This is a genomic window from Melioribacter sulfuriphilus, from assembly GCF_051488685.1.
Lineage (GTDB): Bacteria > Bacteroidota > Ignavibacteria > Ignavibacteriales > Melioribacteraceae > Melioribacter.
This window is the reverse complement of record NZ_JBPSEH010000008.1, coordinates 115343-173013: the sequence shown is the minus strand read 5'-3', so window position 1 is coordinate 173013 and position 57671 is coordinate 115343. Positions and strand designations below refer to the sequence as shown.

Below are 57671 nucleotides of genomic sequence, written 5' to 3'. Positions count from 1 at the left end.
TTTCTGTCTTTCTCCAAAATTTCTGTCAGGGCTTTAAGTCGCTGTTCGGCTTGCGATTCCGAGAATTTGTCTTCAAAAAGCGATATGATAATTGAGATGACTCTTACAATTTTTCCAAGAGAATAAATTTGTTCAATACCGAAAGCGTCTTTATCTTTTGAATCAAGTACGAGTAGCCCAGTTAGATTTTTTCCGTAGAAGAGAGGCACACCGACAAAACTTTTAATGCCCTGAGGAACGTTGTAATAACGGATAACGTCGGATTCTGCATTAGGTGAAATGTCAGTCAATAGTTCAGGTTCTTCATTTTGAATTATCTTACCGAGAATATCGTCTTCGAGATCGAACTTTTGACGCGTTATTGCTGAGGAACTCGACACGTACCGTTCGAGCGTCAGACGTTGTCGTTTTTTGTTGTACCAGAAAAATGCTGCCGTGTGAGCTATGAAGGCGTCTTTCAATACGCTCAATATTTTTTCAAGAAGGAAACCGAATTGTTCGTCGTGGCTAACGTCTTTCGGCAGTTCTTCCAGCGCAATCTTTTGAAAATTTTCTTTGATATCGGATGGTTTAAAAACTTCACGGTGACCTTTATTAGGAGGGAAATAGGCACGCATATTTTCCGTAGTCAATACTTCGATCCTTTTGACATTCGAAACAATCTTAAATCCTTCTCCCTCATCTGTTTGATGATCTGTATTGAGATCGAGCGACTCTTCTGTTCTTGATGATGGGATTGGTTCATCGTGAGTCTCTTCGGACACTTCTTTAGTGTTATCACGTAGAAAAATTATAAATCCAATATATATTACCAGAATTAAACTGGTAATAATTCTCGTTAAAAAATCATCGGTAAGAAAAAGGATGGTTAAAAGGATGGGTATTAACATAAATGTCAGAATTCTTTTTTTGTACTTCGACGATATACCCATCTCTTAGCTCAGAATTTTTACAATTTTGATTCAATAATAATAAAGTTTTCTGAAATTTTCATGATAAGTAGAGAGATGTAAGCAGTTTTATTATTTCTTTTTTGCCGGTATGTTTAACAGCTGAAAAGATGAAAGCGTTTGTTCCGAAAATAATTTCTGGAAATATTTCTTTAATAGTTTTCTTTGCATCCGTAATTTCAGATTGTTTCAATTTATCCACTTTGTTCATTATCAAGAAATATGGTAACTCTCTTGAATGAACAAATTCGTTGAGCATTAAATCGAGCGGTTGCGGTTTATGACGGGCATCGATCAAATGAAAAACAGTCGATATATTTTTATTAGTGTCGAAGAAATTAATGATGAGGTTTTCCCAGTAATTTTTCTCGCTTTTAGATACTTTAGCATAGCCGAATCCTGGCAAATCAACGATGTAAAATTTTCTTTCTACGAGATAATAGTTAATTGAACGTGTTTTGCCGGGAGTTGAACTTGTTCGTGCTACTTTTAATGGATAAAACAAAGTATTGATAAAAGATGATTTCCCTACATTAGATCTTCCACAAAGCACCACGCAGGGCAAGTCGTCTTTCGGTATTTCATTAATATTGAAAACCGACGTAACAAATTCTATTTTTTTCATAAACCCGAAACAATGATTTAAAAAAGAAACGTCCGGAAACCATTCAGAAATCCGGACGCATCTAAAATTTGGTATGAGAATCGACTAATTTTCTTCTTTCTTTTCTTCCGAAGAAGTTTCTTCACCGGCTTCAGCTTTGGGTTCCTGGCTAACTTCGGACTGAGGTTCAGCTTTTTTTACTTCTTCGTCGGTCTTTACTTCTTCTGCTTTTTTCTCTTCTACTTTAGTCTTACTTTCAGTTTTCTTTTTCGAAGCTTTTTCTTTTACAATGTCACTGAAGTCGACCAATTCGATATAAGCTAGTTCTGCACCGTCGCCTTTACGTTGACCCAGTTTAATAATTCTTGTATAGCCGCCTGGCCTATCGCCAATTTTATTAACAATCGAGGTAAAGAGTTCTTTTACAACTTCCTTATCTTTTATATCGGCAGCTACATATCTGCGGTTTGCGACTGTATCGACCTTAGCTTTCGTGATAATTGGTTCTACAAAAGTGCGCAACTCTTTGGCTTTTGCAAGAGTAGTTTTAATCTTTTTATGTTTCAGCAGAGAAGTAGCTAAATTTCTCAAAGTAGCCAGTCTGTGTTCCGAAGTTCTTTTTAATTTTCTTCCTTTAACTCTGTGTCTCATTATTGAACCTTCGCAGTTTTAATGATTATTTTTTATCGGTTTTTTCTGACAGATATTTATCGACATCCATACCAAAATGGAGCCCGTAATTTTCAACAATTTCTTTTAATTCTGCCAGTGATTTGCGTCCAAAATTTCTGAAACGGAGCATTTCGTTTTCGTCGCGGCGTACTAAATCGCCGAGCGTTTTGATATTGGCAGTTTTGAGACAATTATGAGACCTTACACTCAATTCAAGATCGTCAACGCTTGTTGAAAGAATTTTTCTCAATCTTTCAGCTTCTTCATCTCTTTCGGTTTCTTCTTTTACTTCTTCTGGTTCAGTTTCAAAATTAATGAACATTTGAATGTGGTCTCTTAAAATCTTGCCCGAAGTCGAAAGTGCTTCTTCGGGAGTAATTGAACCATCGGTAGTAATTTCGAGAGTAAGTTTTTCATAGTCGTTACGTTCACCGATACGAACGTTCTCGACGTCGTATTTGACATTTACAATTGGAGTATAAATTGAGTCAATTGGGATTGTACCGATAGTCATATCAGGAGTCTTCTGTTCCTGCGCTGACACATAACCTTTGCCAATGCCGAAACGAAGTTCAATATTTAACTTAGCATCTTTATTTAAGTGAGCGATATGTAGATCTGGATTCAGAATTTCAACTTCGGGGCATGCCTTTTGAATATCTTTTGCTTTGAAGTCGCCTTCACCGGTTATCGATACATGACAGCCTGTTGCCTTTTTATCGAGAAGTCTCATACGCACTTTTTTGAGATTCAGGATAATTTCGGTAACATCTTCCTGAACACCTGGAATAGTAGAGAATTCATGAAGCACGCCTTCAATTTTAATGGCAGTAATCGCAGCTCCCGGAAGTGAGGATAATAATACCCTTCTCAACGAATTACCTAATGTAACGCCAAATCCTCTCTCTAAAGGTTGAATAGTAAATCTTCCGAATGTAGCACTTTTGGAGGATTCTTCTTGTACTACGCCATCGGGCATTTTAATTAACGGATAGCTCATTTAATATATCCTCTATTATTATAAAATTACTTAGAATACAATTCGACAATTAATTGTTCGTTGGCATTCAATGGAATCTCTTCTCTTTCGGGGATATTCATAAAAGTACCCGAGAGGGAAGCTTTGTCGATAGAAAGCCAACTATATGCATTATCTTTAGTTCTTCTGAGTGAGTTATGGATAATGTCAAGTTTTTTGCTCTTTTCTCTAACAGCAACAACATCACCGGGTAAGAGCAAATACGATGGGATATCGACAATTTTGCCGTTAACAGTAAAATGCCTGTGAAGTACTAATTGTCGCGCTGCCTTTCTCGAAGGTGCAAAACCGAGTCGATAAACAACGTTGTCCAGACGTCTTTCGAGCAATTTCACAAGGTTAGCGCCAGTAATTCCTTTTTGACGTGTTGCTCTGAAGAAATAGAGCTTGAATTGTGTTTCTTGCAATCCGTAAATACGTTTTACTTTTTGTTTTTCTCTTAACTGAACGCCATACTCGGAAAATTTGGCTCTGCGCGATAAACCGTGCTGACCAGGAATATAATTTTTCTTTTCGAGTGGGCAGCGTTCGGAATGACATTTAGAACCTTTAAGAAATAGTTTTTGTCTTTCTCTTCTGCATAATTTGCAACTTGGACCAGTATATCTTGCCATCTAAATTTTCTCCTGTTATACTCTTCTACGTTTTGGTGGTCTGCATCCGTTGTGCGGAATCGGAGTAATATCCTTAATCGAAAGGATCTCCAGTCCTGCGGTGCTGAGAGCTCTTATGGCCGCTTCTCTGCCTGCACCTGGACCTTTAATTAAGACGTCTACTTTGCGCAGACCTAAGTCGTAAGCTTCTTTGGCAGCAGCTTCTGCGGTAACCTGAGCAGCAAAGGGAGTATTTTTTCTTGAGCCTTTGAAACCGTTTTTACCGGCAGAAGACCACGAAATTGTATTGCCATAAATATCTGTTATTGTAACAATCACGTTATTGAACGAAGCTTTAATGTGAGCTACTCCGACCGAATCAACGTGAACTTTCTTTTTTGTCTTTTTTCCTGCCTTAGCCAATTTGAATCTCCGTAATTAATTATTACTTCTTAGCCGGTGCTTTTTTCTTTCCGGCTACTGTTTTTCTTTTACCTTTTCTTGTTCTTGCATTTGTTCTCGTTCTCTGTCCTCTTACAGGCAAACCACGACGATGCCTCAAACCGCGATAGCAACCGATATCCATTAAGCGTTTGATGTTTTGCTGAACTTCACTCCTGAGAGCACCTTCAACTTTATAGTCAGAAGTCATGATTGCACGAATCTTTGCAATTTCTTCTTCGGAAAGCTCAGCAATTTTCTTATCGGGATCGATGCCTGCTTTAGACAATATATCCAAAGCGGTCTTACGACCTATACCATAAATATAGGTTAATCCAATGAACGATTTTTTTTGTTTCGGTAAATCAATTCCAGCTATACGAGCCAAATCTCTTCCTCCTATCCTTGTCTTTGTTTATGTTTAGGATTTTTGCAAATAACTCGAACTACACCCTTTCTTTTTATCACTTTACAATGTTCGCACATTTTTTTTACAGAGGCTCTTACCTTCATAGTAGCTCCATTTATTTATATCTGTATGTTATTCTTCCTTTATTAAGATCGTAAGGAGATAATTCAACTGCTACTTTATCTCCCACCAGAATTTTAATAAAATGCATTCTCATTTTACCGGAAATATGCGCAAGGATCTCATGCCCATTGTCAAGTCTAACCTTGAAATGAGCATTGGGTAACGTTTCAGTTACTACTCCATCAATCTTTATTGCTCCTTGTTTAGCCATATAATTCAGCACTTAGTTAATATTTCCGGTTTACCGTCAATTATTGCAATGGTATGCTCGAAATGAGCCGACGGCTTACCATCCATTGTTTTTACAGTCCATCCATCTTCTTCTACGAAAACTTTATGAGTTCCCAGATTTATCATCGGTTCAATTGCAATTGTCATACCATTCTTCAAAATTGCACCGCTTCCCTTTTTTCCGTAATTAGGAATTTGGGGATCCTCGTGCAAATGCTTACCGACGCCGTGTCCACATAAATCACGCACAACCGAATATCCAAAACTTTCAACGTACGACTGAACTGCATAACCAATATCGCCAATTCTATTGCCGGCACGTGCTTCTTCTATAGCAAGATAGAGTGACTTCTCCGTTACTTCCATCAATTTTCTTTTTTCTTCCGAAATATTTCCAACAGCTACAGTCAAAGCTGCATCTCCATAATAACCGTTCTTTTCTACACCGACGTCGATAGAAATTATTTCACCTTCTTTAAGAACTCTGTTGCCCGGTATTCCGTGAACAACCTCATCATCAATCGAAGAACAAATTGAGCCGGGAAAATCGAACGACCCGACCTGCGAATATCCTTTAAATGCTGCACGGGCATTATTGCTGAGTATGTAGTCCTCAGCCATTTTATCGAGCTCGAGCGTCGTTATGCCCGGTTTAACATAATTTTTCAGTAATTGAAGAACTTCTGCAACTATCTGAGAACTTTCTCTTATATAATCAATTTCTTTCTTGGTCTTTATTATAATCACAATTCACTAAAAAAAATATTAAAATCTTCTGCCTCTTATTTTACCGGATTTCATAAAACCATCGTAATGGCGCATTAACAGATGCGACTCGATTTGTTGAAGTGTGTCGAGTGCCACGCCAACAATAATTAACAAACTGGTTCCTCCAAAAAATGAAGCAAAACTTCCCGATACGCCGAATTTTGCTACAAATGCCGGCAGTATTGCCACAATAGCAAGAAAGATTGAACCCGGTAAAGTTATTTTTGTCAATATATTATCTATAAATTCGGCGGTTTGCTTGCCAGGTCGTATACCTGGAATAAAGCCGCCTTGTTTTTTCATATTTTCTGCTACTTCCTGCGGATTAAATGCAATTGCTGTATAGAAATAGGTGAAAAAGACTATCATCAAAGCATAAATAAAAGAATAAGTAAACGACTGATAATTAAAATAACCCGCAATCGACGCAATAAATTCGTTATTCGGGAAAAATGAAAAGAGTGTACTTGGAATAAACATAATCGACTGAGCAAAAATTATTGGCATTACACCTGCAGTGTTTACTCTTAGAGGAATGTATTGAGTAACGCCTCCATAAACTTTTCTTCCAACAACTCTTTTTGCGTACTGCACTGGAATTCTTCTTGTGCCTTGAGTAACAAGTATTACACCTGAAATAACAAGTAACATAAAAGCAAGAATAACAATTTCAATTACGAGATTACGCTGACCTGCTGCAAGTAATCTGTACTCGTCGAGTAGAGCATAAGGAAATCTGTCGATAATACCTATAAATATTATGAGAGAAATACCGTTGCCAATTCCTTTGTCTGTAATTTGTTCGCCGAGCCACATAATGAAAATTGTGCCGGCAACAAGAAATACAATGGTTGAGAATGTCCACCCAATCCCTCTAACTTCTTCGGGGACAACAGGTACTCCGTTAAAATTCATATTGAGAAGATGAATCGTTACGCCCCAGGCTTGAAAAGCAGAAATAATTACTGTTCCGTAACGTGTCCATTGAGTAATTTTCTTTCTGCCTTCTTCTCCTTCACGCTGAAGTTTTTGAATATAAGGAACAACAGCTCCAGCCAGCTGTAGAATAATCGAAGCTGAAATGTAAGGCATTATACCAAGAGCGAACAGGGCTGCATTTCTGAAAGCGCCGCCGACAAACAAATCGTATAATCCGAAGAGATTGTCGGAAGTAGAATTTGACATAGCCGAGCCGAGCAAGTGAGAATCGATACCCGGCAAAGTGATGTGAGCGCCTATTCTTACGATCACAAGCAATGCTAAAGTATAAAGGATCCTTTGCCTCAGCTCGTGAATCTTAAAAATATTCCGGAAAGTTTCTTGAAAAGTTGCCATTAAGCTTTAATCTCTTTTATGGTTCCACCGACTGATTCAATTTTTTGTTTAGCCGAAGCGCTAAATGCGTGAGCTTCAATATTTATTTTGGATTTAATTTCCCCGCTGCCCAAAATTTTATATGGAGCAGCAGCTTTCGAAATCAAACCATTTTGATACAAAACTGAAGGAGTAATAACATCTCCTGCAATTTTATTTTCGTCAACTAATTTTTGAATTCGGTCGAGATTAACAACCTGGTAAGTCAATTTAAAAGGACTCTTGAAGCCACGTTTAGGCACTCTGCGCTGCAAAGGCATCTGACCACCTTCGAACCAGATTTTGAATTTTGCACCCGACCTCGAGCGTTGTCCATTCATACCACGAGTAGCAGTTCCACCGTGTCCGCTACCTTCACCTCTTCCAATTCTTTTTTCCCTTTTGTTAGAACCTTTAGCAGGTTTTAAATTACTTAAGATGTCCATGTATCACCCTGTTAATCTTCTATTTCTTCTACTTTTACTAAATGAGACACTTTTCTTACCATTCCTCTGATTTGAGGAGTATCGTTATGAATTACCTGATAATTCGGTCTTCCTAAACCGAGAGCTTCGATAGTAAGCTTTTGTGGTTTCGGACGATCAATTATGCTTCGTATTTGTGTAATTTTTAATTTCTTTGCCATGTCAACCTCACTCTGCACTGAACAACTCGTTAAGTTTCATACCTCTTTTGAAAGCTACCGAGCGAGCATCCCATAAATTCAATAAAGCAGCCAGTGTAGCTTTAACCTGATTATGCGGATTAGATGAACCAAGCGATTTGGTCAAAACGTCCTGAACACCTGCAGCTTCGAGGACTGCTCTTACACCGCCGCCAGCGATCAGCCCGGTACCCTGAGATGCTGGTTTAATGAGAACTTTGCCTGCTCCAAATTTTCCGATAATTTCATGTGGTACCGTACCATTGATAACAGGAACTTTATATACATTCTTCTTAGCATCCTCAATGCCTTTGGAGATAGCATCTGTAACTTCATTAGCTTTACCCAGGCCAACGCCAACATGTCCATTGCCATCGCCGACTACAACAATAGCATTAAAACTAAAGCGACGACCACCTTTAACGACTTTGGCAACTCTGTTAATATGAACGATTTTTTCTTTTAAGTTTTCCAATCCGCTAACTTTTTTCGATTTGAAGTTCAATTTTCACTCCTTTTGAATTACCTTATTTTTAGCTGCCGGAGGAGGATTCGAACCTCCACATACGGCTCCAAAGGCCGCTGTCCTACCTTTAGACGATCCGGCAATCCCATTAGAATTTCAAACCACCTTCGCGTGCGCCTTCCGCAACCGCTTTTACTTTGCCATGATAGGGATAGCCGTTTCGGTCAAATACCGCTGCAGTAATTCCCTTTTCGGTTGCAATCTTTGCAAGCAACTTTCCTACAATTCTTCCTTTCTCAACTTTTCCTTTTACTCCTTTCAATTCCTCAGCAATCTCTTTAGATAAAGTTGAAGCTGCAGCTAATGTAGTTCCTGTAGTATCGTCGATTAATTGCGCATATATATGTTTGAGACTCTTAAACACACTCAAACGAGGACACTCAGGAGTTCCGTGTATTTTTTTTCTGATTCTAATTCGTTTTCTTAATCTTCTTGTAGTGTCTTTTAAAAACATTTTTCACACTCTCCTAATTATTTGCCGGCCGTTTTGCCTGCCTTTCTTATGATAACTTCGTTTGAATATTTAATACCTTTGCCTTTGTAAGGTTCGGGTTTCCTGAAAGATCTAATTTTGGCTGCTACGAGTCCCACAAGTTCTTTATCGCTTCCTGAAATTTTCAATTGATTAGGAGTTACGACTTCGATTTTAATTCCTTCCGGTGGAATAAAGAAAATTGGATGCGAATAACCGAGTGTCAATAAAATTCCGTTGCCTTTTGCTTCGGCACGATAACCAACACCTACGATTTCGAGTGTTTTCGAAAATCCTTCGGTAACTCCAACAACCATATTATTAATTAACGACCTGGTTAGACCGTGAAGCGCTCTATTTTGTTTCTCGTCGTTAGGTCGTGTTACGATAATTTCTTCTTTTGTAACTTCGACGTTAATATTCGGATGAATCTCCATCTGGAGTTCGCCGAGTTTACCTTTAATCTTCAAAAGATTACCATTTTTTGTAACGGTAACGTCTTTAATTGGAATCGGTTTTTTACCTATTCGTGACACTTTTAGACCTCTCAATTATTACCAAACTTGGCAGATTACTTCTCCGCCCACTGATTCTTTTCTTGCTTGTTTATCCGTCATTAAACCTTTTGACGTTGAAACTATCGATATTCCCAATCCATTCATCACTCTTGGGAGCTCATCTTTTCCGGCATAAATACGAAGACCCGGTTTACTGACTTTTTTCAAGCCAGTTATTGAAGGAATTCCATTAATGTACTGAAGATGAATACGCAAAATGTTCTGTTTGTTATCTTCGATGACATTATAATCTTTAATGTATTTGTTAGCTTTTAATATTTCTGCCAATCCTTCTTTCAACTTCGAAGAAGGAATATCGACGTATTTTTTTCTGGCTTTAATTGCATTTCGTATTCTTGTTAAAAAATCTGCAATCGGGTCGGTTGTCAACATTACTTTATTCTCCTTCTATTACCAACTTGATTTCTTTAAACCGGGAATTTCGCCTCTCAATGCCATTTCCCTGAGGACGAGACGGGAAACTCCAAATTTTCTGTAATATCCTCTGGGACGGCCGCTTATCATGCAGCGATTGTGTGCTCTTGTTGGAGCAGAATTACGTGGTAGCAACTGCAATGCCTCGTAATCACCTTTCTGTTTCAATTCTTTTCTCTTTTGAGCGTATTTTTCTCTCAGTTTTGCTCTTTTAACTTCACGTGCTATTAAACTTTTTCTTGCCATGACTTCCCTTTAATTATTTTCTTTTTTTCTAAATGGCATTCCAAATGCACTCAACAACTCATAAGCTTCTTTGTCTGTTTTGGCGGTCGTAACAAAAGTAATATCCATACCCAATACTCTGCTTACCTTGTCGATATTAATTTCGGGAAAGATGATTTGTTCTTTAATCCCGAGTGTATAATTACCTCTGCCATCGAAGGATTTGTCGGATATGCCTCTGAAATCTCTTACACGAGGAAATGCTATTGTAATCAGTCTATCGAGAAACTCATACATCCTTTCTCTGCGCAGTGTAACTTTAGCACCGATTTTCATTCCTTCTCTGAGCTTGAAGTTCGAAATCGACTTTCTGGCTGTTCTGATCGAAGCTTTTTGACCCGTAATAGTTTCAAGGTCCTTAACTGCTTCGTCGAGAATTTTCGGGTCCTGAACAGCCTGACCGACACCCATATTAATAACAATTTTTGCCAGACGTGGAACCTGCATAATGTTTTTATAGCCAAACTGCTGCATCAACTTAGGAGCAATCTCTTTTATATATTTTTCTTTGAGTCGAGCCGGAATTTTTTCTTCAACAACAGTTTCCTTTTCGGCACCGGCTTTAGCAGCTTTTTTTACTGCTTTTTCCTGTTTTTCAGTTTTTTGTTTTGCCATCTTAAATATCAATCCTTTTTGACGTTTAACTTATCGAAATTTTTATCTCAGCATTTCGCCGCTTTTTTTGCTAATTCTAACGCTTTTTTTCTTACCAGTTTTTTCATCGATTATGATTTTAGCTCCTATACGCGACGGCTCGTTTGTCTTAGGGTCGAGAATCATTACATTAGAAGCATGAATAGGAGCTTCTTTTTCGATAATTCCACCCTGCGGGTTTTTTTGAGAAGGCTTCGTATGCCGCTTACGTAAATTGACGCCTTCAACAATCACCCGATTTTCAGCGGGAAAAACTTTCAGAATTTTACCGGTTTTCCCTTTGTAGTTACCAGTTATAACAATTACGTTGTCATTTTTTTTAAGTTTCATAGCATCAATCCTCTTATAGAACCTCTGGAGCCAGAGAAATTATTTTCATAAATTTTTTGTCTCTTAATTCTCTTGCAACAGGCCCGAAGATACGAGTACCTCTCGGTTCGCCCTGATTGTTGAGCAATACGGCCGCATTGTCGTCGAATCTGATATAGGAGCCGTCTTTCCTACGCACTTCCTTTTTAGTGCGAACAACAACGGCACGCGACACATCGCCTTTTTTCACTGCACCTCCTGGAATGGCTGCTTTTACACTAACGACAATAATATCGCCAACACTGGCATATCTTCTGCCGCTGCCTCCCAGTACGCGGATACATCGGATTTTTTTCGCACCCGAATTGTCCGCAACAACTAAATTTGTTTCTTCTTGTATCATAATTCCCAGATCTCCGTCGAGCTTTTTCTATTTACTTAGCTTTTTCGATAATTTCTACTAAACGCCATGTTTTTCTTTTACTAAGAGGGCGTGTTTCCATTATTTTTACTTTGTCGCCGATGCCACATTCATTTTTTTCGTCATGAGCCATCAGCTTAGTGGTCTTTTTGAAATATTTCTTATACAATGGATGCGCCACACGTCTTTCAATCGCAACGATGATACTTTTATCCATCTTATTACTAATTACGGTTCCGATCCTAACTTTTCTATAATTTCTTGTCTGCATGGAAAACTTTTTGCTCCTTATTTATTTTCCTTTGATTCGTTCTGTTTTGCTTCCTGAAGCTGGCGCTCTTTAAGAACCGTTTTCATTTTGGCAATATCTTTGCGTGTGGTTCTGAGCAGCGCTGTGTTTGTTAAATTTTTCAGTTCGTGCTGAAATCTCAGATCGATTAAATTCTTATGCTCTTCCAGAATTCTTCTCTGAATTTCTTCTGTTGACATTTCTCTGATTTGATAAATCTTCATTTTATCAATCCTTATGATTCTAAATCGATTCTCTGTACAATTTTAGTTTTAATTGGAAGCTTGTGAGCAGCCAATTGTAAAGCTTCGTGAGCTGTTTCTCTGTCGACACCGTTAATTTCAAACAAAATTCTACCCGGTTTTACAACTGCCACCCAGAATTCAGGAGCTCCCTTTCCCTTACCCATTCTTGTTTCGAGAGGTTTTTTGCTGACGGGTTTATCGGGAAAGATACGAATCCAGACTTTACCATCACGTTTCATTTTACGTGACAGAGCAACACGACAAGCTTCTATTTGACGACTTGTAATCCAGGCTGGCTCAAGCGCCTTGAGGCCATAATCACCAAAATTAACAAGGTGTCCTCTGGTTGCTTTACCTCTTCTTCTACCTCTTTGCGATTTACGATATTTTACTCTTTTTGGCATTAACATGGAATTAAACTCCTATTCGGATGAACGTTTACCTAAAATTTCTCCACGGCAGATCCAGACTTTTACACCGATAGAGCCGTATATTGTTTGAGCAGTAGCCTGTGCATAGTCGATATCAGCTCTTATAGTATGAAGTGGGATCCTGCCTTCTTTGTATTGTTCAGTACGAGCCATTTCGGCACCGCCCAGTCTTCCAGAGCACATCACTCTAATTCCTTCAGCACCCATCCTCATTGCTGCAGTAATTGCGGTTTTCATTGCTCTTCTAAAAGAGATTCTTCCTTCAATCTGCTTTGCAATGTTTTCGGCCACAAGATAAGCATCTAATTCGGGTCTCTTAATTTCCGAAATCTGGACTTTGACTTCTTTTTGAGTAATCTTTTTCAATTCTTCTTCCAGCTGGGCAATTTCCTTACCGCTCTTACCAATAACAACGCCGGGGCGCGAAGTATGAATTGTCAATATAACATTCTTCGAGGTTCGATCGATCTTAATGGCAGATACACCTGCATTTTGAAGTCTTTTTCTGATGTAACGCCGTAATTCGTAGTCTTCCATTAATTTTGGGGCGTAACTCTTATTTTCGAACCAGTTCGATTCCCAGCCTCTAATTATTCCGACTCTAAAACCGATTGGATGTGTCTTCTGACCCAAATCTTCCTCCGATTACTTTTTTGTTGCAACAACAATTGTTAAATGATTTGATCTTTTTCTGATTCTGTAAGCCCTGCCCATTGGTGCAGGCATAATTCTTTTCAAAGTTGGACCCTGATTGACATAAGCTTCTTTGACGTAAAGATCTGAAATATTGTGGCTCGTATTTTCATCTTTATTCATTAGATTAGAAACAGCCGAACGTAACACTTTTTCAGCATCAACTGAAGCATGTTTGGGCGAAAAATGAAGAATCTCGATAGCTTGTTCGACTGATTTACCTCTAATCAAATCGACAACCAACCTCATTTTACGTGGCGAGGATCCGATATATTTGTGTGTCGCTTTTGCTTCCATTATTCCAAACCTCAATTACATTCTTAATTTTTACTTTGCTTTAGATGCTTTTTCTGCTTTTGTTCCTGGATGTCCTCTGAAAATTCGTGTGGGCGCAAATTCACCCAACTTGTGACCGACCATATTTTCAGAAATATAAACCGGGATCATTTTATTACCGTTATGAACGGCAATTGTATGGCCTACAAATTCAGGAGAAATTGTAGATGCACGAGACCAGGTTTTAATTATCTTTTTTTGATTAGTCTCGTTTAACTGCCTAATTTTCCTGAGTAATTTGACATCAATATAAGGACCCTTTTTGACTGATCTTGGCATAGCTTACTCTATTTTCTTCTCTTTACAATATATTTATTAGAAGGATTTTTCTTTTTTCTTGTTTTAAGACCTTTGGCTTTTTGACCCCAGGGCGAAACAGGATGTCCACCACCTGATGTTTTACCTTCACCACCACCCATAGGATGGTCAACCGGGTTCATCGCAACACCTCTCACATGAGGTCTTATACCAAGCCATCTGCTTCTACCAGCTTTTCCGATGCTAATATTTTCATGATCTGCATTTCCAACTGTACCATAAGTGGCCATGCATTCCACATTAATCATTCTTACTTCACCTGAAGGCATTTTCAATTGAGCGTATTTACCTTCGCGAGCCATCAATTGGAGCGATACGCCTGCAGAACGACCTAATTGACCGCCTTTACCTGGCTTTAATTCAACGTTATGAACAAAACTACCAATCGGGATTTCTTTAAGTGGAAGTGCGTTTCCAACTTTAATTTCAGCTCCGCTACCCGACATTACAGTATCACCTACTTTCAAGCCGTCTGGAGCAATGATATATCTTTTTTCTCCATCTGCATAATGTAACAATGCGATTCTTGCTGTTCTATTCGGATCGTATTCTATCGAGAAGACTTTAGCTGGAATACCGTGCTTATCGCGTTTAAAATCGATTATTCTATATTGTCGTTTATGTCCACCACCACGATGCCGTGCTGTTACACGTCCCAGATTGTTGCGTCCGCCGGATTTTTTCAGTGGAGCCAACAACGATTTTTCTGGTTCTGTTTTAGTAATCTCTTCAAATGAAGAGACACTCATAAATCTCGTTCCTGGTGTAATTGGTTTTAATTTTCTAATAGCCATTTAGTTTACTCCGATTCTCTCAGATTATACTTCGCCGAATATATCTATTTTTTGACCTTCTTTTAGCGTCACAATTGCCTTTTTGAATTTTGGCGTTCTGCCTTCAAATCGACCTCTCCTTGTAAACTGAGTTCTTCTTTTTCCTTTATATCTCATCGTATTGACCGCAACAACGTCGACATTAAACTTTTCTTTAACAGCTTTAGCAATTTCAATTTTATTAGCGTCGACCGACACGATAAATCCAAATTTGTTCGGATGTTTTTCCTGAATCGAGGTCATTTTTTCTGTAATCAAAGGTCTTATAAGTATGCTTTTCATATCAATACCAAATTTTAATTAAATGTACTTTCAAGCAATTGAACAGCGCTCTTTTGTAGCATCAAAACTTGATTGTTTAGCAATTCATAAACGGAAGCTTTGTTAGCCTCTACAATCGAAACTCTATCGATATTTCTACCGGATTTATAAACGTTTTTCAAAGTTCCGTTAGTAAGTAAGAGAGTCTTTTTGCCGTTCAAATTCAAGGCTTTAAGAATTTCAACAAAATTTTTTGTCTTTGGTTGTTCGAAATCAAAATCCTCAACAACAATAATCTGATTAGCTTTCGATTTGTAAGAAAGGGCAGATTTACGCGCCAGTTGAACAACCTTCTTATTTAATTTTTGTCTGTAATTTCTAGGTTTTGGTCCAAATACTCGACCGCCACCGACCCAGAGTGGAGAGCGTATCGAACCCGCTCTTGCTCCTCCGCGTCCTTTTTGGCGCCACGGTTTTTTACCTCCACCCCTTACTTCACTTCTTTCTTTGGCTTTGTGAGTCCCCTGTCTTTGATTAGCTAAATAAGCTTTAACAGCAAGATAGAGAACATGGTCGTTCGGTTCAATTTCAAAAATATCTTTCGAGAGTTCTATCTGCTCGCCTGATTTTGTACCGTCTATTTTATAAACATCTACTTTCATTTTTCGATCGTCATTTATTTATTGATAGCAACTATTGAATTAACCGCACCGGGCACAGCACCTTTTATCATAATTATATTCTGCTCCGGTATAACTTTTACAACTTTTAAATTTCTAATCGTAACCTGTTTTCCGCCCATTCTTCCAGCCATTCTCTGTCCTTTGAAAACGCGGGATGGGAAAGAGCTAGCTCCAATTGATCCGGGTGCTCTTTCTCTATCACTTTGGCCGTGAGTAGAGGAACCGACACCTCCAAATCCGTGGCGTTTTACAACACCCTGGAAACCTTTGCCTTTGCTATTACCCGTAACTTTTACTTTATCGCCAGGCTGGAAAAGATCAACTTTAATTTCGTCTCCGACTTTAAATTGAGTAATATCGAAGTTTTTAAATTCTTTAACGAATCGGGGCGGAACAAGACCGAGCTTTTTGTAGACTTCGAGTTGGGGTTTGTTAACTTTCTTTTCTTTCTTTGAACCAAACCCAAGCTGAAGCGCTTCATAACCGTCTTTTTCAACAGTCCTTAAACCGTATACTTTACACGGACCTGCTTCGAGAACGGTTACTGGTATTACTTGACCGTCTTCACTAAAAATGTTAGTCATTCCGATTTTTTTAGCTATCAATCCAGGCATTTTTAATTTCCTATAACTTTATCTCAATATCGACGCCGGCAGGAATTTCTAACTTGCTCAGCGCATCAACTGTTTTATTGTTTGAATTATGAATATCGATAATTCTTTTATGAGCCCTAATCTCGAACTGTTCACGCGATTTTTTATCGACGTGTGGCGAACGCAAAACGGTAAAAACAGTTCTTTTTGTCGGCAACGGTATTGGTCCGGAGACCACAGCTCCCGTGCTTTTTACAGTTTTAATAATTTTCTCAGTTGACTTATCAATCAGAATATGATCATAAGATTTCAACTTAATTCTAATTTTTTGACCGGGCACTTTTTTAATTCTCCTTTTTACAAATCATATCTTAAATGTACTTTGCCTTTCGAGGCAAAAAGAAGGGAAAGATTCCTCTTTCCCTTAATCTATTATTCAAATAACTATTCTATAATTTTTGTAACAACACCAGCGCCAACAGTTCTACCACCTTCGCGGATAGCAAAGCGGAGACCTTCTTCCATTGCAATTTCAGAAATCAATTCAACCGACAATCTAACATTGTCGCCAGGCATAACCATTTCTGTACCTTCGGGCAATTTTGCAACGCCTGTAACGTCTGTTGTTCTAAAGTAGAACTGTGGACGATATCCGTTGAAGAATGGTGTATGACGACCACCTTCTTCTTTCGACAGGATGTAAACTTCACCTTCGAATTTCTTATGAGGTGTAATAGAACCTGGCTTAGCGAGAACCATACCTCTTTCAATTTCTTTCTTATCGATACCTCTTAACAACAATCCTGCGTTATCGCCTGCAATAGCTGAATCAAGTTCTTTACGGAACATTTCAATACCAGTAACAACAGTCTTTTTGTGCTGACCGAGACCAATCAATTCAACTTCTTCATTTAACTTTATCTGACCTCTTTCAACTCTTCCAGTTGCAACTGTTCCACGACCTGTAATTGAGAAAACGTCTTCAACTGGCATAAGGAATGGCTTATCTATATCTCTTTGTGGTATTGGAATATATTCATCAACAGCTTTCATTAAGTCCCAGATGCATTGGTATCTTGGATCATCAATAGGAGCATTTTCAGTACCAGCTTCAAGAGCCTTCAATGCAGAACCTCTGACTATAGGAATTTCATCGCCGGGGAATTCATATTTACTGAGAAGTTCTCTTAATTCCATTTCAACCAGTTCAATCAATTCGGGGTCATCAACCATATCAATTTTATTCAAGAATACGACTATTCTGGGTACGCCTACCTGACGAGCAAGAAGAATATGTTCTCTTGTTTGAGGCATCGGACCATCGGTAGCGGCAACAACAAGAATCGCACCGTCCATCTGAGCGGCACCTGTGATCATGTTTTTGACGTAATCAGCGTGACCTGGGCAGTCAACATGTGCATAGTGACGATTTTCTGTAGAATATTCAACGTGTGCCGTTGCTATAGTAATACCTCTCTCTCTTTCTTCGGGTGCATTATCAATACTATCAAAAGTACGAGCTTCGGATAACCCTCTTTTTGCCAGAGCCATGGTTATTGCTGCAGTCAATGTTGTTTTGCCATGGTCTACGTGTCCGATCGTTCCAATATTGACGTGAGGTTTACTACGATCAAATTTTTCTTTTGCCATCGAGTTACTCTCCTTGTTATTTTATATTCATTTTAATTTATTTAATTAATATTCTTCAACTGACTTTTTCGATTGAGATTTTTCCATAATTTCTTCTGCCACCGACTTAGGAACTTCAGCATAATGGGAAAATTGCATTGTGTAAATAGCACGTCCCTGGGTCATGGATCTCAATACAGTAGCGTATCCAAACATTTGTGCTAAGGGCACTTGGGCTCTAATAACCTGAGCATCTTTTCTTGTTGAAAAACCTTCTATTTTTCCTCTTCTTGAGTTCAAATCTCCCATGACATCGCCCAAATATTCTTCGGGCGTAATAACCTCAACCTGCATAATTGGCTCCAGTAAAATCGGATTTGCTTTTAGAGCACCGTTTTTGAAAGCCATCGAAGCTGCAACACGGAAAGAAATTTCGTCCGAGTCAACTTCATGATAAGAGCCATCATACAATTTAGCCTTGACGTCGACTACTGGATAGCCAGCCAATACTCCATTTTTCATCGCATCCTGTATACCATTAATAACAGGATTGATATATTCTTTAGGTACTACACCTCCAACAATTGCATTTTCAAATTCAAATCCTTTACCTGGTTCATTTGGTGATAACTCCAGCCATACATGGCCATATTTACCTCTACCTCCCGATTGCTTGATAAATTTACCTTCCGCCTGGACAGTTTTAGTGATAGTTTCACGGTAAGCAACCTGCGGTTTACCTATATTAGCTTCCACCTTAAATTCTCTTTTCATTCTATCAACCAAAATCTCAAGGTGTAATTCTCCCATACCACTGATCAAAGTCTGTCCAGTTTCCTGGTCTACTTTAACTCTAAATGTAGGATCCTCATCTGATAATTTTGCCAGCGCATCCGAAAGCTTGTCCTGATCGGATTTTGTTTTGGGCTCGATGGCAATTTCGATTACCGGTTCGGGGAATGCCATCTTTTCGAGCATAATTGGGTCATCTTCTGTACAAAGTGTATCACCGGTACGCGTGTTTTTAAGGCCAACGATAGCCGCAATGTCACCTGCACGTATTTCTTCCATATCTTCGCGATGATTTGCGTGCATCTGCAATATTCTACCTACTCTTTCTTTCTTATCCGACACCGAGTTATAGACATAAGAACCAGATTTAAGCGTCCCGGTATAGACACGAATAAACGTCAGTTTACCGACATACGGATCCGTCATTATCTTAAATGCGAGAGCGGCGAACTTTTCATTTTCATCAATTCTTCTTTCAACACGATCATTTTTATGTACGTGATGTGCTACAAGATTACCGAGATCGAGTGGAGAGGGCAAGAAATTAACAACAGCATCAAGCAACATCTGAACGCCCTTATTCTTAAACGAAGATCCACAAAGGACAGGTACAATTTTAAGTTTAATAGTTGCCTCCCTTAAAACACGGAGGACTTCTTCAGGAGTAATTTCTTTGCCTTCGATATACTTTTCAAGTAAAGTATCGTCGACTTCAGACACTGCTTCGAGCATTTGTGTACGATATTTATTTGCCACAGGCTTCAAGTCTTGTGGTATTTCAACATCTTCGTACGTTGTTCCGAGAGTTTCTTCATGGAACATACGTGCTTTCATAGTCATCAGATCGATAATTCCGCTAAACAAATCACCCTCGCCAATCGGCAAAGTAATTGGAACTGCATTTGCACCGAGACGATCTCGCATCATTTGAACTGCATTATGAAAATCAGCACCCACACGGTCCATTTTATTTACAAAAGCTATCCTTGGTACACCATATTTGTCAGCTTGTCTCCAAACCGTTTCCGATTGAGGCTCGACTCCGCCAACCGCACAGAATAAAGCGATGGCGCCATCCAAAACTCTCAAAGACCGCTCTACTTCAACTGTAAAGTCAACGTGTCCAGGTGTATCAATAATATTTATTTGATGCCCAGCCCACATTGTAGTGGTAGCTGCACTGGTAATCGTAATTCCCCTTTCTTTTTCCTGTTCCATCCAGTCCATTGTAGCGGCTCCATCATGCACTTCACCGATACGATGGACTTTCCCAGTATAGAACAAAATCCTTTCCGTCGTCGTCGTCTTACCGGCATCAATATGAGCCATAATGCCGATATTCCTAACCTTACTTATTTCAACTCTTTTCGACATAATTTATCAGCTTACTCCTTTTCACCATTTAAAGTGGGCAAAGGCTTTATTAGCTTCTGCCATTCTATGTGTGTCATCTTTTTTCTTAACAGAGTTTCCTTCGCCGTTAGAAGCAGCAATTAGTTCGGCAGCTAATTTAAGAGCCATCGACTTATCTTTACGTTCACGCGCATACGTTCTCAACCATCTCAATGCAAGAGCTACCCTTCTTTCGGGCCTTACTTCCATTGGCACCTGATAAGTAGCACCACCAACTCTACGGCTTCTTACTTCCACTAATGGAGATACATTTTGAACTGCTTTTTTGAAAACTTCTAAGGCTGACTTTTTTGTACGTTCTTCAATAATATCAAAACTTTCGTACACAATTCTTCTTGCCGTGGATTTTTTACCATCCCACATAATATAATTAATAAACTTAGATACCAGCACGTCATTATAACGTGGGTCCGGTTTAAGATATCTTTTTTCTGCTCTTCTCTTTCTCATAACTATTTAGCTTTTGGTTTTTTAGTTCCGTATTTCGACCTACCTTGTTTTCTATCCTCCACACCACTGGTGTCGAGCGTGCCTCGAATAATGTGATATCTGACACCGGGCAAATCCTTAACTCTGCCTCCTCTTATCAAGACTATAGAGTGTTCTTGAAGGTTGTGTCCTTCGCCCGGAATATAAGCAGTAACTTCAATACCATTACTCAACCTTACTCTGGCTACCTTTCTGAGTGCAGAATTTGGTTTTTTGGGTGTAGTAGTATAAACTCTGGTACAAACTCCACGCTTTTGAGGACAAGCTTCTAAAGCAGGAGCTTTATTTTTAGAGGTCACTACCTCTCTTCCTTTTCTAACCAACTGATTTATCGTTGGCACGTAAATCCTCCACGTCTATTTCATTTTAATAAAAATTCAGACTCAAAATTTATCGATAAATATTTCAATTGTCAAGTTAAGTCTATAGCAAATATTAATTTATCGATTCTTTTTCTTCAACTTTTTGTTCTTCTTTTTCTTTTTCTTCTTCGCTTGTTAAGATTATATTTCTATATTTTTTCAAACCCGTACCAGCTGGAATTAAGTGCCCCATAACGACATTTTCTTTAAGGCCAATCAAGTTGTCAACCCTTGCTTCAACGGCCGCATTTGTAAGTACTTTTGTAGTTTCCTGGAACGATGCAGCTGAAATAAAGCTTTCTGTAGAAAGGGCAGCCTGGGTAATGCCTAACAATATATTGTCAAAAGTAGCTGGTTCGGCATCGCGTACCTTCATCGGTTTCTTCCCTTTCCTGGTAAGGTCTGCATTAATATCTCTGTACTTAGAACGTGGAATCAATTGTCCTTCTTTGAAACGTGACTGTCCTGGGTCAATGATATAGACCATATTCTTGATTCTTTCGTTCTCCTCGATTACTTTATTTCTGTCTTCAAGGCTTTCTTCAATGAAATTAGTATCTCCTGACGAAATTATTCTTAGTTTTTGGAGCATTTGTTTAACTATTACTTCAATATGCTTGTCGTTTATTTTTACGCCTTGAAGGCGATAGACGTCCTGAATTTCGTTTACAAGATATTCCTGCACGGCATTTGGACCCTTAATTTTAAGTATGTCGTGAGGATTAACTGGACCATCGGTAATCTTTTCACCTGCTGGAATTTCATCACCTTCTTGAACCAGCACATGCTTTCCGTAAGGTACGGAATAAACTTTTTGGATAGAGCCGTCAAATGATTCCACAATTATTTCGCGTGAGCCTCGTTTCCTGGCTCCAAATTTAACACGTCCTTCGATTTCGGATACTATTGCAGGATCGTGTGGACTTCTGGCTTCAAAAAGTTCGGTTACTCTTGGTAAACCACCTGTAATATCTCGCGTCTTTGCCGCCGATTTCGAAATCTTAGCCAGTACGGTTCCAGCTTGGATCACTTCTCCCTCCTCAACAGAGAGATATGCTCTTGTAGGTAAATTAAATACTTTTTCGTTGCCTTTGGAATCTCTAATTAAAATACTCGGTGTAAGATTTTTATCTTTTGATTCAATAACTACTTTTTGGACGTGTCCTGTTTGTTCATCTGCTACCTGCTGATAAGTAATATTATCGACCAAGTCGACAAATACGACTGTACCGCCTATATCTGATATAATAACTGAGTTATAAGGATCATGATTGTAAAGAGGAGTCCCCTTTTCAACTTCCTGACCGTCGTTGACCATCAGTTCGGCACCGTAAGGAATTTCGTATCTCTTAATTTGTCTGTTGTCGTTATCAAAAATTCCAATTGCGCCACGTCTTCCGATAACTACTTTTACTGGTCCAAATACATCATTTTTTTCTACAAAATTTATTTTGTCGTATTTTACTTTACCTGCGACGTTTGTTTCAACCTGCGACTGACTTGCAATACGAGATGATGTACCTCCAAAGTGGAAGGTACGAAGAGTAAGCTGGGTACCAGGTTCGCCAATAGATTGAGCGGCAATAATTCCTACTGCTTCTCCTATTTCCACAAGCTGCCCTGTTGTCAAATTTCTTCCATAACATTTTGCACATACTCCCTGGCGTGCTTCGCATGTAAGAACGGTTCTTATATAAACCTGATCGATGTTTGCTTCGTCGATTCTTTCTGCAATCTCTTCCGTAATCATTTCACCGGCTTCGATGATCAGTTCATCGGTTCTTGGGTCGTAGACGTCTTCCTGAGCAACGCGACCGGTGATACGTTCAGCAAGAGGTTCTCGTTCGAGTTCAACATCCTTCAATGCAGTAATATATACACCACGGATTGTCCCACAATCTTCTTCCGTTACAATTACATCTTGAGCTACGTCTGTTAATCTCCTTGTAAGATAACCTGCATCCGCTGTTTTAAGAGCAGTATCAGCAAGACCTTTACGAGCACCGTGCGTGGAGATAAAATATTCCAGCACAGAAAGCCCCTCTTTAAAGTTAGCCACAATTGGATTTTCTATAATTTCACCGGATTGACCTGAAAGACTCTTCTGTGGTTTTTGCATAAGACCACGCATACCGGCAAGCTGGCGTACCTGTTCTTGCGAACCACGAGCGCCGGAATCGACCATCATATGGAGTGAATTGAAACCATTCTGGTCATTTTTTAGTCTCTCCATCAACGAACGGGCAACGTTATTTGTCGTAAATGTCCAGATATCAATAATCTTGTTGTATCTTTCTGCATCGGTAATGAGTCCTTGCTCGTGCTCGCTGAGAACTCCCATTACTTTCTTATTTGCATCTTCAATTAATTTTGATTTTTCATCTGGAATAATCATATCACTAAAACTAATAGATATACCTGCAGCCGTGGCGTATCTATAACCTAAATCTTTAACGTCATCAATAAATTTGGCAGTAACTTCGTTACCAAGCTTCATAAACATCTTATATATAAGTCCGCTAAATATTTTCTTGACCAGAAGTTCGTTAATAAAGCCCATTTCTCTTGGAACTATCTGATTGAAAATAACGCGTCCTACAGTAGTTTCAATTAATTCTCCTTCGTATTTCAATTTAATTTTTGCGTGAAGGTCAACAGCTTTTGAATTGTATGCTATGAGCACTTCTTCCATACTACCGAATATCATACCTTCGCCTTTAGCTCCAGGCATGAATTTGGTCAAGTAATAACATCCGAGAACTATATCTTGAGTTGGAATTACGATTGGCATACCATTTTGAGGCGAAAGGATGTTATGAGAACTGAGCATCAGAATCGATGCCTCAAGCTGAGCTTCGTATGACAGTGGAACGTGTACTGCCATCTGGTCGCCGTCAAAGTCGGCATTAAATGCCGTACAAACCATCGGGTGCAATTGAATTGCTTTGCCGTCAATCAGGACTGGTTGAAAAGCCTGAATTCCCAAACGGTGCAATGTGGGGGCTCGGTTGAGCAGTACTGGATGACCTTCGATTAATTTTTCCAGTATTTCCCATATAATTGGTTCTTTTCTGTCGACAGCTTTTCTTGCACTTTTAACTGTTTTATAGTGTCCACGCTCCATCAACTTGCGAATGATAAATGGCTTGAACAATTCAACGGCCATATCCTTCGGCAAACCGCACTGGTGAAGTTTTAATTCTGGACCGACAACAATGACCGAACGTCCGGAATAATCGACTCTTTTTCCTAAAAGATTCTGGCGGAATCGTCCCTGCTTACCCTTGAGCATATCGCTTAAAGATTTAAGCGGGCGGTTACCGTCGCTTCTGACTGCGCTTGACCTTCTTGAATTGTCGAAAAGTGCATCAACTGCTTCCTGAAGCATTCTCTTTTCATTCCTGAGAATTACTTCGGGAGCTTTTATATCTATTAATCTTTTGAGACGATTATTTCTTATAATAACACGACGATACAGGTCATTCAAATCGCTCGTGGCAAAGCGTCCACCTTCCAAAGGTACTAATGGTCTGAGTTCAGGCGGTATAACTGGAATTACGCTCAGTACCATCCACTCAGGTTTATTAGGAACTTTGCCTTCTCGTTCTCTGAATGCTTCGAGTACGCGTAGTCGTTTTAGAATGTCATTCCTTTTCTGTTGCGATGATTCATCTGCAAGCTGTGCTTTTAATTCCTTAAACGTAGCTTCGATATCAATACTTTTGAGTAGTTCTTTGATTGCTTCGCCGCCAATCTTAGCAACGAATTTTTTCGGATCGTCGTCTTCGAGAGCATCATTATCGTGTGGCAGCGACTGAACTATCTCATAATACTGATCTTCGGAAATCAAGTCTTTTCTTTGAAGACCAGTAGGTCCGGGATTAAGTACCACATACGATTCGTAGTAAATAACTCGTTCGAGTTCTTTTGTGGTCATTCCAATAATATTACCGATTTTCGAAGGTAGGGCTTTGAAGAACCAGATATGAACAACCGGAACAGCCAGAGCAATATGTCCCATCCGTTCTCTTCTTACCGATTTCAAAGTAACTTCAACACCGCAACGATCACAAACAATCCCTTTATATCTTATCCCTTTATACTTTCCGCAGGCGCATTCCCAATCTTTAACAGGACCGAATATTTTTTCGCAGAATAGACCATCTTTTTCGGGGCGGAACGACCTGTAATTGATCGTCTCGGGTTTAGTCACCTCGCCATGTGAGCGCGATAATATATCATCAGGGCTAGCAAGGCTAATAGTCAATCGTTCTATATTTCTAACTTTTGTTTCTTGAAATTTAGATGTCATAAATAATTTCTCCTTCAAACTTTTATTAATATAAATCTCACACGGTTAATCAATTAATTTTGATATTCAGACCCAGACCTTGTAATTCTTTAATCATGACATTGAAAGCTTCGGGAATATTTGGTTCCGGAATGTTTTCGCCTTTTACAATCGCTTCATAAGTTTTCGCTCTACCAGTTACATCGTCACTTTTAACCGTCAAGATTTCCTGAAGTACGTGAGCAGCGCCATATCCTTCGAGAGCCCATACTTCCATTTCACCGAATCTTTGACCACCAAATTGTGCTTTACCGCCTAATGGCTGTTGAGTAATGAGCGAATAAGGTCCAATAGAGCGGGCATGTATTTTGTCGTCGACCATATGACCGAGTTTCATCATGTAAATATACCCGCAGGTTACTTTCTGGTGAAAACGTTCTCCTGTACGTCCGTCATAGAGCCAGGTTTTGCTTCCTTCGGGAAGTCCAGCTTTCTTAAGCCATTCTTCTACATCGTTAACACCTGCACCATCGAAAATTGGAGTTTCAAATTTAACACCAAGTTTTTTCCCGACCCAGCCAAGAGCCGTTTCGTAAAGCTGCCCGATATTCATACGTGAAGGCACGCCCAAAGGATTGAGAACTATATCTACGGGTGTTCCATCTTCATGATAAGGCATATCTTCAACTGGTACTACTTTGGCAACGACACCTTTGTTACCGTGTCTTCCTGCCATTTTATCACCAACCTGAATCTTTCTCTTCTTGGCAACATATACTTTGGCTAATTGTGTAATTCCTGGTGGCAATTCGTCGCCAGATTGAATTTTGAGACGTTCTCTTTTGAAATCTTCCTCAATTTCAGCAAGTACATCAAAATAATTTGAGTAAAGTTTTTTAACCAGTTCATTTGTTTTTGCTTTGTCGAACCAGTCTTTTGTATAATCGAGTTTTGTTACATCATCGATATCTGAAAAAGTCGATTCTTTGATCGTCGTTCCGCTTCGTATCACGACACTACCGTCGAGATCACGAATTCCAGTTGTAGTTTTTCCAAGCGTCAAAGTCGTAAGCTTTTCGACTAATTTATTATAATAAGCATCCTTTTTACGCTGATATTCTGACTCAAGTGCATCGAGCTGTTTTTTCTCTTGCTTCTTAGAGTCAGCATCTTTCCTTTTCCTGCTAAAAAGACGAGTTTTAATGACAACACCTTTGAGTCCTGGAGGAGCTTTTAAAGAAGCATCTTTAACATCGCCAGCTTTATCGCCGAAGATTGCTTTAAGCAGCTTTTCCTCAGGTGTTGGGTCCGATTCGCCTTTTGGAGTGATTTTACCAATAAGAATATCGCCTTCTTTAACTTCGGCGCCTCCTCTGATAATACCGTTTTCGTCCAGATCCTTAGTAGCTTCTTCGCTAACGTTAGGAATATCTCTGGTTAATTCTTCCTGACCACGTTTGGTTTCACGAACCTGGAGTTCAAATTCTTCTATATGAATTGAAGTAAATACGTCGTCTGCTACGAGTCGTTCACTGATAATAATAGCATCCTCAAAGTTATATCCGCGCCAGGGCATGAATGCAACGGAAATGTTCCTGCCGAGAGCTAATTCTCCATTTTCAACAGATGGACCATCGGCCAGTATATCGCCTTTTTTTACTCTCTGTCCAGTAACAACTCGCGGTTTTTGATTAAAGCATGTTTCCTGGTTAGTGCCTGAAAATTTAGTCAATTTATATTCAACTTTTCTTTCGCTATCAAAACTTACAAGAGCTTCGTCTTCGTCCAGATCTGAATCATAAGAAACAATAATTTTTTCTGCATCAGCAAATTCCACTACACCGTCTTTTTCAGCAACAATTACTGCTCTTGAATCGCGTGCTACTTTATATTCCATTCCGGTACCTACGATTGGAGCTTCCGGAACGAGTAGCGGCACAGCCTGGCGTTGCATGTTCGAACCCATCAATGCACGGTTAGCATCGTCGTGTTCGAGGAATGGGATTAACGATGCAGCGGCACTCACGATTTGAGCTGGCGCAACATCCATATATTGAACTTCACTCGGCGGCACTACAGGATATTCGTCTTTAAAACGGCATTTTACTCTATCAAGTATAAATCTACCGTGTTCGTCGAGTGGAGCATTTGCCTGAGCAATAATATATTGATCTTCCTGATCTGCGCTGAGATATTCGATCTGGTTGGTTACTTTGCCGTCTTTTACTTTTCGATATGGCGTTTCAAGGAAACCATATTGATTGACCCTTGCATATATAGTCAATGAAGAAATAAGACCGATATTTGGACCTTCGGGAGTTTCGATTGGACAGAGTCGTCCATAATGCGAGTGGTGAACGTCGCGTACTTCGAAACCCGCACGTTCTCGAGTAAGGCCACCAGGTCCAAGAGCAGAAATTCTCCTCTTATGAGTAATTTCAGATAGAGGATTTGTTTGATCCATGAACTGGGATAACTGGTTCGTACCAAAAAACGCATTAATTACACTACTGATAGTTCTGGCATTGACCAGATCCTGTGGTTGCATATTCTCGTTATCGCGCATATTCATGCGTTCTTTAATCGTACGAGCCATTCTGGCAAGTCCAATATTATATTGTTGCTGCAGCTGCTCGCCAATTGTTCTTACACGTCTGTTGCCCAAATGGTCGATGTCGTCTACGCTTAAATTTCCATTCTTGAGCATTATTATATTCTTCATAATTGCAACGATATCTTCTACGGTAAGAACTCTTATGCTTTCGTCGACATTGAGACCAAGTCGATCATTCATTCTAAAACGGCCAACTTCACCAAGGTCGTACCTTTTATCGCTGAAGAAGAGTTTATCCAGAAGACCCAGTGCGGTTTCGAGATCAGGAGCTTCACCAGTTCTTAATTGTCTGTAAATTGCAAAGAGAGCCTCTTCTTTTGTTTTGGCCGTATCTTTTTTGAGTGTATTTATAATAAGGTCTTGTTCTATCGAAGTTTCGGAGGTTATTAATTTTACTTTTTGAAGCGAAGACTTCTTAATATTATCGATTATCTCTTCGTTCAATGGTTCGTCTTTCGAAACATAAATTTCACCGGTCTGCAAATCGATTACATCGTCTGCGGCAATACGTCCAGAATGAACTTCGGGGTCAAGTTTTTTAACAGCAACTTCTTCAATTAGGCTGAATAAATTAAGAATTTGTTCGTCAGTTTCGTAACCGAGCGCTCTTAAAAGAGTAGTAGAAGGGAATTTTTTTCTTCGATCGATATAGACATATAGCACATTATTAATATCGGTAGCAAATTCAACCCACGAACCTCTGAATGGAATAATACGAGCAGAATAAATTGGCGTTCCGTTTGGGTGGAACGTTTGAGAGAAAGCGACACCCGGCGAACGATGGAGCTGACTGACTATAACACGTTCGGCTCCATTAATAACAAACGTCCCTTTTTCTGTCATAAAAGGGAGATTGCCCAGATAAACTTCTTGCTCGACTGTATTGATAAACTCTTCAGTTTCACTGTCTCTTGTCGAAAGACGCAATTTGGCTTTTAAAGGAGCCGAATAAGTTAAACCCCTTTCCTCACACTCGGCAATCGAGAAACGAGGTTTTTCAATATGATATTCAATAAAGTCGAGTCGATAAAATTCTTTATTGTCGAGTATGGGAAAATTTTGATTGAAAACAGCCTGCAGTCCTTTGTTTTCTCTTTGAGAAGGCGGCACCGAAAGCTGCAAGAATTCTTCAAATGATTCAAGTTGTATGTTCAATAGGTCGGGTACTTTAAGAACAGGCGAAATCTTACCAAACGTTATGCGACCGTTAGTTTTATTAATCTTTTGTTTTTCCAATCCTAACCTCCGATAATTTATTAAGCTCTTTCATTAAATGAAAGAAAGTGGTAACCCGGCAATTCCGTTTTACCACTTCGAAAATTAATATGATTTTCCAGGAAAATCGTATAATTACTTAATTGTGACAGTAGCGCCAGCTTCTTCCAATTCCTTCTTGATTTTTTCGGCTTCTTCCTTAGAGACGCCTTCTTTAATTGGTTTTGGAGCGCTGTCAACCAAATCCTTCGCTTCTTTAAGTCCAAGAGAAGTATGAGCACGGACAACTTTGATAACGTTAATCTTGGTAGCACCTGCATTTTCGAGAATAACGTCGAATTCAGTTTTTTCTTCAGCAGGTGCTGCATCGCCACCAGTAGCAACTCCAGCTGCCATTACAACAGGAGCTGCGGCAGTAACACCAAATTCATCTTCGAGAGCTTTCTTTAATTCAGCTGCTTCAACAAGCGTAAGGGCTTTGATTTTTTCAACAATTTCTGCAACTTTTTCTGACATTTTTATATCTCCTATTTCTTAATTATTTCTTTAAAAATTATGCTGCTTTTTTCTTGGATATCTCGTCAACAAGACTAACTATGTCGCGCATTACAGCATTGATTGCGCCGACGATTCCTGATGCCGGGGAGTTTATACTTCCGATAATTCCGGCAATCAATTCTTCTTTTGACGGCATTGAAGCCAGTGTATTCAATTGGTCGGCAGGATAAAAATTCGACTCGAGGTAGCATCCTTTGAACTGGAATTTTCCAGTTTCATCAAAATATTTTTTGATGATTTTTGCCGGGGCAACGTAATTTTCCCGAGCAAATGCCACTCCAGTCATTCCGACTAATTGGTCATAGAGCTTTTCGTAACCGCCTAAATTTTCGAGGGCTTTCTTGAAGAGCGTATTCTTGAATACCTTGTAAGTAACACCTTCTTTCCTGAATGTAGAACGGAGTTTATTGATATCTTCAACGTTAACTCCTTTATAGTCTACCAGATAGATTGCATTTGAATTACTTACAAGTTCTTTAATCTGCTCTACAACCTCATATTTTTTCTCTTTTTTCATCATTCTCCCGTATCAGTTATTACATCGTTCGGCTTTAGAAGCATTTATAAATAAAACCCGTATAGATTATATACGGGTGAGTGCGTAATCTTTGTTAGATGGAAGCTACTTCGTCTTTGCTAATTTTTAAACCAGGTCCCATTGTAGTAGACAAATAAATACTTTTAATATACTGGCCTTTTGCAGAAGCGGGCTTCATCTTTACAATTGTATTGAGGAAAGCTCTGGCATTATCTACTAGTTTATCTGAATCAAAAGAAATTTTACCGAGTGCCGTATGCACAATACCAGCTTTGTCGACACGAAATTCGATTTTTCCAGCCTTAACTTCTTTAACAGCCTGAGCTACATCCTGAGTAACAGTACCGCTTTTTGGATTGGGCATAAGACCTTTGGGACCCAGAATTTTTCCTAATTTTCCTAGCTCAGCCATCGAATCGGGAGTTGCAATGATCACGTCGACGTCCGCCCAACCTTCCTTAATTTTCTCGAGATATTCTTCAAATCCTGCATAATCGGCCCCAGCGTCCAGTGCTTCCTTTGCTTTAGAAGCTTTGGCAATAACAAGAACTTTGACATCCTTTCCCGTACCGTGAGGAAGCGAGACCGTGCCTCTGACCATCTGGTCGGCGTGTCTCGGATCGACACCCAATCTTATTGCACAATCTAAAGTTTCGTCAAACTTTACCTTTGAGAGTTCTTTTAACTTATCAATAGCTTCTTTCAAAGTATATTCTTTCTGGGCTTCGACTTTTTCCTTTATAGTTTTCATTCTTTTTGAAACTTTCATAACGTCATCCACTATTTGTTAATCTTCAACTGTAATTCCCATACTTCTTGCAGTACCAGCAATCATGCTCATTGCATGTTCGATATCATTAGCATTTAAGTCGGGCATTTTTAATTCTGCAATTTCGCGCAATTGCGCTTTGGTAACTTTTCCAACTTTGGTTTTATTTGGTTCGGGCGAACCTTTATCGAGTTTCAATGCCTTTTTAAGTAGCACTGCAGCAGGAGGAGTTTTTGTTATAAATGTAAATGATTTATCCGAATAAACCGTAATTACAACAGGTATGATCAACCCCTGCTTGTCGGCTGTTCTGGCGTTAAATTGTTTACAAAATTCCATAATGTTAACGCCCTTTTGACCAAGAGCAGGCCCTACGGGTGGCGAAGGGTTTGCCTGTCCTCCGGGAATTTGCAGCTTGATATAACCTTCTACTTTCTTTGCCATTTTTCTACCTTAATTATTTCTCTAATTCTGCTTGAGCAAAGTCAATTTCGACGGGGGTTTTACGCCCGAAAATCGAAACCATGACCTTTATTTTCATTTTTTCTTCGTTAACTTCTTCAACTACTCCCGAAAAATTATTAAAAGGTCCATCGATTATTTTAACATAATCTCCGGCTCTAAATAATGTTTCGGTACGTTCGGCATCTTCGTCTTTTGTAATTCTCCCCACAATTCTCTTTACTTCATCGGGTTGAAGTGGAATTGGAGTTTTTTGAGAGCCAAGAAAACCCATTACAGAAGGAGTATTGAGGATAAAATCCTTAACTTTAGCATCCAGGTCGGCACACAATAGTATATAGCCAGGAAAGAAATTTTTCTTTTTAGTTTTTTTCTTCCCGTCTTTAACTTCGAAAACTTTTTCGGTTGGAACCAAAACTTCATAGACTCGGGCTCTTAAATATTCATTGTCCTGGAGTTCGTTTTCGATCAAAGTTTTTACCTTATTTTCGTGTCCCGAAAAAGTTCTAACTACATACCATTTACCTAACTGGGTATCCAATTCTAAAAGATTCCTTTTAATATTTGATTAAGAGACATATCAATAACATATGTAAAGAGTGCTAAAATTAAACATACGACAACTACAATCACAGTAGACTCTTTCAATTCTTCTTTTGTCGGCCAGGTGACCTTTTTCATCTCCTTGACGACATCATTGACAAAGTTGATAATTTTTTCTTTCATAATCGCACATTTTTATGTCTAGCACGTCAGGAGGGACTCGAACCCCCAGCCTGCGGTTTTGGAGACCGCTGCTCTGCCAATTGAGCTACTGACGTATTATTTAGTTTCCTTAAATATTACGTGTTTTCTAACGACCGGGTCGTACTTTTTGTATTCTACGCGGCCAGGGTGGTTCCGTTTATTTTTGGTTGTTGTGTAACGATAACCAGTTCCAGCAGAGCTCTCCAATACAATTATCTGTCTAATGTTTTTTGCTTTGGCCATTTTATTTGCTTTGGTTTATTAATAATCCTTTAAAACAAAAAAATATATATTGATTAGAGCTGATGACCGGGATTGAACCGGTGACCTCTTCCTTACCAAGGAAGTGCTCTACCAACTGAGCTACATCAGCATCATTTTAAAATAATATTTTGAAAAATTTATAGCTGATTCTATGTCCTGCTTCCGTCAGTTAACGGATAAGCTACATCAAAATTTATTTAAGAACAATTTCCAGCTGTTTTTCGCATTAAAAACTTGTGAGCGGGAGACGGGACTCGAACCCGCGACCAACAGCTTGGAAGGCTGTGACTCTACCAACTGAGTTACTCCCGCATTCAATCAGCTTTTCAGAAGATTGAAAATCAAAATTTAATGAACAGCATTAAACTGCAAAAAAAATCCCGATAATTATTACCGAGTTTAATCGAGTGGGCGGCGAGGGATTCGAACCCCCAAAGGCATTCGCCAACGGATTTACAGTCCGCCCCGGCTCTCCAACTCCGGCGTCCGCCCAGACATATCTATCCACATAAAGTCAAAAAGCGAGCATCAAATATAGAACGCTTTTCAATAAAATGCAATATATAGATAGATTTTTCTGCTATTTTGAATCATTAGTAGTTTTAAGAGATACAAACTTATAAAATTTCTCGAAAAATTACTAAATTTACGCCGTTTAATAATCTTTACGGTAGAAAAATGAAAATTACAATACTCGGCTGCGGTAATATGGGTTTGACTTATGCACGTGCTTTTTTACAATATCACAAAACCACTTTTGAAGACCTTACATTAATTGCTAAGGACGACAAACACGCTGCAGAATTAAATTCATTAAAATTAGGCAAAGTAACCACTCAAATATCAAATGAAACATTAAAGAGCGATGTATTAATACTTTCCGTAAAACCCCAGGACTTTACGGGATTAGCTAAAAGTTTAATAGGCAAAATACCCCAAGATACACTATTGATTTCGATCTTAGCAGGAGTAAGGTTAGTTACTCTTAAGGAAAAACTTGAGCATAAATTTATCGTTAGAGCCATGCCAAATATGCCCGCTCAATTTGGAATGGGTATTACGGTTTACATTCCCACTCCGGAAACTAATGTACATCATCTTTCGACAGTGGAAAACCTGCTTAACACGACCGGCAGAACTTTTATGATCGAAGATGAAAATCTGATGGACGGTGTAACAGCACTGAGCGGTAGTGGTCCTGCGTATTTCTATTATATCGTAAAAATAATGACCGAAACAGCAAAGAAAATGGGATTTGACGAAAGTCTGGCAAATTTATTAGTAATGCACACTATGCACGGAGCCTTTCATGTAATGAATAATTCGGATAGCGAACTCGATGTGCTCATCAATAAAGTTGCTTCAAAGGGGGGTACGACTGAAGCTGCTTTAAAAACATTGAAGGAAAATCGATTCGACGAAATTTTTGCCAGTGCGATATTGAATGCAGAAAAACGTTCGAAAGAACTTTCAGAATTAAACGGAAAATAAGCCCAAAGAAGGCTTATTTTCCTTTTAATCAGATTCACTTTTCGGCTAATTGTTTGTTTTTGTTATACTGAAAAAGCTTATAATTTATACTGTCGCTTAAGGCCTTAAAACTTGCTTCGATAATATTAGTAGATACACCTACTGTTCCCCAGGCATCTTTACCGTCGCTCGATTCAATCATAACCCTTACTTTTGCTGCTGTACCTTCTTTTTCGTCGAGAACTCTAACCTTGTAGTCAACTAATTTTATGTTGGCAACTTCAGGATAAAATCTGATAAGTGCTTTACGCAGAGCTTTGTCGAGCGCATTTACAGGACCATCACCGTCGGAGGCAGTATGTTCAATTTCTCCATTGACTTCGATTTTGAGAACTGCTTCGGCATTCGAATGACCTTCTTCGTCGTAAAAAACGTTTACTTTTGAATCTAGTACCTTAAAGAAAGGAGAAAATTCATTGGTTTCGGCTCTGAGCAATAATTCAAAAGATGCTTCGGCACCGTCAAATTGATATCCGTTGTATTCAAGCGATTTTATATGATTGACAATTTTCTTGCTCAGTTCATTATCGTCGCCGATGTCTACTCCAACTTCTTTTGCTTTATAACGGACATTACTCTGGCCCGATAAATCCGAAACCAGAACTCGCTGTTTGTTTCCTACCAACTCAGGAGCAATATGTTCATACATTCTACTTTCTTTCAAAACTGCGCTTACGTGAACTCCACCTTTGTGTGCAAAAGCAGATTTGCCTGTAAATGCTGCTCTTGTATTCGGATGGAGATTCATTATTTCATAAACATAATTAGAAACAGAAGTTAGGTTAGATAGATTTGATTTTTGATTGGTATCATAGTTCATTTTTAAAATCAGGTTTGGAATGATACTGCAGAGGTTTGCATTGCCGCATCGTTCACCCAGTCCATTGATTGTACCCTGCACATGGCAAGCTCCGGCTCTTACAGCAGCCAGCGAATTTGCCACTGCAAGTTCAGAGTCGTTGTGAGCATGAATGCCAATTTTAACGTCAAATTTTTCCCTTACAGTTTTTGTAATTTCATATACCTCTTCAGGTAATGTACCTCCGTTTGTATCGCATAACACCAGCGTATCGGCACCGCCTTTTAGAGCAGCTTCGAGCATTTTGAGTGCAAACTCGGGGCTATCCTTATAACCGTCAAAAAAGTGTTCCGCATCGAATATTACCCTTCTTTCGTGCGATTTCAAATATTTGACGGATTTATAAATCAATTCTTCGTTCTCAGAGTCGGTTAAACCCAGACCTTTTTCGGAATGGAGTCTCCAGGTTTTTCCAAAAATTGTAACAATAGGCGTTTCAGTATTAATTAGAGAATTCAAATTATAGTCCGATTCAACATTCTTAACTGATCTGGCAGTCGAGCCGAAAGCACATAACTGTGCATGATGAAGGTTCAATTCTTTTGCTTTCTTAAAAAATTCCTCGTCCTTTGGATTGCTGCCTGGCCAACCTCCTTCAATAATATCGATTCCGAACTCATCGAGTTTTTTAGCAATTAGGAGTTTATCCTGAACCGATAGGTTTACACCTTCGCCCTGTGTTCCATCTCGTAATGTTGTATCAAATATTTCTATTAGCATAATTTCATCCTCTTAGTTTAAATCATATTATTTTTACGGGCATATTCGAAAATATTTCCCGCTTCGATGATCGGTAAAATATCGCCAAGCGGTCGAAGTTTATAAGTTTCGTTTTTAGATAAATTCTTCAATGTATTCTCATTCAGATCGAGTTCAAGTTGATCTCCTGTTTCTATTTTATCGTTGAGTTTTTCTGGTGTTTCATAGGGCACAACAAAGCCACCATCAACACAATTGCGATAAAATATTCGCGCATAAGATTCGGCAACAATTGCCTTAGCGCCTGCAACTTGAAGCGCGAAAGGTGCGTGCTCGCGCGAAGATCCGCATCCAAAATTTGCACCACCAATTATAATCTGATATTTAGTTTGATACTGATTTTCTTCAACAAAAGGAATTCCCCCTTCAGGTAACCCGGACTGATTTAAAGGGACTCCTGAAAGTGCAAATCGTCCATAATTTTTCGCTTCCTCCGGATCGCTTAAACTATAGACCAGATGCTCGGCAGGAATTATCTGGTCGGTATCAATATTGTCTCCAAGTACAAATGCTCTACCTTTTATTATTTTTTCCATTTTAATTCTCTAATATTATTTTATAAAAATTCTCTCGGGTCGGTTATTACTCCTGTTACTGCAGAAGCAGCAACGGTCAATGGTGAAGCCAGATAGACTTCCGATTTCTTGCTACCCATTCTGCCTGGGAAATTTCTGTTGGTAGTCGAAATTATCACCTCGCCGTCCGTAGCCCGTCCAACAGTGTCTGCAGGTCCACCCAGGCAAGCAGCGCATGACGATTGAGCAATTATACAGCCAGCTTTCTCAAATATTTCTTTCAATGTAATTCCGTTGATGGTTTCCACTTCGAGTTGCTTGGCAACGTAAGTGCTACCAGGTACAATAAAAGTAGGAACTTTAACTTCACTTCCGAAAATAATTTTAGCAGCATTATAAAAATCGGTGAGTTTACCGCCCGTGCACGAGCCAATATAACACTTGGTAAGTTTTCTGCCCGCAACATTTCTGACCGTATCTCTATTATCGGGGCTATGTGGCTTTGCGACCAATGGTTCGATTTTATTTACATTATAACGATAGATTTCTCGATATTTTGCGTCGGGGTCGCTTTCAAAAATTTCGTACGGTTTATCGGTTCTTTCTCTCACATATTTTTCGGTAATTTCATCTGCTTTAATTATGCCATTCATGGCACCAGCTTCGATGGCCATATTCGTCAAGGTCATTCTTTCGTCCATCTGCATCGAGAAGATAGCTTCGCCGTCGAATTCTAAAGCTCTATATGTGCCGCCATCTGTAGTAATATCACCAAGTATCATTAAGATCAAATCTTTGGCAGTCAGATATTCTGGCAATTTACCTTCAAAAATAAACTTGAGTGATTCAGGTACTTTTTCCCAAATTTTGCCGGTACCGAGGATAAACGCAGCGTCTGTATTTCCTACTCCCGTTGAAAACATACCGAATGCACCTGAAGTACACGTATGAGAATCGGTTCCGAATAAAACCGTGCCGGGTAAATTATATCCTTCTTCAGCAAGTGCAATGTGACAAACGCCCTTATATCGGTCAGTACCTACGTCGTAATAATTTGGGACGTCATATTCACTGGCAAATTCTCTCAGAATATTAACGTTACGATTTGCCTGAGGATTTTTCGTAAAAATATAATGGTCAGGAAAGATGACCAGCTTTTCTTTATCCCATATTTTTGCTTTATCACCGAATTCTCTTTTCCAGATTTCAATAGTTGGAGGTCCGCACACATCGTGCGTCATCAATACATCTACATTAAGCCAAATACTTTCACCAGGCTCTACTCTTTTTTTACCCGATGACTTAGCCATAATTTTTTCGGTTATAGTCATACCCATAATTTATTCCTTTATTAAATTACTTCTGAAATTGATTCGTTATTTTTGATTGACGTTTGTCTGAAGTATTTTTCTTTCTGATTGAGGGCATTTAAATAAGCTTTTGCACTGGCTTCAATAATATCGGTTGAAATGCCTCTTCCCATGAACGATTTGTTGCCGCTCCGAATCCTTATAATCACCTCACCCATAGCTTCGCGTCCGGATGTAACAGAACGCACCTGGTATGATTCGACTTCTGAACTGATCGAAAGAGCACGCTCAATTGCATTGAATACGGCGTCGACAGGCCCGTCGCCAGTTGCTGACTCGGAATAGATCTCGCCGTTATAATTTATCTTGACGACAGCATTCGGAATAAGATTTGAACCTGTATTAACCTGGATGTACTCAAGTTCATAACTCTCATTTACTTTTTGAATTTCGTCACCCATAAGCATTCTCAGATCGTCGTCAAATATTTCTTTTTTCTTATCTGCCAGTTCGATAAATGCCTTGTAGATATTCTGGAGTTCTTCATCATTAACTTTGTAACCGAGTTCCTGAAGCCTAACTTTAAGTCCGTGTCTACCTGAATGTCTGCCCAGTACAATATTGTTTTTAGGTATTCCTACACTTTCTGGGGTCATAATTTCATAAGTATCGCGTCTTTTCAGAACTCCATCCTGGTGTATTCCCGATTCATGTGCAAAGGCATTTTCTCCGACAATAGCTTTATTACGTTGTACAAGAAGTCCTGTAAATGCCGAGACCATTTTACTTGTATTGTAAATTTCTTTAGTGTTTACGTCAGTATAAAAATTAAGCAGGTCTTTTCTTACATTCAGCGCCATTACGAATTCTTCCAGAGAAGCGTTTCCAGCTCTTTCGCCAATTCCGTTTATAGTACATTCAACCTGACGAGCTCCACTTTGAACTGCAGCAATCGAATTTGCGACTGCAAGCCCCAGATCGTTATGGCAATGAACGCTAATAATTACTTTCTCAATATTTTTAACTCTCTTTCTCAATTCTGCTATCTTAGCGGCAAATTCAAACGGAAGAGTGTAACCTGTCGTATCAGGAATATTTACCGTTGTTGCTCCAGCTTCGATTGCCGCTTCTATTACATCGACAAGGTAACCGATATCTGTCCTGCCGGCATCTTCAGCCGAGAACTCGACATCGTCTGTAAAGGTCTTTGCATACGTCACAGCATCATATGACATTTTGATAATTGTTTGTCGCTTTTCTTCGAGAGTTCTGCCATAGCGTTCGTGTCCGAATTTTCCGAGTATATGATAGTCGGAAGTACTTGCAAAAGTATGAATTCTTTTGCGTGGCGCAGGTGCAAGAGCTTCAGCGGCAACTTTTATATCTTTTTCATTTGCTCGCGAGAGTGCTGCAATGACGCAATTTACTTCTTCAGCAATTCGCTTTACGGCTTCGAACTGAGCAGGCGATGAAATTGGAAAACCCGCTTCAATTATGTCCACGTTTAATTTTGCTAACTGGTGTGCTATTTCAATTTTTTCGTGAACGTTCAAAGATGCGCCGGGCGACTGTTCGCCGTCTCTTAAAGTTGTGTCGAAAATATATATTTTATTATCATTCATTTTACACTCCGTTAATATCTATCTCATAAAGTAAAAACATTGATTGCTTGAGTAGCCACAATCTTTTCAAATTCTTCTATTATCAAATTTGTCATTTCTTCTGTAGAAACAAGTTTGGTTCCTTCTTTAAAGATGTCTTTAGTTCTATATCCTTTCGACAAAACGTTTTCGATTGAATTTTCGATAATCTCCGAAGCTTTGTCCATCTGGAAAGAATATTTAAGCATCATCGCAGCTGAAGAAATGGCAGCAATTGGATTGGCAATACCTTTACCGGCAATGTCGGGCGCACTACCGTGTACAGGTTCATAAAGCGCATATTTTGTTCCGAGGCTTGCCGAAGGTAACATACCAAGGCTACCGGTAATCATAGCGGCAATATCGCTCAAGATATCGCCAAAGAGATTCGAAGTCAAAATCACATCGAATTGTTTGGGATCTCTTACAATTTGCATTGCTGCATTGTCGACGTACATGTGGTTCAAGGCGACATCCTGATAATCTTTATGAACTTCTGTTACTACTTTTCTCCAGAATTGCGATACTTCTAGGACATTGGCTTTGTCGACAGAAGTAACTTTTTTATTACGTTGTCTTGCAAATTCAAATGCTTTATGCGCAATGCGTACAACTTCTTCCTTTGTATAAATCATTGTATTGAAACCTTTCTGGTCGTCATAACCTCGAGGCTCGCCAAAGTAGATGCCGCCCGTAAGTTCCCTGAGTATCAATATATCTGTGCCTCTAAGAACATCGGCTTTTAGAGATGAATTCTCGAGCATGGAATTATAAACCCGAGCAGGTCTCAGATTGGCAAAGAGTCCCAGAGCTTTTCTGATTTTTAGTAAAGCCGCTTCTGGTTTTAGATGATGTTCAAGATTTTCCCACTGAGGACCTCCAACGGCTCCCAGGAAAACTGCATCGGAGCTATAACAAATATCGAGAGTTTCATCTGTCAATGGTGTTTTGAACCTGTCATAAGAAGAGCCACCAATAAGTGCAGTTTTAAATTCAAACTCGGTGTTGAATTTTTCTCCTGCAGCTTTTAATACTTTTACTGCTGCATTTACAACTTCGGGTCCGATGCCGTCGCCCGGTAATAATGCTATCCGATACATAATTTCCCCTTTTAGTTTTTTTTGAGCCAGCTCATCATACTTCTTAATTTGGCTCCAATTTTTTCGATTGGATGCTCCTGATTTTCTTTTCTCAATTTATTTAAGGTAGGTTGACCTTTTTTATTTTCTTCAATCCATTCTTCGGCGAATTTGCCGCTCTGTATTTCGTTCAGTATTTCTTTCATTACTTTTTTTGTATCGCTATTAATTACTCGAGGACCTCTGGTCATTCCTCCATATTCAGCCGTATCGCTTACGGAATAGTTCATTCGACTAAGACCTCCTTCGTAGTAAAGGTCGACGATTAATTTTAGCTCGTGCATACATTCGAAATAAGCCAGTTCAGCCGGATAGCCCGCTTCGACGAGTGTTTCAAAACCGGCTTTAATCAGTTCAGCCGAACCACCGCAGAGTACCGCTTGTTCACCGAAAAGGTCAGTTTCGGTTTCGTCTTTGAAAGTCGTTTCGATAACGCCAGCGCGTGTTCCGCCAATTCCTTTAGCCCACGCCAGAGCTTTATTGCGCGCTTGTCCAGAAAAATCCTGCTGAATTGCAATTAAACATGGAGTGCCGCTGCCTTCCTGAAAAGTACGGCGTACTAAGTGTCCTGGACCTTTGGGTGCAATCATAATAACGTCAATATTTTCAGGAGGCACAATTTGTTTATAATGAATATTAAAACCGTGAGCAAAAGCAAGAGTTTTGCCTTCGCTTAAATAAGGTTTAATTTGACTTTCATAAACTTCTTTCTGATTCTGGTCTGGTAACAAAATCATAATAATGTCAGCCCATTTAGCAGCTTCGTCTACTGTAAAAACTTTGAGACCTGCTTCTTCGGCTTCTTTCCATCTTGCAGAAGATTTCCTCAATCCGATTCCGACATCCATTCCACTGTCTTTTAGATTGAGAGCATGAGCATGTCCCTGACTACCATATCCCATTACAGCAATTTTTTTCCCTTTCAGGATATCCAGATTTGCATCCTGGTCATAATAGACTTTCATTTTTTATCTCCATTGATTTTTTTATGTTCGCCTTCATTTTCTTTCGTAAGTTTTCTTATTTGTTCACCGCGGCGCAGCACTACTGTTCCCGAACGCGCAATCTCTTTTATTCCAAATGGTTCGAGAACATTTATAGCCGCATCAATTTTTTCTGGTGGACCGGTAATTTCCAGCATAATTGTTCTATTATTAATATCAACTACATTTCCTCTGAAGATTTCGCAAATATCAATAATTTCAGAACGGGTCCCTTTTTGATAATAAACCGTAATCAGCATCAATTCTCGTTGCACTTTCGGCTGATTGGTCATGTCGATAATTTTAATAGTATCGATCAGTCGATTCAACTGCTTAACAATCTGTTCAATAACTTTATCTTCACCTTCTGTTACGATAGTCATTCTGGAAATGGAGGGATCCTCTGTTTCTCCAATGGAAATAGAATGTATGTTGTACCCTTTGGCGCTGAACATTGTTACTACTCTGTTGAATGCACCGAATTTATTTTCTACGAGAGCAGATATTATGTGCATCATTTTAGACCATCTCCTTTGGATCTAATCTACGAATAATCATATCGCTAATAGAAGCTCCCGCAGGCACAATGGGGAATACCATATCTTCTTTAGCAACTTTGAATTCGACCATTATGGGGCCATCGTTATAGTCGAGCATTTCCTTGAGTAAGTGTTCTACGTTATGAGGACTGTCGGTCGAATATGCTTTAACGCCAAAAGCTTCGGCCACTTTAACAAAATCTGGATTGCTGTCCGAGAGATCTGTAAAACTGTATTTTTCGGCGTGGAAAAGTTCCTGCCATTGTCGTACCATACCGAGGAAACTGTTGTTTAGTACAATTATTTTAATGGGCAGTTTATAATAAACGGCAGTTACCAATTCTTGAATATTCATCTGGAATCCGCCGTCTCCGTTGATTGAAATTACAGGACGGTCTTTTACGCCGAATGCTACCCCAATTGAGGCAGGCAGGGCAAAGCCCATTGTTCCAAGTCCGCCGCTTGTAATGTGTGAGCGTGGATGATTGAACTTGTAATATTGTGCCGTCCACATTTGATTTTGACCTACGTCCGTAACAATAATCGCTTCGCCTTTCGTAAGTTCAGACAATTTTTCAATTACATATTGAGCTCTCAGTCGACCATCGGACATATCGTATTCGAGAGGGCATTCACTCTTCCATTTATTGATCTGCTCCCACCATTCATCCAGTTCAGGTTTACGTGTAATTTCAGAGGCAAGTTCTGCCATTACATGTTTAACATCGCCTACGATTGGCAAATCGACAATAATATTTTTATCGATGCAAGTAGGATCGATATCTACGTGAATTTTGTAGGCATTGCGAGCAAATGTATCAACTTTTCCTGTGACTCTATCGTCGAAACGCGCTCCCAGTGAAATGAGCAAGTCGCAATGATTAACCGCTTGATTTGCCCAGTAAGTGCCGTGCATTCCGAGCATTCCAAGCGATTGAGGGTCGGTTCCAGGAAATGCACCAAGTCCTTGAAGAGTCATTGTAACAGGTAGATTATTTTCTTTTGCCAGGAGATACAATTCCCGATGTCCTCCTGACATTATAACTCCGCCGCCTACATAAAGCAATGGTCTTTTTGCTTTTTGAAGCATCATGGCGGCTTTTTTAATTTGATTCTGATGACCGAAAACCTTGGGTTTGTATCCTCTGAGTTCTATTTTATCGGGGTAATTAAATTCAGTGATGCTGTTAATTACATTTTTCGGTAAATCTACTACAACAGGACCGGGTCGGCCAGTTGAAGCGATATAAAATGCTTGTTTTATTGTAGAAGCAAGTTCAGAAATATCTCTTACAAGAAAGTTGTGCTTGGTAATAGGTCGTGTTATACCGCAAATGTCAGCTTCCTGAAATGCATCGTTGCCAATCAGGTGTGTGGGAACCTGACCTGTAAAAACGACAATTGGAACAGAGTCCATATAAGCGTCTGTAATACCTGTGACTGTATTAGTAGCACCCGGACCCGAAGTTACAAGTACAACGCCAACTTTCCCAGTTGCTTTTGCATAACCTTCGGCCATATGTGTGGCGCCTTGTTCGTGTCTGACTAAGATGTGTTTTAAGAAATCGACGTCATAGAGTTTTTCGTAGATAGGCAATACAGCACCACCGGGATACCCGAAGATATATTCTACGCCTTCTCTCTTAAGACATTCAAAGAAAATATCCGCACCGGACATTTTATTTTTTTTTGTGTTCATAATTACCCCTTTCATTTATCTTCATTAAAATTTAATATTGCACCGGTATTAGCAGAAGTAACCATTCTTGAATAGCGGGCTAAATAACCCTTTTTAATTTTGGGGATGAATGGAGGCAATTCAGCCAGTCTTTTTTCGATTTCTTCCTGGCTGAGCTCCACTTCTAATTTATAATTTGGTATATCAATCGAAATTATATCGCCATTTCTTAAAGCTGCAATTGGACCTCGATCGGCAGCTTCAGGTGAAACATGTCCAATACAAGCTCCCCTTGTCCCTCCAGAGAATCGACCGTCAGTAATCAGAGCGACTTTATCTCCCAGTCCCATTCCCATAATTTCGCTCGTAGGAGCCAGCATTTCCGGCATTCCTGGCCCGCCTTTTGGTCCCTCATATCTTATAACGACAACGTCACCTGGTTTAATTTTCCCGCCTCTTATTCCTTGTAAAGCTTCATCCTGTGAATTAAAAATAACAGCAGGTCCACGATGGACTAGCATATTTGGATCGACAGCGCCAGTTTTAACAACCGCTCCATAAGGAGCCAGATTACCGAACAGCACCGCCAATCCACCGGTTTTGCTGAAAGGATTATCGATTGTTCTTATTACATTAAAGTCTTTAATTTCTGCATTGGCAATGTTCTCGCCAAGTGTTTTCCCTGTAACTGTAGGGGAATCCAGAGAGAGCAATCCCTCTATCTTCGAAATTTCTTTGAGGATGGCAGATATCCCGCCTGCGCGGTCTACATCTTCCATATGGACATTTTTTGTTGCTGGAGATACTTTGCAAATATATGGTACTTTTTGAGCCAGTTTATTCAGTTCATTTAATTCAAAATCGATTTCAGCTTCGTTTGCAATCGCCAGAGTATGCAAAACTGTATTTGTACTTCCTCCCATCGCCATGTCTAAAGCAAAAGCATTAAGTATCGATTTCTTGGTAATAATATCTCTCGGTTTTAAATCTTTATTTATCAGGTCGATAATTTTACGTGCTGCTTCTTTTGCTAATTCAAGTCTTTTAGAATCGACGGCAAGTATTGAGCCGTTACCAGGCAAAGCAATTCCAAGGGCTTCCATAAGACAGTTCATCGAGTTGGCTGTAAACATACCGCTACAAGAGCCGCATGTGGGGCATGCAAAGTTTTCAAGTTCTTTTAATTGCTCGTCGTTAATTTCACCTGTGGAATACTTCCCAACTCCTTCAAAAACCGAGATCAGATCGACGACATTACCTGATGGCGTATAGCCGGCTTTCATTGGACCACCGGAAATAAAAATAGCAGGTATATTAAGTCTAACGGCAGCCATTAACATACCTGGAACGATTTTATCGCAATTCGGAATACAAACCAATCCATCGAGTCGATGAGCTTCGGCAACGGTCTCAACACTATCGGCAATTAATTCTCTGCTTGCAAGTGAATAACGCATGCCGATATGCCCCATTGCTATTCCATCGTCCACACCAATTGTATTGAACTCGAATGGCACTCCGCCCGCCTTACGAATTTCTTCTTTTACTATTTTTCCAAATTCTTGAAGGTGAACATGACCTGGAACTAAATCAATATAAGAATTGCACACGCCGATGAATGGCTTATTAAAATCTTCATCCGATTTGATTACACCGGTAGCTTTTAATAAGCTTCGATGCGGTGCTTTGTCGAAACCTTTTTTAATTAAATCTGATCTCATTTCAATCCTCTAACTTTGTAAAGAAATATAACTTTAGATATACCTTTAGGGTTTAGTCAATCCCTAAATTATCTTAAAAGTTATTTTATGTTATGGTTAGGGATTGACTAAATATTATTACCCTAGTATAATCACTAGGCTAATAATATTGATAATAATTAGATTGATAATCCCTAGAAGGTTAGTATCTAAAGATGAGTTAAAAGAAACAAAAAGGCTGTTGTTAGCGTGTGCTTGTGGCCCGCCGGATATTTGATTGGTTTTAATATGTTTTTTATTTTCAGCCATAACTCGAATGCAATTATAAGGGTTAATTGATTAGATGTCAAGTTTTTTTTGAAAAAATATTGCATAATTATTCATCCACATGTATATCTAAATACTCGGTGTCTTTTTTGGAAGATTGGACAATTCAGTTTATTTTTGCACTCAATCATTAATAGAGAATAACAATTATGAAACAAAGAATTGCTTTAATTGGTTTTGGCACAGTTGCGCAGGGGCTGTGTGAAATATTAATCAACAAAAAAAATGAACTGGCAAAAAAATATAACTACCACTATGAAATTGTTGCTGTCAGTGATATCAGATTCGGCACAGTATATAATCCCGAAGGACTTAATCTTAAAAGATTACTGCGTGAAATAAACGAAAAGGGTAAATTTATTAAAGATAAAGTTGAGTGGGATGCAATTGAGACAATCGAAAAATCTAATTCAAATGTCGTTTGTGAACTCGCATACACCAATCTGAAAAATGGTCAACCGGCCATTAAGCATTGCGAAACTGCGTTTAAGAACAGGAAACATATCGTTACAAGTAATAAAGGACCAGCCGCGCTTGCCTACCACAGATTGAAACGACTTGCAGATAAATATGGTGTACGTTTCATGATTGAAGGTACTGTATTAAGCGGAACTCCAGTTATTAACCTGGTGAAAGGTCCTCTTGCCGGAAATAATATAAGCGCTTTTAAAGGAATATTAAACGGCACAACGAATTATATTCTTACGCGTATGGAAGAAGGCATGGGTTATGAAGAAGCTCTCAAAGAGGCACAAAAACTCGGATACGCAGAAGCCGATCCAACAAACGACGTACAAGGTTACGATGCACGGGCTAAAGTAACAATTCTGGCTAATGTATTGATGGGCATTAAACTCGATATCAATCAAGTAAAATGCAAAGGTATTACGAAAATAACCCAAGAAGATATTAAAGAAGCAAAAAGAAAAAATGCTCGCTGGAAATTAATCGGTTCGATTGAAAAAAAGGATGGTCGAATAAAAGCCTATGTTAAACCAGAACTTGTTCCAATGACTCATCCATTAGCAGGAATAATGGGCTCGGTAAACGCACTTACAATAACGACTGATTTAATGGGTGATATTACAATAGTTGGCAAGGGAGCTGGAAAGATCGAAACTGGATTTTCAATATTAAGCGACTTACTTGCCCTGAACACTAAATCATAATTTCTTCTTAATAAGTTTAATAACCAGCAAGAAGAATCATCGTGAAATTTTAACATAGCTTATAAATGTCTTTTATAAAGAATACTAAGTATTGAGATAACTTGAACATCTGTTTTTGTTAAATTAAAATATAAACATACTTTTTAGCTAATCCTCAAAAAATTAGAATACTGTTTTCGTTCTATTTTATAGATTCTATAGAAAATTATATTCTTTTTTCAAAAATTCATTCAGTCTTGCATTAGAATTTTATTTTGTATCTGACTTATTTCATTTATAATTATGTCCAAACGGAGTAAGGGATAATGACGCCAGTTTTAGATGCTGTGTAGTAAAAGGGATACCGATTATTGTTATTGCGCAAAGGAGTGCAAAAATAAAATGTGTAATTGAGATTAGTATTCCACCAGTTAAGATCCACAACAAATTCATAAATGTTGATATACAACCACTTCCCCTTTCTGTTTGTACAACTTCTTTGCCAAACGGAAGGAGTGTAAGAAAAGAAATCTTGATTAGTTGAACGCCAAAAGGAATTCCTATAATTGTTATACAGAGTAATAAACCAGCAATGAAATATTCAAAAAAGAGAATAATTCCACCTCCAATAACAATCCACAAAAGATTTTCGAGCAATCGCATCGATTATACGTCCTGATTTATTGGATTGTTAGACGTTGAGGCAGGAATTTTGTTTTGGAATACAATAATGGATTGTGGAGGTGCGGGGAGTCGAACCCCGGTCCGAAGCTACATTTCAGTGAACGTCTACACACATAGTCTGTTTAGGTTTTGTCTCGTTTCGGTTGGAAAAACAGACAATTCCGCCCAAAACCAGTCCGTTAAAAATTCGCCTCGCCTGCACGGACACTCAGCTCGGCTATCGTACCTAAGCGTCGTTCGTTCAAATCCCGGTACGAGAGAATTTGAAGAACGGCTACCTTTTTTTAATTAGGCAGCTAAAGCGTAATTATATTCGCCATTTATTTTTTTTACCGTCGTTTTACGTGTCTACGGCAACACGGTGTGCAGTTCAAAGAACCTATAGCTCCGTCGAAGCCAATATCACCCCCATAAATTATTTTTTCCAGATAATTTCTGGGGTATCGTTAATTTGATTACAATATCGAGCTAATACAAATAACAAATCAGAAAGGCGATTCAAATATACCAAAATATTATTCTCAATTTCAACTGTTTTCATTAATGCCGCAACTTCTCTTTCAGCCCTTCTGCAAACCGTCCTGGCATAATGCAACAAGGCTGCAGATTTACTGCCACCGGGCAAAATGAAATTTTTCAATACAGGTAGCCGACCATCAAAACTGTCAATTAATCTTTCAAGGCGCTCAGACCTTGCCATTTCGAACCGATCTATTTTGACATTTGAATCGGCAGGAGTTGCCAAGTCCGTACCCATCTCAAATAATTCGACCTGTATACTGCGTAAAACTTCGATGAGTTCCGAATTCTCAATTTCTGTTATAGCTAATCCTAAAATAGAATTTAACTCGTCCACTGTTCCGTAAGCATTTAATCTCAGATCGTCTTTAAATACTTTTTTACCCCCGAGTAAATATGTTGTACCATTATCGCCGATTTTAGTATAAATTTTCATCGATTAATCAATTTTCCTCAGCTCAATTTCAAATTCTTCTCCCTTGTGTTTGATATAAAGAGGAGTGTCGTTTAAATATTTTTTCTTAATTACTGCAAGTCCATAAAATTTACCTTCTACATTGATGCCGCTTGTAATAATTCCAGCTAATTCATCAGCATTGTAAACTTCGTATGATTTATCAGGAATTTCCGCTTCGATTTTTATACCGACCAACTTTCTTTGAACTTTATCATAAGTATCGAGTCGGACTATGACTTCCTGACCGATATAACACCCTTTTGTAAAACTAATTTCACCAGTTAGTCCGACTTCGTGCGGATTAAAATCCATTGTTATTTCATTCTTACCAACTATACCATGTAAGATACGATAATATTTAAATGCATCTTCGCTGACAAAGCCGAAGTCGAATGCACTTTTATTTTCAAGGAGATATTCACAAAATTGTTTGTACTGATTTGATTTTATTACAATCTTATATAAAGTATTTCCTTTTTCAACATTTCTGAACAATATTGTATCGAATCCAGATGTTTGTGTAATAATTAAATTGTTATCATCGATTAAATGAAATTCTTGTCCAAATATAAGTGATAAATACGAAGCACTTTGCTCGCCAGTAACCGTAATAATTTTATATTCAGAAGTAACGTCTTCGGCTTTAATATCCTCAGTAATAATATACTTGTTGATCCAGTTCAACAGCTTTTTGTCCGGATCATGCTGTCCAATCAGCCAGAAGAAATCTGTAATATAAAGTAACACGGTTCGATCAATGAATCTCCCCTTATCATTCAAGAAAAGTGTATTTATTTTTTTGCCAGGGATTAAGTCCTTAAGATTGTTCGTGGAAATTCTATGTAAAAAATCCAGAGTTTCTTTCCCTTCCAGCTTAGTAATATTTTCCTCAAGGCTTACGGCTCCTGCACCATGGTATAGTAATTTATATTCTTCGTTAATATTTTTTGTTAAATGATTATTCGTTCCAATAAACATACACAACCATTTTTGTTTAATACTCAGTCAATATTTGCGAAACCAGCGCGGATTTACTTTTGTAACGTAAAGTTGTTTATTTTCGTTCCAGTAGAAAGGTATCGAATCCAGAACACGAATTTTGAGCGAGTCCTCAATAAATCTGTATTCATAATAATCTGGGTATTTATCGTTATTAATATTGGCAAGGGTTCTTTTGTGAACAATACCCACGTAGGTTTCGAGCAAGTGTGGTGGCTTGCGCCAGCCATCTATCAAGAAAAAATTATATTTTCTGTGTCCCGAAATTATCCCATCTTCATAAAAGAGCTCGACATATTTAATATTTTTTGGCTGCCATGTTTTAATCGACATTTTACTGAAGCCTCCGTGTATTGGTACTTCAGCTTCCCATATTTTTTCGAAGTTGTTGTCGGTGCATTCGAATAAGGTCAAATAAAAGAATGCTGTACCGAGTTTTGTACTGTCGAGGTTAATGAAACTTGATTCGTATCCCTGTACGTTTTTTCTCTCTACAAATCTTTCTGATTCTTTGGAACGGACAATCAGAGTCAGAACAAAATTTCCGCCGTCCTTAAAATAAATAACTGCCGGTTTTGGTATACCGTAAATTGTTGATGGTTCATTTTGAAGTATATATGTGCCGGGCGGATAATTTTCCATGATATACTCACCAAGCGCTATAGTATCACACGGGAATCTGTTTTTTGTTCTTTCTTTTTCTACTTCGAGATTGTATTCTCTTATTTCTTTTTCTTTACTGGATGAGGTTGCAGCATCTCCTCCTTCTTTTTGTTCGGAAGTACAAGCAGAAATTAATATTAGCGAGAGAACCAATAATTTGACTAATTTCATGACCCTTTTATTTCCGAAAAATCTTTCAAAAAGTAGGCAGAAGCAATCATCCCCTTTTTCAAATTATCAAGGACAAAGTGCTCGTTTGGTGAATGGATGTTGTCCGTATCGAGTCCTAATCCCATTAAAATTGCAGGGGCTTTTAACTGATTCATAAACTCGACTACAATAGGAATTGAACCGCCTTCACGAGTAAAGACAGTTTTTTTACCGAAAGCCTTCGAGACTGCCTTGGCCGCTATTTGAACAGTTTTGTCTTCAAGCGGAATAACAACTGGATAACCGTAATGAATCATCTTTACGTTTACTATAACTCCTTCGTGTGCCAGACTTTTGACATACTTGGTGAAATCTGCTGCGATTTTTTTAGGATTCTGATTCGGTACAAGTCGCATGCTGATCTTTGCGGAGGCTCTCGATGGAATAATTGTCTTTGCTCCTTCGCCTGTAAATCCACCAACAATTCCGTTACAATCGAGAGTTGGTCGAACCCATAGACGTTCCAGTGTGGTGAACCCTTTTTCGCCGTAGAGAGTTTTAACTCCCAACTCCCTTGCAAATTTTGCATCGGAAAATTTCAGGCGTTTGAAATTTTCTTTTTCTGCTTCAGTCAATTTCATTACATCTTTATAAAAATTCGGCACTGTAACTCGTCCGTTTTTATCGTGCAATTTTGAAATGATTTTTGCCAGTTCGTTTACTGGATTGACAACAGCTCCACCGAAACTTCCGGAATGAAGGTCGGCTTTAGGCCCTATCAATTCGACTTCCATATAAAGAAGTCCTCGCAGACCGTATGTAATTGTCGGGACTGCAGGAGCGTACATACTTGTGTCGGAAATTAATATGGCGTCGCATGAGAGAAGCTCTTTATGTTTCGAAATAAATTTGGATAAACTGCCACTACCGATTTCCTCTTCGCCTTCAATTAAAAATTTTACATTAACCGGCGGTGCGCCATAGTTCTTAAAAAAAGCTTCTACACTTTTTAAATGAGCAAATTGTTGACCTTTGTTATCGTTTGCTCCCCTCCCCCATAATTTTCCATTTTCAATCTTCGGTTCGAACGGCGGAAAAGACCATTTTTCAATTGGATCGACCGGTTGTACGTCGTAATGACCGTAGATAAGAACAGTTGGTTTATCCGGAGCCCCAACCCATTGACCATATACGATTGGATGCTTTTCCGTACTGAATACCTCGACGTTTGTCAAACCGATATTTCTCAGTTTGTTTGCCAGAAACTCAGCACATTTCACCATATCCTTACTATGTTCTGATGATGTGCTGATACTCGGAATACGCAGGTATTCTTTTAGTTCTTCCAAAGAATTTTCAAAATTCGTATTCAAATATTTGATTACATTATCCACGACTCCTCCGGTAGTTTCTTTTAGGGACTCAAAGCCCATTATCTTATGGATTCAAATTTAACTTTCACAACTGCGGGATTCAAGTAAATTAGTAGATAAAAAATTTTTATTCTGCCTTTATTTATTGGTAAATTTGAATGTCTATAAATTTATAACAAATGATATTAACAAAATACATATTAAAAAACCATCTGGCTCCTTTTCTTTTTTCGGTATTTACACTCATCGGCATCTTCTTGTTACAGTTCCTGATGAAATTCGCCGACCGATTAGTAGGGAAAGGATTGGGACTATGGATTATTATAAAATTGATAGTCTACAACCTAGCCTGGATGATCGTGCTTGTAATACCGATGTCAGTTCTGGTTGCAACTTTAATGGCATTCGGAGGAATGGCACAAAATAACGAAGTTGCCGTCTTGAAAGCCACCGGCATGAGTCTCTACAGAATGATATTGCCACCCCTTGGAGCCTCCGTTTTATTGGCTCTATTTCTAATCTATTTCAATAACAATATCTATCCCGATGCAAATCATGCTGCCAGAATTTTGATGGAAGATATATCACGTCAAAAACCGACACTATCGCTTGTACCTGGAGTATTTTCACAGGACGTCCCCAATTATTCAATTCTTGCACGCCAAATCGACCAGGAAAAAAATATATTGAAGGAGATCACAATTTATGACTATTCGACTCCACCATCTATTAATGTAGTTACTGCGAAAAAAGGTATAATTTATCTTTCGCCAAATCAGAAAAAATTGATAATGGATTTAGAGCTGGGTGAAATACACGAATTTAATAATAGCAACTGGGATGAATATAGACGACTTCGTTTTAACAGACATAAAATTGCGATGCCTGCTGAACAATTTACATTTGAGCAATCGACACCGGGCGGTCCTCGCGGCGACCGCGAACTTGGTGCACCACAAATGTTGCAAATTGTCGATAGCCTTCAAAAAACAAGGGAAAAGTATCTGGCCGAACTAAACAATACACTTTCTAATATTACAATCAATGAAACTCTTACATTACCCGAGAAGAGAGACGATAGGATATATGAAAATGTTAAACGAAGATTAATCAATCATAAAAATATATTAATAAACGTTTTAAACCGACTTGAATACAATAAAAAGGAGATTAATCGTTATTGGGTCGAAATCCATAAAAAGTATGCCTTACCTTTCGCCTGCATAGTATTTATACTAATCGGGGCACCGCTCGGCACAATGACACGAAAAGGTGGTTTCGGAATGGCAGCGGGAATCAGCCTTGTATTCTTTCTGATTTACTGGACATTTTTAATAGGCGGAGAAAAACTTTCTGACCGCGGATTACTATCACCCTTCTGGGGTATATGGAGCGCAAATATTTTGTTGGGAATTTTAGGAATCATACTTACGATTAAGAGCGCAAGAGAACGTATCGAATTGAAATTCGACTTCATCAATAAAGCAATACCTAAATCCTGGAAATTTAATGCGGATGAAAATGAAAATTCTTGACCGCTATCTGATTAAACAATTTTTACAATCCGTATTATTTGGATTGATCACTTTCACGGTGATTTTCGTAATCATCGACATGATGGAAAAACTCGGCGATTTTATCGACCAGAATGTCGATGCAAGTATGATAACGGAATACTACATCGTCTTCATGCCTGAAATAATACGACTAATGACGCCAGTTGCAGTTTTATTGGCAAGTTTATTCACTGCAGGCAAAATGTCGAATCTAAATGAATTAACAGCTATTAAAGCAGCGGGCATTAGTATCTATCGTTTTATGACTCCATTTCTTATAACATCATTTTTTATATCGATTCTATTGGTATATTTTGGAGGCTATATTGTACCGATGGCAAACAAACACAAAGTTTTTATTGAACAAACTTATCTAAAAAAAGGGATAGTCTATTTTGGAAGCAATATATACTTTCAGGATACAAAGAACAGAATAGTGACTATTAATCTCTATGACGTTGCTAACGACCAGGCTAATCAGGTTAGCATTCAGGAATTCTCACCCAACGACAACACTAAAATTTTAAGAAGATACGATGCATTCAGAATGAAATATGACACCCTAAAGAATCAATGGGTATTGTATAATGGAGTCGAGCGAGTATTCGGCGACACAACGGAAAGTATGTCGCGATTTGCAGTGAAAGAATTTCCTGGACTGAATTTTAAACCTGAGGATGTAATTAAAAAGCAGCGTAAACCAGAAGAAATGTCGCTCGTTGAGTTGAAAAATTTCGGAGACGAACAGAAACGTACGGGCAACAATCCGACTGCAATTGAAATTGAATATCAATCGAGAATTTCATTTGCTTTTTCGTGCATAGTTGTAGTGTTGTTTGGTTTGCCAATCTCGGCAAATAAAAGAAGAGGAGGGCTGGCGCTCCAATTTGGGATTAATTTGTTGATCACATTCATTTATCTTGTTTTCATGAAAGTAAGTCAGGCATTTGGTAAGAACGGAATGTTAGATCCGTTTTTAACGGCGTGGTTTGCAAACTTTGTATTTCTGATCGCAGCAATATTTAATTTAAAATACGCTTCGAAGTAATCCATTATTTTGTGGTAAGTTCAAAAACTCCATCCCAATCTGCAGGTGGTGGATTTGTAATATAAAATTCGCAACGCTCTGCATAAACTCGTGAAGGATAATCTTTCAGTTCATCAAATGTTCGCTTGAAGTAATCACAAGCAGCTTCAAAATTGCGCATTTTATACAAGCTTAAGCCCTGGAAATAAAAATCGAGTTTTTCCAGTGCTACCTTTGCTGCAACGTCATCCTTTAGACTGATCAGTTCATAAATTTTAGTCGGTACCATTTTACCTTTTACTCTGATTACATCGAGTTCCCTTGCGAGGAAATGTTCTTTAATCAATTCATAAGTCGATGCGCTAATCATAATATTAGTACCGTAGGCTTTGTTTGCGCTTTCAAGTCTCGATGCCAGATTGACGTTATCGCCCAGCACAGTGTAGTCAAATCTCTTTGCACCTCCAATATTACCCACAATTGCTTCACCTGTATTGATACCAATTCTAATATAAATTGGTATTTCTCCAACAGCCATCCAGTTCTCTCTCAGTTCAACGAGACGTTTTTGCATTTTTAATGCTGCATGACAAGCCAGCAACGCATGATCTTTTATTTCAACAGGGGCTCCCCAGAAAGCCATAATTGCATCACCTAAATATTTATCGACAGTACCTTTATGTTCAATTATGATTTCACTCATTTCGTTAAGGAATTCATTAATGTATCCGACCAGCTCTTCGGGTTTCCTTTTTTCGGAGAACGATGTAAAATTGGCAATATCACAAAACATTATGGTAATTTCTTTCCTTTCCCCACCCAATCTCAATTTTGATGGATTCTTTAATAACTCATTTACAATCTCCTTGCTTACATACTGGCTGAACATATTTTTTATAACAAGATTTTGCTTCCGCTCGGTAATAAAATTATACGCTGTCGACGTAAAATAGGACAATACCACCGCAAGCGAGTAATTTACTACCGGCACAACAAGATGAAAATCAATAAACAAAATTACAGCTCCTCTGTAGATTAAATATAAGCTACAGGCAATGGCCGTCATATTTAACACTTCAATGACGATACTATTTTTCAATTTAATATTTCTTACGGCATTTGTAAGAATAAAAGTAAGAAAAGAAAGAATTGAGGTAAGAATAAAAATTACAGAGGATGACTGCCTATATAAAAAATCTTTCCATAAAATATTTTGAATTACATTTGCATGGAATTCGATACCATAGAGGATGTTACTTCCAGTCTTGCCTTCCGAAAATGCAACCGGAAGCAGGTCTCTATCTTCTGGCATGGTCGAACCAATAATGACGATTTTATCTTTGAATATTCCTGAATGAAGCAATCCGATATCCGGGTCGTCCCATGTATTAACTTCGATGCCGAGCAATTGTTCGTCTGATGTTTCATAATCCTTATCATCCAGTACATCAATTAAATTAACTCTTTTGAACGTTGCATCACCTCCGTAAAAATTAATAAGCATACTTTCGGTGTCCCATTTAGGAATTCTGACGTCGTTCAAAATAAAATAATCGGCGGTATCTTTAACCAGATAATTGTTCTTCAGACTTTTGAACTTGTTGATGATAGCAAAGCTGAAAGTGGGGAAAGACTTTCCAATTACGGCAGAGCTGACATAAGGAAGATACCTGCGATAAACTCCGTCGTTATCGGATGGCACCTGTACAATCCCGATTGAACTGTCAACGCCAAAAAATATATTGTCTAAGTTGTAAATTGTACTGGAAATAAAACTCTTTCCCGCCTGTAATTTACTCTCATTTGAGATGTCGATTTTACCGGCAAGCACAACTTTTCCGCACCTTTTGATTGATAAAGACATTAGGGAGTCGTTCAACGAAGAATATGAATCCGGATTAGAAAAATTGATATCAATACCTATTGCTCTTACACCTGCTTGCGAAAGATTATCGATGACATGTGAAAAAATGGATCGCGGCCAGGGCCATCTCCTTTGACTTTCCGGTATCTGGTCGTATGTATTTTGATTAATTTCAAGGAGAATAACATTCGAACTATCTTTGATATCGAGTGCACCTCTTTCATGAAATCGTTTATCGATAAGGCGTAATTCCAGATCCTTCAATGGTGAGATCTGAAATGGCGATACATTCGTAATTAAAAAGGATAAAATTGCAGAAAGAAATACAATTAAAATCCCGCCAAATAAATCTTTCTCTTTTTTTATTTCCATTTAGAAATTTAATCTTGCATATAATCCAGCAATTGAATTGGTATATTTCCCAGGGTAATGGAATAATCGCGCCTGAAATCCAAGAAAAAGATTAGCAATCAAATTGTAATCTGCCAGCAGTTCTACATAATGTCTTTTATAATCCCCGAAACTTGGATTGTAAGAAAATGTAAATTGCAATCGATCTTCCAACATTTTATAATTTACACGTCCAAGTAATGAAACGTAATCGTAAGAAGTACTTTGCATCTCTGTCGAGTTGAACAGTATTTGTATCAAAGAAGTCAAATTACGGTTCCAGAAACTGTTGACCGACAAAGAAACTGAATTATAATTAAGATCATTATTAAACAACGTTTCATCTTCCCTCTTTTGATTTACAAGAGTGAAAGAAATCGAGTTGCGAACATACCAGTTAAAATTATACGACACACCCAGTGAAATTCTGTTCGTTTTGTCTTTAATCATATAATTGTTATAGAGAGTATCGTAAATATCGATGCCGTTATTTTTTTTGTAGACGCTGTACGATAAAGTAATTTTTGGAAAATTAATCCTTGGGAAATACGATATCGAAGATGAAATATTATCAAAAGTTGTAGTGGCAATTTTTGTATTCTGTAAATTGTCCTCCAGTTTTTCAACTCCAAGGGAAATGAACAATTGATTATCCAGAAGACGGAGACGATCGCTTATATTAAATCCTTTTACATCAGTCCTCAAATAATTCTGTCCAAATGACTGGAAATCGTTGCCACGATAAATGTACGAGGCTTTCAAAGTATTGTAAAAGTAATTGATATTTAAGTTGGTTTCTGCCGCAAACGAAGCTAATTCTTGAGGGTTAAGGGGACCCAGGTATTCGTTAACAGTTATGAAATTTCCGAGTAGATCGCGTATAGTTCTTATTTGATCGGGATCGACATCGATGGCTTTCCCTTCTCCAAATACCGAATCAATTCTGGCATCGTCAATTTCACCTGCCGAGATATCATTATTATTCATACTAAATGCTACCTGGGAATTGAATACTATGTTTTTGTTATCGAGAGCAAACATCAGATCTGTACCAAAGACTGCATTTTCTTTGGGCCTTGCTCCAAACTCAATAGAACCTGGATCGTCTTTGCCGTGTAAATAAGAAAAACCCAATTGAAAATTCTCACCACTGCCGAATGATGGTCTGAGTGAAAATATTTCTCTTTTATAAGTTCCCAGTTCCACTTTACCGTATGGATTGCCATACTTGAGTTCGTCTATCAAAATTATATTAGAGCCTAATGGAGCATTTTCCTTTTGATATGTTTCGATAAGTTTACCTTCAATACCACGCGAAATCTCACCAAGTGAACTTTGAATATTTAAAAGACCCAATTTAATCTCGCCGCTTATTCCCCGCACTCTCTTGCCGTTTAATATTAGCGATGGGAATTGAGGATACGTGTCGCCCAGATGAAGTTCAAAGACTTCGCCCCCGGCTATTTTAAGCAGATAACGATTGTAAGGTTGTAGATAACTTTTTTCTTCCGAAGTTAAATAAAGTTGTCCT

65 protein-coding genes, 5 tRNA genes and 1 other RNA gene (2 of these 71 running past the window's edge) are annotated in these 57671 nt (G+C 38.6%); 4 read left to right on the top strand and 67 right to left on the bottom strand.

Annotation, left to right across the window (positions count from 1 at the left end; all coding sequences use genetic code 11):
- From ACSSV9_RS12115 to ACSSV9_RS11870, 50 genes are all read right to left on the bottom strand, one after another.
- A protein-coding gene (locus tag ACSSV9_RS12115) for a sensor domain-containing diguanylate cyclase (RefSeq protein WP_437347514.1) crosses the window boundary here: on the bottom strand, window positions 1-932 show its 5' portion. 949 nt of this gene lie to the left of the window's left edge; the window shows 932 of its 1881 coding nt (coding positions 1-932); its start codon is at window positions 930-932; its stop codon lies beyond the left edge, outside the window.
- A 58-nt stretch (window positions 933-990) separates the two neighbouring features.
- Entirely contained in the window at window positions 991-1575 is a 585-nt protein-coding gene (gene yihA, locus ACSSV9_RS12110; RefSeq protein WP_437347513.1) for a ribosome biogenesis GTP-binding protein YihA/YsxC, read from the bottom strand.
- Window positions 1576-1659: 84 nt separating this feature from the next.
- Complete coding sequence (gene rplQ, locus ACSSV9_RS12105) at window positions 1660-2205, bottom strand: 50S ribosomal protein L17 (RefSeq protein WP_437347512.1); 546 nt, start codon at window positions 2203-2205, stop codon at window positions 1660-1662.
- Window positions 2206-2230: 25 nt separating this feature from the next.
- A complete protein-coding gene (locus ACSSV9_RS12100) occupies window positions 2231-3226 on the bottom strand; it encodes a DNA-directed RNA polymerase subunit alpha (protein ID WP_437347511.1) in 996 nt (331 codons plus the stop codon).
- A gap of 26 nt (window positions 3227-3252) precedes the next feature.
- Window positions 3253-3879 carry a 30S ribosomal protein S4 gene (gene rpsD / locus ACSSV9_RS12095; RefSeq protein WP_437347510.1) on the bottom strand — a complete coding sequence of 209 codons (627 nt, stop codon included), beginning with the start codon at window positions 3877-3879 and terminating at the stop codon, window positions 3253-3255.
- 15 nt (window positions 3880-3894) lie between these two features.
- Window positions 3895-4281 carry a 30S ribosomal protein S11 gene (gene rpsK / locus ACSSV9_RS12090; protein ID WP_437347509.1) on the bottom strand — a complete coding sequence of 129 codons (387 nt, stop codon included), beginning with the start codon at window positions 4279-4281 and terminating at the stop codon, window positions 3895-3897.
- A 22-nt stretch (window positions 4282-4303) separates the two neighbouring features.
- Entirely contained in the window at window positions 4304-4687 is a 384-nt protein-coding gene (rpsM, locus tag ACSSV9_RS12085) for a 30S ribosomal protein S13 (RefSeq protein WP_437347508.1), read from the bottom strand.
- Between the two features lie 11 nt (window positions 4688-4698).
- On the bottom strand, window positions 4699-4812 hold the full coding sequence (gene rpmJ / locus ACSSV9_RS12080) for a 50S ribosomal protein L36 (protein WP_437347507.1): 114 nt from the start codon (window positions 4810-4812) through the stop codon (window positions 4699-4701).
- Window positions 4813-4823: 11 nt separating this feature from the next.
- Window positions 4824-5042: a translation initiation factor IF-1 gene (gene infA, locus ACSSV9_RS12075; RefSeq protein WP_437347506.1), complete on the bottom strand. Its 219-nt coding sequence runs from the start codon at window positions 5040-5042 to the stop codon at window positions 4824-4826.
- 5 nt (window positions 5043-5047) lie between these two features.
- Entirely contained in the window at window positions 5048-5809 is a 762-nt protein-coding gene (map, locus tag ACSSV9_RS12070) for a type I methionyl aminopeptidase (protein WP_437347505.1), read from the bottom strand.
- A gap of 18 nt (window positions 5810-5827) precedes the next feature.
- A complete protein-coding gene (secY, locus tag ACSSV9_RS12065) occupies window positions 5828-7165 on the bottom strand; it encodes a preprotein translocase subunit SecY (RefSeq protein WP_437347504.1) in 1338 nt (445 codons plus the stop codon).
- The gene (gene rplO / locus ACSSV9_RS12060; protein WP_437347503.1) at window positions 7165-7629 is read right to left on the bottom strand and encodes a 50S ribosomal protein L15; all 465 of its coding nucleotides are present in this window, start codon (window positions 7627-7629) and stop codon (window positions 7165-7167) included. The genes secY and rplO overlap by 1 nt, the downstream gene beginning before the upstream one ends.
- Before the next feature lie 11 nt (window positions 7630-7640).
- Window positions 7641-7829, bottom strand: coding sequence for a 50S ribosomal protein L30 (rpmD, locus tag ACSSV9_RS12055; RefSeq protein ID WP_437347502.1), 189 nt, complete (start codon window positions 7827-7829; stop codon window positions 7641-7643).
- Window positions 7830-7836: 7 nt separating this feature from the next.
- Window positions 7837-8352, bottom strand: a complete 516-nt coding sequence (gene rpsE, locus ACSSV9_RS12050; protein ID WP_437347501.1) for a 30S ribosomal protein S5 — start codon at window positions 8350-8352, stop codon at window positions 7837-7839.
- A gap of 32 nt (window positions 8353-8384) precedes the next feature.
- A tRNA-Gln gene (locus ACSSV9_RS12045) sits at window positions 8385-8455 on the bottom strand.
- A gap of 6 nt (window positions 8456-8461) precedes the next feature.
- Window positions 8462-8827, bottom strand: coding sequence for a 50S ribosomal protein L18 (gene rplR / locus ACSSV9_RS12040; protein ID WP_437347500.1), 366 nt, complete (start codon window positions 8825-8827; stop codon window positions 8462-8464).
- Between the two features lie 17 nt (window positions 8828-8844).
- Window positions 8845-9381: a 50S ribosomal protein L6 gene (rplF, locus tag ACSSV9_RS12035; protein ID WP_437347499.1), complete on the bottom strand. Its 537-nt coding sequence runs from the start codon at window positions 9379-9381 to the stop codon at window positions 8845-8847.
- Window positions 9382-9399: 18 nt separating this feature from the next.
- Window positions 9400-9795, bottom strand: a complete 396-nt coding sequence (rpsH, locus tag ACSSV9_RS12030; protein WP_437347498.1) for a 30S ribosomal protein S8 — start codon at window positions 9793-9795, stop codon at window positions 9400-9402.
- 18 nt (window positions 9796-9813) lie between these two features.
- On the bottom strand, window positions 9814-10083 hold the full coding sequence (gene rpsN / locus ACSSV9_RS12025; protein WP_437347497.1) for a 30S ribosomal protein S14: 270 nt from the start codon (window positions 10081-10083) through the stop codon (window positions 9814-9816).
- A gap of 9 nt (window positions 10084-10092) precedes the next feature.
- On the bottom strand, window positions 10093-10737 hold the full coding sequence (rplE, locus tag ACSSV9_RS12020) for a 50S ribosomal protein L5 (protein ID WP_437347496.1): 645 nt from the start codon (window positions 10735-10737) through the stop codon (window positions 10093-10095).
- Between the two features lie 42 nt (window positions 10738-10779).
- On the bottom strand, window positions 10780-11106 hold the full coding sequence (gene rplX, locus ACSSV9_RS12015; RefSeq protein WP_437347495.1) for a 50S ribosomal protein L24: 327 nt from the start codon (window positions 11104-11106) through the stop codon (window positions 10780-10782).
- Window positions 11107-11119: 13 nt separating this feature from the next.
- Window positions 11120-11488, bottom strand: coding sequence for a 50S ribosomal protein L14 (gene rplN, locus ACSSV9_RS12010; RefSeq protein WP_437347494.1), 369 nt, complete (start codon window positions 11486-11488; stop codon window positions 11120-11122).
- Window positions 11489-11519: 31 nt separating this feature from the next.
- Window positions 11520-11777: a 30S ribosomal protein S17 gene (gene rpsQ, locus ACSSV9_RS12005; RefSeq protein ID WP_437347493.1), complete on the bottom strand. Its 258-nt coding sequence runs from the start codon at window positions 11775-11777 to the stop codon at window positions 11520-11522.
- Between the two features lie 17 nt (window positions 11778-11794).
- Window positions 11795-12019 carry a 50S ribosomal protein L29 gene (gene rpmC, locus ACSSV9_RS12000; protein WP_437347492.1) on the bottom strand — a complete coding sequence of 75 codons (225 nt, stop codon included), beginning with the start codon at window positions 12017-12019 and terminating at the stop codon, window positions 11795-11797.
- Between the two features lie 11 nt (window positions 12020-12030).
- Window positions 12031-12450, bottom strand: a complete 420-nt coding sequence (rplP, locus tag ACSSV9_RS11995; protein ID WP_437347491.1) for a 50S ribosomal protein L16 — start codon at window positions 12448-12450, stop codon at window positions 12031-12033.
- A 12-nt stretch (window positions 12451-12462) separates the two neighbouring features.
- The gene (rpsC, locus tag ACSSV9_RS11990; RefSeq protein ID WP_437347490.1) at window positions 12463-13104 is read right to left on the bottom strand and encodes a 30S ribosomal protein S3; all 642 of its coding nucleotides are present in this window, start codon (window positions 13102-13104) and stop codon (window positions 12463-12465) included.
- 12 nt (window positions 13105-13116) lie between these two features.
- Window positions 13117-13461, bottom strand: coding sequence for a 50S ribosomal protein L22 (rplV, locus tag ACSSV9_RS11985; RefSeq protein WP_437347489.1), 345 nt, complete (start codon window positions 13459-13461; stop codon window positions 13117-13119).
- Between the two features lie 30 nt (window positions 13462-13491).
- Window positions 13492-13779, bottom strand: a complete 288-nt coding sequence (gene rpsS / locus ACSSV9_RS11980; RefSeq protein ID WP_437347488.1) for a 30S ribosomal protein S19 — start codon at window positions 13777-13779, stop codon at window positions 13492-13494.
- A gap of 8 nt (window positions 13780-13787) precedes the next feature.
- The gene (gene rplB, locus ACSSV9_RS11975) at window positions 13788-14612 is read right to left on the bottom strand and encodes a 50S ribosomal protein L2 (RefSeq protein WP_437347487.1); all 825 of its coding nucleotides are present in this window, start codon (window positions 14610-14612) and stop codon (window positions 13788-13790) included.
- Between the two features lie 24 nt (window positions 14613-14636).
- Window positions 14637-14933 carry a 50S ribosomal protein L23 gene (gene rplW, locus ACSSV9_RS11970; protein WP_437347486.1) on the bottom strand — a complete coding sequence of 99 codons (297 nt, stop codon included), beginning with the start codon at window positions 14931-14933 and terminating at the stop codon, window positions 14637-14639.
- Between the two features lie 14 nt (window positions 14934-14947).
- Complete coding sequence (gene rplD / locus ACSSV9_RS11965) at window positions 14948-15574, bottom strand: 50S ribosomal protein L4 (RefSeq protein WP_437347485.1); 627 nt, start codon at window positions 15572-15574, stop codon at window positions 14948-14950.
- 14 nt (window positions 15575-15588) lie between these two features.
- Window positions 15589-16209 (bottom strand): 50S ribosomal protein L3, encoded by a 621-nt coding sequence (rplC, locus tag ACSSV9_RS11960; RefSeq protein WP_437347484.1) that lies wholly within the window; start codon window positions 16207-16209, stop codon window positions 15589-15591.
- A gap of 10 nt (window positions 16210-16219) precedes the next feature.
- A complete protein-coding gene (gene rpsJ, locus ACSSV9_RS11955; protein WP_014854898.1) occupies window positions 16220-16528 on the bottom strand; it encodes a 30S ribosomal protein S10 in 309 nt (102 codons plus the stop codon).
- A gap of 104 nt (window positions 16529-16632) precedes the next feature.
- Entirely contained in the window at window positions 16633-17838 is a 1206-nt protein-coding gene (gene tuf / locus ACSSV9_RS11950) for an elongation factor Tu (RefSeq protein WP_437347483.1), read from the bottom strand.
- Window positions 17839-17883: 45 nt separating this feature from the next.
- On the bottom strand, window positions 17884-19983 hold the full coding sequence (fusA, locus tag ACSSV9_RS11945) for an elongation factor G (protein WP_437347482.1): 2100 nt from the start codon (window positions 19981-19983) through the stop codon (window positions 17884-17886).
- Between the two features lie 21 nt (window positions 19984-20004).
- Entirely contained in the window at window positions 20005-20472 is a 468-nt protein-coding gene (rpsG, locus tag ACSSV9_RS11940; protein ID WP_437347481.1) for a 30S ribosomal protein S7, read from the bottom strand.
- A gap of 2 nt (window positions 20473-20474) precedes the next feature.
- Window positions 20475-20852, bottom strand: coding sequence for a 30S ribosomal protein S12 (gene rpsL / locus ACSSV9_RS11935; protein ID WP_041355685.1), 378 nt, complete (start codon window positions 20850-20852; stop codon window positions 20475-20477).
- A 94-nt stretch (window positions 20853-20946) separates the two neighbouring features.
- A complete protein-coding gene (gene rpoC / locus ACSSV9_RS11930; RefSeq protein WP_437347480.1) occupies window positions 20947-25185 on the bottom strand; it encodes a DNA-directed RNA polymerase subunit beta' in 4239 nt (1412 codons plus the stop codon).
- A gap of 49 nt (window positions 25186-25234) precedes the next feature.
- Window positions 25235-29014, bottom strand: a complete 3780-nt coding sequence (rpoB, locus tag ACSSV9_RS11925; RefSeq protein WP_437347479.1) for a DNA-directed RNA polymerase subunit beta — start codon at window positions 29012-29014, stop codon at window positions 25235-25237.
- A gap of 114 nt (window positions 29015-29128) precedes the next feature.
- Window positions 29129-29509 (bottom strand): 50S ribosomal protein L7/L12, encoded by a 381-nt coding sequence (gene rplL, locus ACSSV9_RS11920; protein ID WP_437347478.1) that lies wholly within the window; start codon window positions 29507-29509, stop codon window positions 29129-29131.
- A gap of 37 nt (window positions 29510-29546) precedes the next feature.
- Complete coding sequence (gene rplJ / locus ACSSV9_RS11915; protein WP_437347477.1) at window positions 29547-30068, bottom strand: 50S ribosomal protein L10; 522 nt, start codon at window positions 30066-30068, stop codon at window positions 29547-29549.
- Window positions 30069-30162: 94 nt separating this feature from the next.
- Window positions 30163-30858 (bottom strand): 50S ribosomal protein L1, encoded by a 696-nt coding sequence (rplA, locus tag ACSSV9_RS11910; protein ID WP_437347476.1) that lies wholly within the window; start codon window positions 30856-30858, stop codon window positions 30163-30165.
- An 18-nt stretch (window positions 30859-30876) separates the two neighbouring features.
- Window positions 30877-31302: a 50S ribosomal protein L11 gene (gene rplK / locus ACSSV9_RS11905; RefSeq protein WP_437347475.1), complete on the bottom strand. Its 426-nt coding sequence runs from the start codon at window positions 31300-31302 to the stop codon at window positions 30877-30879.
- Window positions 31303-31315: 13 nt separating this feature from the next.
- Complete coding sequence (nusG, locus tag ACSSV9_RS11900; RefSeq protein WP_437347474.1) at window positions 31316-31861, bottom strand: transcription termination/antitermination protein NusG; 546 nt, start codon at window positions 31859-31861, stop codon at window positions 31316-31318.
- A gap of 2 nt (window positions 31862-31863) precedes the next feature.
- Window positions 31864-32001 (bottom strand): preprotein translocase subunit SecE, encoded by a 138-nt coding sequence (secE, locus tag ACSSV9_RS11895; protein WP_437347583.1) that lies wholly within the window; start codon window positions 31999-32001, stop codon window positions 31864-31866.
- A 67-nt stretch (window positions 32002-32068) separates the two neighbouring features.
- Window positions 32069-32141 (bottom strand) — tRNA-Trp (locus ACSSV9_RS11890).
- A 1-nt stretch (window position 32142) separates the two neighbouring features.
- A complete protein-coding gene (gene rpmG / locus ACSSV9_RS11885; RefSeq protein WP_014854911.1) occupies window positions 32143-32310 on the bottom strand; it encodes a 50S ribosomal protein L33 in 168 nt (55 codons plus the stop codon).
- A gap of 57 nt (window positions 32311-32367) precedes the next feature.
- A tRNA-Thr gene (locus ACSSV9_RS11880) sits at window positions 32368-32440 on the bottom strand.
- A gap of 130 nt (window positions 32441-32570) precedes the next feature.
- Window positions 32571-32643 (bottom strand) — tRNA-Gly (locus ACSSV9_RS11875).
- 96 nt (window positions 32644-32739) lie between these two features.
- Window positions 32740-32823, bottom strand: a tRNA-Tyr gene (locus ACSSV9_RS11870).
- 186 nt (window positions 32824-33009) lie between these two features.
- Between ACSSV9_RS11870 and proC the strand changes: the two genes are divergently transcribed.
- On the top strand, window positions 33010-33822 hold the full coding sequence (proC, locus tag ACSSV9_RS11865; RefSeq protein ID WP_437347473.1) for a pyrroline-5-carboxylate reductase: 813 nt from the start codon (window positions 33010-33012) through the stop codon (window positions 33820-33822).
- 34 nt (window positions 33823-33856) lie between these two features.
- Here the strand turns inward: proC and cimA are convergent, their stop codons facing one another.
- Genes cimA through ilvD form a run of 9 tightly spaced genes read right to left on the bottom strand, consistent with a single transcriptional unit; the run spans window position 33857 to window position 45004 of the window.
- Window positions 33857-35440 (bottom strand): citramalate synthase, encoded by a 1584-nt coding sequence (gene cimA, locus ACSSV9_RS11860; protein ID WP_437347472.1) that lies wholly within the window; start codon window positions 35438-35440, stop codon window positions 33857-33859.
- A 17-nt stretch (window positions 35441-35457) separates the two neighbouring features.
- Entirely contained in the window at window positions 35458-36015 is a 558-nt protein-coding gene (locus tag ACSSV9_RS11855) for a LeuD/DmdB family oxidoreductase small subunit (RefSeq protein WP_437347471.1), read from the bottom strand.
- A gap of 20 nt (window positions 36016-36035) precedes the next feature.
- Window positions 36036-37331, bottom strand: coding sequence for a 3-isopropylmalate dehydratase large subunit (locus tag ACSSV9_RS11850; RefSeq protein WP_437347470.1), 1296 nt, complete (start codon window positions 37329-37331; stop codon window positions 36036-36038).
- Window positions 37332-37345: 14 nt separating this feature from the next.
- On the bottom strand, window positions 37346-38926 hold the full coding sequence (locus tag ACSSV9_RS11845) for a 2-isopropylmalate synthase (protein ID WP_437347469.1): 1581 nt from the start codon (window positions 38924-38926) through the stop codon (window positions 37346-37348).
- Between the two features lie 23 nt (window positions 38927-38949).
- Window positions 38950-40044 carry a 3-isopropylmalate dehydrogenase gene (leuB, locus tag ACSSV9_RS11840; RefSeq protein ID WP_437347468.1) on the bottom strand — a complete coding sequence of 365 codons (1095 nt, stop codon included), beginning with the start codon at window positions 40042-40044 and terminating at the stop codon, window positions 38950-38952.
- Window positions 40045-40055: 11 nt separating this feature from the next.
- Entirely contained in the window at window positions 40056-41048 is a 993-nt protein-coding gene (gene ilvC, locus ACSSV9_RS11835) for a ketol-acid reductoisomerase (protein ID WP_437347467.1), read from the bottom strand.
- Entirely contained in the window at window positions 41045-41584 is a 540-nt protein-coding gene (gene ilvN, locus ACSSV9_RS11830) for an acetolactate synthase small subunit (RefSeq protein WP_437347466.1), read from the bottom strand. Before ilvN ends, ilvC begins: the two co-directional genes overlap by 4 nt.
- A gap of 1 nt (window position 41585) precedes the next feature.
- Window positions 41586-43304: a biosynthetic-type acetolactate synthase large subunit gene (gene ilvB / locus ACSSV9_RS11825; RefSeq protein WP_437347465.1), complete on the bottom strand. Its 1719-nt coding sequence runs from the start codon at window positions 43302-43304 to the stop codon at window positions 41586-41588.
- A gap of 11 nt (window positions 43305-43315) precedes the next feature.
- Window positions 43316-45004: a dihydroxy-acid dehydratase gene (gene ilvD, locus ACSSV9_RS11820; protein ID WP_437347464.1), complete on the bottom strand. Its 1689-nt coding sequence runs from the start codon at window positions 45002-45004 to the stop codon at window positions 43316-43318.
- A 455-nt stretch (window positions 45005-45459) separates the two neighbouring features.
- Between ilvD and ACSSV9_RS11815 the strand changes: the two genes are divergently transcribed.
- On the top strand, window positions 45460-46479 hold the full coding sequence (locus ACSSV9_RS11815; RefSeq protein ID WP_437347463.1) for a homoserine dehydrogenase: 1020 nt from the start codon (window positions 45460-45462) through the stop codon (window positions 46477-46479).
- A gap of 270 nt (window positions 46480-46749) precedes the next feature.
- Here the strand turns inward: ACSSV9_RS11815 and ACSSV9_RS11810 are convergent, their stop codons facing one another.
- The 6 genes from ACSSV9_RS11810 to ACSSV9_RS11785 form a co-directional block, all read right to left on the bottom strand.
- Window positions 46750-47121, bottom strand: a complete 372-nt coding sequence (locus tag ACSSV9_RS11810; protein WP_437347462.1) for a YccF domain-containing protein — start codon at window positions 47119-47121, stop codon at window positions 46750-46752.
- Between the two features lie 72 nt (window positions 47122-47193).
- Window positions 47194-47552, bottom strand: a transfer-messenger RNA (tmRNA) gene (gene ssrA, locus ACSSV9_RS11805).
- Between the two features lie 5 nt (window positions 47553-47557).
- Window positions 47558-48097: a cob(I)yrinic acid a,c-diamide adenosyltransferase gene (locus ACSSV9_RS11800; RefSeq protein ID WP_437347461.1), complete on the bottom strand. Its 540-nt coding sequence runs from the start codon at window positions 48095-48097 to the stop codon at window positions 47558-47560.
- 3 nt (window positions 48098-48100) lie between these two features.
- Window positions 48101-49096 carry a CAF17-like 4Fe-4S cluster assembly/insertion protein YgfZ gene (gene ygfZ / locus ACSSV9_RS11795; RefSeq protein WP_437347460.1) on the bottom strand — a complete coding sequence of 332 codons (996 nt, stop codon included), beginning with the start codon at window positions 49094-49096 and terminating at the stop codon, window positions 48101-48103.
- A gap of 27 nt (window positions 49097-49123) precedes the next feature.
- Entirely contained in the window at window positions 49124-49951 is an 828-nt protein-coding gene (locus ACSSV9_RS11790) for a hypothetical protein (RefSeq protein WP_437347459.1), read from the bottom strand.
- Window positions 49948-51324, bottom strand: a complete 1377-nt coding sequence (locus ACSSV9_RS11785; protein WP_437347458.1) for a dipeptidase — start codon at window positions 51322-51324, stop codon at window positions 49948-49950. The genes ACSSV9_RS11790 and ACSSV9_RS11785 overlap by 4 nt, the downstream gene beginning before the upstream one ends.
- Before the next feature lie 158 nt (window positions 51325-51482).
- On the opposite strand from ACSSV9_RS11785, the gene ACSSV9_RS11780 reads away from it, so the two are divergent.
- Together ACSSV9_RS11780 and lptG are read left to right on the top strand one after the other, a co-directional pair.
- Window positions 51483-52838 (top strand): LptF/LptG family permease, encoded by a 1356-nt coding sequence (locus ACSSV9_RS11780; RefSeq protein WP_437347457.1) that lies wholly within the window; start codon window positions 51483-51485, stop codon window positions 52836-52838.
- Window positions 52825-53907, top strand: a complete 1083-nt coding sequence (gene lptG, locus ACSSV9_RS11775) for an LPS export ABC transporter permease LptG (RefSeq protein ID WP_437347456.1) — start codon at window positions 52825-52827, stop codon at window positions 53905-53907. The genes ACSSV9_RS11780 and lptG overlap by 14 nt, the downstream gene beginning before the upstream one ends.
- A 4-nt stretch (window positions 53908-53911) precedes the next feature.
- Here the strand turns inward: lptG and ACSSV9_RS11770 are convergent, their stop codons facing one another.
- Together ACSSV9_RS11770 and ACSSV9_RS11765 are read right to left on the bottom strand one after the other, a co-directional pair.
- A complete protein-coding gene (locus ACSSV9_RS11770; protein ID WP_437347455.1) occupies window positions 53912-56122 on the bottom strand; it encodes a CHASE2 domain-containing protein in 2211 nt (736 codons plus the stop codon).
- Window positions 56123-57671, bottom strand: the 3' portion of a protein-coding gene (locus ACSSV9_RS11765) for a hypothetical protein (protein WP_437347454.1). The gene runs 824 nt beyond the window's last position; only the last 1549 of its 2373 coding nucleotides appear in the window; its start codon lies off the right edge, out of view; it ends in the stop codon at window positions 56123-56125.

Coding starts and splice junctions, on each gene's coding strand:
- yihA (WP_437347513.1), bottom strand. CDS start 1,575: ATGAAAAAAATAGAATTTGTTACGTCGGTTTTCAATATTAATGAAATA.
- rplQ (WP_437347512.1), bottom strand. CDS start 2,205: ATGAGACACAGAGTTAAAGGAAGAAAATTAAAAAGAACTTCGGAACAC.
- ACSSV9_RS12100 (WP_437347511.1), bottom strand. CDS start 3,226: ATGAGCTATCCGTTAATTAAAATGCCCGATGGCGTAGTACAAGAAGAA.
- rpsD (WP_437347510.1), bottom strand. CDS start 3,879: ATGGCAAGATATACTGGTCCAAGTTGCAAATTATGCAGAAGAGAAAGA.
- rpmJ (WP_437347507.1), bottom strand. CDS start 4,812: ATGAAGGTAAGAGCCTCTGTAAAAAAAATGTGCGAACATTGTAAAGTG.
- infA (WP_437347506.1), bottom strand. CDS start 5,042: ATGGCTAAACAAGGAGCAATAAAGATTGATGGAGTAGTAACTGAAACG.
- secY (WP_437347504.1), bottom strand. CDS start 7,165: ATGGCAACTTTTCAAGAAACTTTCCGGAATATTTTTAAGATTCACGAG.
- rplO (WP_437347503.1), bottom strand. CDS start 7,629: ATGGACATCTTAAGTAATTTAAAACCTGCTAAAGGTTCTAACAAAAGG.
- rpmD (WP_437347502.1), bottom strand. CDS start 7,829: ATGGCAAAGAAATTAAAAATTACACAAATACGAAGCATAATTGATCGT.
- rplR (WP_437347500.1), bottom strand. CDS start 8,827: ATGTTTTTAAAAGACACTACAAGAAGATTAAGAAAACGAATTAGAATC.
- rpsH (WP_437347498.1), bottom strand. CDS start 9,795: ATGTTGACAACCGACCCGATTGCAGATTTTTTAACAAGAATACGAAAT.
- rpsN (WP_437347497.1), bottom strand. CDS start 10,083: ATGGCAAGAAAAAGTTTAATAGCACGTGAAGTTAAAAGAGCAAAACTG.
- rplE (WP_437347496.1), bottom strand. CDS start 10,737: ATGGCAAAACAAAAAACTGAAAAACAGGAAAAAGCAGTAAAAAAAGCT.
- rplX (WP_437347495.1), bottom strand. CDS start 11,106: ATGAAACTTAAAAAAAATGACAACGTAATTGTTATAACTGGTAACTAC.
- rplN (WP_437347494.1), bottom strand. CDS start 11,488: ATGATACAAGAAGAAACAAATTTAGTTGTTGCGGACAATTCGGGTGCG.
- rpsQ (WP_437347493.1), bottom strand. CDS start 11,777: ATGCAGACAAGAAATTATAGAAAAGTTAGGATCGGAACCGTAATTAGT.
- rpmC (WP_437347492.1), bottom strand. CDS start 12,019: ATGAAGATTTATCAAATCAGAGAAATGTCAACAGAAGAAATTCAGAGA.
- rplP (WP_437347491.1), bottom strand. CDS start 12,450: ATGTTAATGCCAAAAAGAGTAAAATATCGTAAATCGCAAAGAGGTAGA.
- rplV (WP_437347489.1), bottom strand. CDS start 13,461: ATGGAAGCAAAAGCGACACACAAATATATCGGATCCTCGCCACGTAAA.
- rpsS (WP_437347488.1), bottom strand. CDS start 13,779: ATGCCAAGATCAGTCAAAAAGGGTCCTTATATTGATGTCAAATTACTC.
- rplB (WP_437347487.1), bottom strand. CDS start 14,612: ATGGCTATTAGAAAATTAAAACCAATTACACCAGGAACGAGATTTATG.
- rplW (WP_437347486.1), bottom strand. CDS start 14,933: ATGAAAAGCATACTTATAAGACCTTTGATTACAGAAAAAATGACCTCG.
- rplD (WP_437347485.1), bottom strand. CDS start 15,574: ATGAAAGTAGATGTTTATAAAATAGACGGTACAAAATCAGGCGAGCAG.
- rplC (WP_437347484.1), bottom strand. CDS start 16,209: ATGCCTGGATTGATAGCTAAAAAAATCGGAATGACTAACATTTTTAGT.
- tuf (WP_437347483.1), bottom strand. CDS start 17,838: ATGGCAAAAGAAAAATTTGATCGTAGTAAACCTCACGTCAATATTGGA.
- fusA (WP_437347482.1), bottom strand. CDS start 19,983: ATGTCGAAAAGAGTTGAAATAAGTAAGGTTAGGAATATCGGCATTATG.
- rpsG (WP_437347481.1), bottom strand. CDS start 20,472: ATGAGAAAGAGAAGAGCAGAAAAAAGATATCTTAAACCGGACCCACGT.
- rpoC (WP_437347480.1), bottom strand. CDS start 25,185: ATGACATCTAAATTTCAAGAAACAAAAGTTAGAAATATAGAACGATTG.
- rplL (WP_437347478.1), bottom strand. CDS start 29,509: ATGTCAGAAAAAGTTGCAGAAATTGTTGAAAAAATCAAAGCCCTTACG.
- rplJ (WP_437347477.1), bottom strand. CDS start 30,068: ATGAAAAAAGAGAAAAAATATGAGGTTGTAGAGCAGATTAAAGAACTT.
- rplA (WP_437347476.1), bottom strand. CDS start 30,858: ATGAAAGTTTCAAAAAGAATGAAAACTATAAAGGAAAAAGTCGAAGCC.
- rplK (WP_437347475.1), bottom strand. CDS start 31,302: ATGGCAAAGAAAGTAGAAGGTTATATCAAGCTGCAAATTCCCGGAGGA.
- secE (WP_437347583.1), bottom strand. CDS start 32,001: ATGAAAAAGGTCACCTGGCCGACAAAAGAAGAATTGAAAGAGTCTACT.
- rpmG (WP_014854911.1), bottom strand. CDS start 32,310: ATGGCCAAAGCAAAAAACATTAGACAGATAATTGTATTGGAGAGCTCT.
- proC (WP_437347473.1), top strand. CDS start 33,010: ATGAAAATTACAATACTCGGCTGCGGTAATATGGGTTTGACTTATGCA.
- cimA (WP_437347472.1), bottom strand. CDS start 35,440: ATGCTAATAGAAATATTTGATACAACATTACGAGATGGAACACAGGGC.
- ACSSV9_RS11855 (WP_437347471.1), bottom strand. CDS start 36,015: ATGGAAAAAATAATAAAAGGTAGAGCATTTGTACTTGGAGACAATATT.
- ACSSV9_RS11850 (WP_437347470.1), bottom strand. CDS start 37,331: ATGGGTATGACTATAACCGAAAAAATTATGGCTAAGTCATCGGGTAAA.
- ACSSV9_RS11845 (WP_437347469.1), bottom strand. CDS start 38,926: ATGAATGATAATAAAATATATATTTTCGACACAACTTTAAGAGACGGC.
- leuB (WP_437347468.1), bottom strand. CDS start 40,044: ATGTATCGGATAGCATTATTACCGGGCGACGGCATCGGACCCGAAGTT.
- ilvC (WP_437347467.1), bottom strand. CDS start 41,048: ATGAAAGTCTATTATGACCAGGATGCAAATCTGGATATCCTGAAAGGG.
- ilvN (WP_437347466.1), bottom strand. CDS start 41,584: ATGATGCACATAATATCTGCTCTCGTAGAAAATAAATTCGGTGCATTC.
- ilvB (WP_437347465.1), bottom strand. CDS start 43,304: ATGAACACAAAAAAAAATAAAATGTCCGGTGCGGATATTTTCTTTGAA.
- ilvD (WP_437347464.1), bottom strand. CDS start 45,004: ATGAGATCAGATTTAATTAAAAAAGGTTTCGACAAAGCACCGCATCGA.
- ACSSV9_RS11815 (WP_437347463.1), top strand. CDS start 45,460: ATGAAACAAAGAATTGCTTTAATTGGTTTTGGCACAGTTGCGCAGGGG.
- ACSSV9_RS11810 (WP_437347462.1), bottom strand. CDS start 47,121: ATGCGATTGCTCGAAAATCTTTTGTGGATTGTTATTGGAGGTGGAATT.
- ACSSV9_RS11800 (WP_437347461.1), bottom strand. CDS start 48,097: ATGAAAATTTATACTAAAATCGGCGATAATGGTACAACATATTTACTC.
- ygfZ (WP_437347460.1), bottom strand. CDS start 49,096: ATGTTTATTGGAACGAATAATCATTTAACAAAAAATATTAACGAAGAA.
- ACSSV9_RS11790 (WP_437347459.1), bottom strand. CDS start 49,951: ATGAAATTAGTCAAATTATTGGTTCTCTCGCTAATATTAATTTCTGCT.
- ACSSV9_RS11780 (WP_437347457.1), top strand. CDS start 51,483: ATGATATTAACAAAATACATATTAAAAAACCATCTGGCTCCTTTTCTT.
- lptG (WP_437347456.1), top strand. CDS start 52,825: ATGAAAATTCTTGACCGCTATCTGATTAAACAATTTTTACAATCCGTA.
- ACSSV9_RS11770 (WP_437347455.1), bottom strand. CDS start 56,122: ATGGAAATAAAAAAAGAGAAAGATTTATTTGGCGGGATTTTAATTGTA.